Consider the following 55,076-nt stretch of genomic DNA (forward strand, 5'->3'; position numbering starts at 1 on the left):
TGACTTCGAAAGCACCCAGGGGTTTCTTCTGGGTGCTGGCGATGCCAGGATTGGCCATATTCGAGGACAAGGCGCTGATGCTGCTCATGGCGAGGCTCCGGAGGAGATGTCGAGGGAATGCGGATGCGAATGCAGCGCAGGTCCGCCGGGAGGCGGTTGTCACACCCAGGGATGCCTGTGCTGTTGAAGTGAATGCTAGGCAGCCGCGCCGGCCGGGTTTTGGCGAGCAATTCGAGATTCCCCCGCCAATTCGATTGCCGTTCACCGATATTCACGAAGTAAGAATATGACGTGACTGGCCATATAGATTCACGCGAGAGGCATTGAATATTGCCGATTCAGCATTTGGCGGCACATGTCGGCAACAAAGCGGCAGCGAATTCGGGTTTTGCGGGCCAGTTTGTGAGCCCCGGCGCGCAGATGGTGATGCCGCATGCTGTGCTGCAGCATGCGGCGTCATGCGGTGGGGCTTGGGACCTGAAAGCCACGCCGCGGTTCATGCGGCCGGCGTCATGCCGCATTGCGCGGCGTGACCCGAATCAGTAGGTGCGGCCGCCCTTGAACTGCGCGTGGGTGCGGCGCTTCAGGTCGGTGGCCTGGGCCATTGCGGCGAACGAGCCACCGGCGTGGGCGTGGGTGATGGCCAGGCCCAGCGCGTCGGCCGCGTCCTTGCCGGGCAGGCCAGGCAGGCGCAGCAGCCGCATCACCATTTCCTGGATCTGCTCCTTGCGCGCATGGCCGTGTCCGACAACCGACTTCTTCATCTGCAGTGCCGTGTACTCGGCCACCGACAGCCCGGCGGTGACCAGCGCCGTCAGCGCCGCGCCGCGGGCCTGGCCCAGCAGCAGGGTGCTCTGCGGGTTGACGTTGACGAACACGATCTCGCACGAGGCCTGCGTGGGCTGGTAGCGCTCGGCCACCTCGCGCACGCCGTCGAAGATGATCTTCAGCCGGTTCGGCAGGTCACCCAGCGCGACGCCGGAGGTCGTGCGGATCGTGCCGCTGGCCACGTAGTGCAGCGTGCTGCCCTCGATCTCGACCACGCCGAAACCGGTGCACTGAAGACCCGGGTCGATGCCCAGGACGCGGACAGGAACACTCATGGCGTCAGCTTGAAGTACCAGCGCACCGAATGGAAGAACACCGGCGCGCCGAAGGCCAGCGGTGCGATGCGGTCCAGCAGGCCGACCGCGCCGGTGACCGAGGCGCGGTTGCCCCACCAGGCGACGCCTGCGTCCTTCTTCAGCGCCCGCATCACGAACTCGCCGATGTTGCCGGCGGCCGCGGCGATGGTGGCGATCAGGATGGCCTGTGGCAGCTTGAACGGCGTGATCCAGAACAGCAGCCCTCCCGTCAGCCCACCCACCGCGGCGCCCAGCGCCCAGGCCTGCAGCGAGAAGCTGCGGCTGATGGCGCGTGCCACCGGGCGGCGGCGCAAGCGCTGGCTCAGCGTCTCCTGCGCGAAGTAGGCGACGATGGCGACCAGCACGTAGAAGAACAGCAGGAAGGCGCCACGGCCGGCGTGGCCGGGGAAGTCCAGCAGCAGCAGCGCAGGCGCATGCGACAGGCCGAACACGCAGACCATGATGCCCCACTGGATCTTGGCATTGCGCTCCAGGAAGCGGCCGGGGTCGCCGGCCAGCGCGCTGATGACCGGGATCACGAAAAACACGTAGACGGGGATGAAGACCGAGAACAGGTCGAAATGCTGGCCGCCCACCAGGACGTACTGGATGGGCAGCACGATGAAAAACGCGAAGATCAGGCTGCGGTGGTCGCTGCGGCGGGTGTGCATCAGCGTGATGAACTCGCGCAGCGCGAGGAAGGAGAACACGCCGAACAGCAAGGTCGCGCCAATCGGCCCGGACAGCCAGGCCAGCCAGAAGGTGGTCAGGCCGATCCACATCGCGCGCAGCTCGCGCACGAAGCGGTCGTGGCGCAGCTGGATCTCGGGCGGCGCGTCGCCCAGGCTGCGCAGCGTGGCCCAGGTGGTCAGGCCGGCGAGCACGCCGAACACGATCACGAACAGCAGGCCGATCTGCTGCTCGGTGCTGAGTTGAAGCAGGTCCTGCATGGGCTTCAGCCTCCCGCCGGCCGCAGCGCGACGACGGCCGCGCGGGCGCGGTCGAGGAAGGCGCGCTTGTCTTCGCCAGGATTCAGCGCCATCGGCGCGCCGAAGGTCACGGTGCACAGGATGGGCACAGGCACCACTTCGCCCTTGGGCATCACACGCTGCACGTTGGCAATCCAGGCGGGAATGAGCTGCACATTCGGGAACTGCGCGGCCAGGTGATAGAGGCCACTCTTGAAGCTTTGCGGTTCACCCTTGTTGCTGCGCGTGCCTTCGGGAAAGATGACCAGCGAATCGCCGCCCTGCAGCGCCTGCACCAGCGGCTCCAGCGGGTCCTGCGCATCCGGGCCTTCCTTGGCGCGGGTGCGGCTCACGTAGACGGCGTTGAAGACCTCGCGTGTCAACCAGTGCTTGAACGGCGAGGCGGTCCAGTAGTCCTTCGCCGCGATCGGCCGGGTCTGCGCGCGCAACTCACCGGGCAGCGAGGCCCAGATCAGCACCCAGTCCAGGTGGCTCTGGTGGTTGGCAAAGTAGATGCGCTGCAGCGCCTGCGGCGGGCAGCCTTTCCAGTGCCCTTGGGCGCCGGTGATCAATCTGGCGATGAAAGCCAGCAACTGGCCCACGAGGTCGGCTCTGGTCATGGGGCCGCATGTTAGCCGCCGGCCATGCCGCCCACTTCAACCCGGCGCGCGCAAGGCCTGCGCCATCAGCGGCCACAAGGCCTTGTGCGAGCCGCGGAACCAGTCGATGTGACCGATGGCCTTGTAGCCGAGTTCGGCTGGGTGCACGCGGCGCACGCTGTGCGGTGCGGCGGGCAAGGTGCGCAGCAGGTCGGCCACGGTCTTGTCGGTGGCGATGTTGTCGTCGCTGGCGTGCAGCACCGTGATGGGCGTGCGCACCGCGGCGTGGAAGTCGTTGGCCGCGCCTTGTTGCACCGCATTGGTCGCGTAGCCCCCCGCGCTGCACCACTGGCCCCATTGCAGCGCGACCTGGGCCGGCAGGTTCTCGCCCAGTCCCACGGCGCTGCAGGTGCCGTAGCCCTTCAGGCGGATGCCCAGCGGCACCAGGCCGCACAGCACCATGCGCGCGGCAACGCGGAAGGCCGGCCGCATGCCACCGAACCAGCCTGTGGAGGCCGAAATGCCGACCAGCCGGGCCACACGGTGGTGGTTGGGCAGCAGACCCAGCATCTGCGCGCCGGCGCTGTGGCCCAGCATCAGCACCTGCGGCTGGCCGGTGCGCGCCAGCAGCCAGTCCAGCGCCGCCACCTGGTCCTGCTGGCCCCATTCGGCCAGCGTCGCCTGACAGTCCTTCAGCGGGCCATGCAGCGACTGGCCCACGCCGCGGTAGTCGAACACCAGCACGTCGTGGCCCCGCGTTGCCAACCAGGCGGCAAAGCGCAGGTAGAAGTGCTGGCGCACGCCGGTGGCCGGGGCGATCAGCACAGGCAGCCCGCCGCCTTCTCCGGTGTTGCCGCCGCTGCGGGCGAGGAAATGGCCGCGCAGCGTCACGCCGTCAGCGCAGGTGAGGGTGACGGGTTCGGCCAGGTCGGCGGGGGTGTCAGCGCGGCTCATCGGTCTCTCCTGGCACGGTGGGGCCGCCCAGCTGCTGCACATGGCGCAGCCAGCGGGCGACGGTCTGCAGCTCGGCTTCGCTGAAGCCGGCGGTGAGCTGGGTGTTGATGCGGGCGGTGGCCGCGTGCAACGGTGCGAGCTGGCCGCGGCCCGCTGGGCGCAGCCAGACCTGTTGGGTGCGGGCGTCTTCCGGCGACACCCGGCGCTGCACCCAGTCCAGCGCCTCGCTGCGCTGCACCAGGCCCGAGACAGCCGAAGGCGCCAGGTCCAGCGCCTGGGCGACACGGCCCATCGTGGCGCCGTCTTCCTTGGCCAGCACGAACAGCAGCCCGGCCTGCGCCGGCGTGGGCGCGGGCTCGCCGCTGGCAGCGGCTTCGGACTGCAGCACGGCCATCCATTGCTGCAAGCGGCGCTGGGCGCTGTTGAGCAGGAAGATCAATCGAGGCGGGCGGGGTGCGCGGGCAGGCGACATGGCATCATTATTTCGCATGCGAAGTATCTGATGCAAGAAAAACCGGCCGAAGCCGGTTTTGCAGGGCGGCCGCTCAGTGGCGGAAGTGGCGGGTGCCAGTCAGCACCATCGCGATGCCGCGTTCGTCGGCCGCGGCAATGACCTCTTCGTCGCGCATCGAGCCGCCCGGGTGGATCACGCAGGTCGCGCCTGCGTCCACCACCACGTCCAGGCCGTCACGGAACGGGAAAAACGCGTCGCTGGCCACGGCCGTGCCGGCCAGGCTCAGGCCGGCGGCCTGGGCCTTGATGCTGGCGATGCGGGCCGAGTCGAGGCGACTCATCTGGCCGGCGCCAACGCCGAAGGTCATGCCGTCCTTGCAGAAGACGATGGCGTTGCTCTTGACGAAGCGGGCCACGGTCCAGGCAAAGCGCAGGTCTTCCAGCTGCTGTGCGGTGGGCTGCAGTTTGGTGACGACCTTCAGTTCGCCGACGATGTCGAGGTTGTCGGCCGACTGCAGCAGCATGCCGCCACCAACACGCTTGAAATCGAGCGCATTCGACAGCTTGCTCAGCGGCACTTCCAGCAGGCGCACGTTCTGCTTGGCGGCATAGGCCGCGCGGGCGGCCGGCGTGAAGGCCGGCGCCATCGCCACTTCGACGAACTGCTTGTGCGCGTTGATGGCCTCGATCACGTCGGCATCCACCGGGCGGTTGAAGGCCATGATGCCGCCGAAGGCCGAGGTCGGGTCGGTCTTCAGCGCCTTCTCGTAGGCTTCCAGCAGCGTGGCGCCCACGGCCACGCCGCAGGGGTTGGCATGCTTGACGATCACGCAGGCCGGCAGGTCGAAGGCTTTCACGCATTCCCAGGCCGCGTCGGCATCGGCAATGTTGTTGAAGCTCAGCTCCTTGCCCTGGATCTGCGTCCATTGCGACAGCGTGCCTTCCACCGGCTTGGCTTCCTTGTAGAACGCCGCGCTCTGGTGCGGGTTCTCGCCGTAGCGCATGCCCTGCACCTTGCTCAGCTGCAGATTGAAGACGTCCGGGTACTCGGCGCGAACCGGCACTTCGGCGGTCTTCTCCTCGGCGCCGGCTTCCAGCGCGGTGAGGTAGTTGGTGATCATGCCGTCGTAGGCGGCAGTGTGCGCAAACACCTTCTTGGCCAGCTTGAACTTGGTGGCGCGCTGCAGGCCTTGGCCCTTCAGTTCGGCCAGCACCTGCGGGTAGTCGCTCGGGTCGATGACGACCGCGACGTCCTGCCAGTTCTTCGCGGCCGCACGCAGCATCGCCGGGCCGCCGATGTCGATGTTCTCGATCGCGTCGTCCAGCGTGCAGTCGGCCTTGGCGGTGGCCTGTGCAAACGGGTAGAGGTTGATGATCAACAGGTCGATCGTGCCGATGCCGTGTTCCTTCAGCGCGGCCATGTGCTCGGGCACGTCGCGGCGGGCCAGCAGGCCGCCGTGCACGCGCGGGTGCAGCGTCTTCACGCGGCCGTCCAGCATCTCGGGGAAGCCGGTGATCTCCGAGACTTCGGTGACCGGCAGGCCGGCACTGGCCAGCAGCTTGGCGGTACCGCCGGTGGACAGCAGCTTGATGCCCTGCGCGTGCAGTGCTTGAGCGAATTCGACGATGCCGGTCTTGTCGGAGACCGAGAGCAGGGCAGTGAGGGTGGACATGGTGGCGATGGCGGAAGGAAAAATGAATCGGGCCGAGCTCAGGGCTTCAGCAATTTGTGTTCAACGAGCTTGCGGCGCAGCGTGTTGCGGTTGATGCCCAGCCATTCGGCGGCCTTGCTCTGGTTGCCCTCGGCCTGGCGCATCACGACGTCCAGCATCGGCTTCTCGACCGCGCGGATCACCATGTCGTGCAGCGAATGTGGCTCGGCGCCGTGCAGGTCCTGGAAATACTGGTCCAGCGTCTCGCGGACGCACTCCTCGATGTTCTTTTTGCTCATGGCTCTGGCAGCTTGGCCGGCAAACAGCTGCCGGTCCTCAGGGGAAAAGAAAAAGCAGGCCCGCCGGGCATCCCGGCGGGATGTCCGAGGGCCGGGTTCAGGCTTGTTGTTCGATCAGGTCCTGGTTGGCTGCCCAGGCGGGCAGCGAAGGCAGCAGCGGGTGGGTGTCGGCCAGGTCGTCGAAGAAGGTGCGCACGGCGCCCAATTGGGCCTGGCCATCGTCCAGCGTGTTCATCACCGCGCGGAAGGCCTCGCCACCTGGCAATGAACGCACCGCCCAGCCAATGTGCTTGCGCGCACTGCGCACGCCGGCTTCCTCGCCGTAGAGCTGGTAATGGTCTAGCAGGTGCTCGGTCAGCCAGCCTTGCACGTCGCGCGTGGGCGGTGGCGGCAGGTGCTGGCCGGTCGCCAGGAAATGGCTGATCTCGCGGAAGATCCACGGCCGGCCTTGTGCGGCGCGGCCGATCATCAAGGCATCGGCCCCGGTGTGTTTCAGCACTTCGGCGGCTTTTTCGGGCGAGTCGATGTCGCCGTTGGCGACCACCGGGATGCGCAGCGCGGCCTTCACGGCGGCCACGGTGTCATGTTCGGCAAAGCCCTTGTAGCCTTGCTCGCGGGTGCGGCCATGCACGGTCAGCATCGCAATGCCGGCACTTTCGGCGGCGCGGGCCAGCGCCAGCGCATTGCGCTCGGTGTCGCACCATCCGGTGCGCATCTTCAGCGTGACCGGCACGCCGCGCGGCGCGCAGGCGGCAACCACCGCCTCGACGATGGCCAGTGCGCCGAGCTCGTCGCGCATCAGCGCCGAACCAGCCCACTTGTTGCAGACCTTCTTGGCGGGGCAGCCCATGTTGATGTCGATGATCTGCGCGCCGCGGTCGATGTTGTAGGCCGCGGCCTCGGCCATCATCAGCGGCTCGGTGCCGGCAATCTGCACCGCGATCGGCGCGCTTTCGCCTTCATGGTTGGCCCGGCGCGAGGTCTTCAGCGACTGCCACAGGTCCTTGCGCGAGGTCACCATCTCGCTGACCGCATAACCCGCGCCCAACTGCTTGCACAGCTTGCGGAACGGCCGGTCCGTCACCCCGGCCATGGGGGCGACGAACAAGGCGTTCGGGAGCGTGTAGGGGCCGAGCTGCATGGGTTCGGTGCGAAAGCGTGTGGGTGGCGGGTGGGTGGAGCGGCGGAGCGTGGCCGGCAGGCGGCGCGCCGGTTGCTCAAAAAGGAGGCAAGATTATAGAGCGGCCCCGTCCGGTCCGCGGACATCCTGGCGGTGACAATCGACGCATGGAGCTTTGGTTGCAATCCCTGCTCGGCTGGTTGGCGCTGCCGAGCTTCGGCCTGTCCACGCTGTTTGTCGTCGCGTTGATCTCGGCCACGCTGTTGCCGCTCGGCTCGGAGCCGGCGCTGCTGGGACTGCTCTACCTGCAGCCAGACTTGTTCTGGCCAGCGATCGCGGTGGCCACCGCCGGCAACACGCTGGGCGGTGCGATCAGCTGGTGGACTGGTTACGGTGCCGAGAAGGCCTGGGAGCATGTGAAGCATCGCCCGCCGCGCGAGATGCGGCTGCTGGCCTGGCTGCAGCGTTTCGGCCCCAAGGCTTGTCTGCTGAGCTGGCTGCCGCTGGTGGGCGACCCGCTGTGCGCGCTGGCCGGCTGGTCGCGGTTGCCGTTCTGGCCCTGCGTGGGCTACATGCTGATCGGCAAGGCCGCGCGCTACCTGACGATGACCTCGGTGGCGCTTTACTGGTTTCCACACGCGGCGGCTTGAACCAGCCGCCGCCGGCCCTGCCATCCCCCAAGAGGGGGAGAGCCGCCGGGTTATTTCCGCCGGATTGTGACAACGGCCGGGCCCACAATGGCCCGATGTCGATCGCCAATCCGCACTACGAAGCGCTGAAGCGCACCTATGGCCGCCTGCACCGGCTGACTCATCTGGAAAGCATGGCCTCCTGGGACCAGGCCGCCAACATGCCGCCTGGCGGTAACCAGGCGCGGGCCGATGCGCTCACCGAAATGGCAGGATTGCTGCACCGCATGCGCACCGATCCGATGCTGCAGGCCCAGCTGAGCGGCGCCGAAGCCGAGCAACTGGATGAAGCCCAGCGCGCCAACCTGCGCGAGATGTCGCGCGAATGGCGGCGCAGCAATGCGTTGCCCGAAGCGCTGGTCGAACGCCGCTCCCAGGCCACCTCGCGCTGCGAGCACGCCTGGCGCAGTCAACGGCCGGCCAATGACTGGGCCGGCTTCCTGCCCAATCTGCAGGAGGTGCTGGCTGTTGCGCGCGAGGAAGCGCGGCTGCTGGCCGAGCGCAGCGGCCTGGGCCTGTACGACGCGATGATGGACCAGTACGAGCCCGGCATGACCAGCGCCACCGCGGCGCGCGTCTTCGGCGAGCTGCGCACCTGGCTGCCGGGGCTGATCCGTGCGGTGGGCGAACGCCAGGCCCGCGAGACGGTGGTGCCGGCCGTCGGCCCGTTCCCGCTGCCGGCCCAGCGCGCGCTGTGCGAACGCGTGATGAAGCTGCTGGACTTCGATTTTTCGGCGGGCCGGCTGGACGTCAGCACCCACCCATTTTCGGGCGGCGTGCCGGAAGACGTGCGCCTGACCACGCGCTTCTACGAAGACGATTTCCTGCCCAGCCTGATGGGCACGGTGCACGAGACCGGCCACGGCCGCTATGAGCAGAACCTGCCGCGCGACCTGCTGGGCCAGCCAGTGGCGCTGGCGCGTTCGATGGCCATCCACGAGAGCCAGAGCCTGGCTTTCGAGATGCAGCTGGGCAGCCACCCTGGTTTTGCCAGGCTGCTGTCGCCGCTGGTCAGCGAGGCCTTCGGCGCGCAGCCGGCCTTCGAGCCGGCCAACCTGCACAAGCTGCTGACGCGCGTGAAGCCCAGCCTGATCCGCGTCGAAGCCGACGAGGTGACCTACCCGGCCCACGTCATCCTGCGTTTCGAGATCGAGCGTGCGCTGATCGAAGGCGAGGCCGAGGCGGCAGACATCCCGGCGATGTGGGACGAGCGCATGCGCGACCTGCTGGGCCAGGACACGCGCGGCAACTACAAGGATGGCCCGATGCAGGACGTGCACTGGCCGACCGGCGCCTTCGGCTACTTCCCGTGTTATTCGCTGGGCGCGATGTACGCCGCACAGTGGTTCGCCGCAATGCGGCGCGAAATGCCGGCGCTGGATGAGCAGATCGCTGCCGGCAACCTCAGCCCGGTGTTCGACTGGCTCAAGCGCAACATCTGGCAGCAGGCCAGCCGCTGGACCACCGACGAACTCGCGCTGCGCGCCAGCGGAGAGACGCTGAACCCCGCGCATTTCCGCGCCCACCTGACGCAGCGCTACCTCGGCTGAAGCGGTGCCAGGCCCCAACGAAAAAGACGGCCCGCGAGCCGTCTTTTTTCATGGGCGATGGCAGCTCAGTCGGCGCTGCCGCTCGCCGGTTTGCGGGCCGTCTTGCGAACCGGCTTGGCTGCTGCAGCCGCCGCCTTCTTCGCGCGCAAGCCCGAGGCGGCCTTGGCGCTTTGTTGCTTGCTCTTGTGCAACTGGGCGTGGAGCTTGGCGACCTGTGCCGTCAGCGCCTCGACCTGGGCGCTCAGCGAGGCCATGTCCTGCGCTGTCGGCACGCCCATTTTCTTCAGCGCCTGGGCGGTGCGGGCCTCGAACTTGGCTTCGAGCTTTTCCCACGAGGCGCCGGCCTTGTGCATGGCCTCGCCGGCCATCGCGTTCAGCGTCTCGCCGAACTCACCGAACTTGTCTTCGGCTGCGGCTTGCGTGCCCTGGCGCTTGCGCCGCAACTCGGCGCCTTCCTGCACCAGCGTGTCGAAGGCCTTGCTGCCTTCTTCCTGGGCCTTGGCAAACGCGCCCACGCCGGCCAGCCAGATCTGCTGCGCTGAGGCTTTCACCGCGTCGGCCAGCGGGCCGTCGAACAGGCTGGCGGGGTCGAAGTCCTTGCGGTGGTTGGGCATGGGCGAGTCTCTCCAGTCAAAAAAAACAGCGCAGGCGCGCCAGCTTGAGGCCGGTGCGCCTGCAGGTTTCACTTCTTGCGGATGGCGGTCACGGTGTACTGGCCGTCGATCTTGTCAGCCTCGAAGACGACCAGGTCACCTTCGGCCAGGCCGTTCAGCAGCGAGGGCTGGCGGGCCTTGAAGACCATGGTCATCGCGGGCATGTCCAGGTTCTTGATCGCGCCGCTCTTGATCGTGACCTTGGCTTGCGCCGTGTCGATCTTGCGGATTTCGCCATCGGTGGCATGCGCCACCAGGGCCAGGCCGGCCAGGGACAGGCCGGTCAACATGCGGGCCCAACGCGGGGTCCAGGTGTTCATTTCAGATTTCTCCTTGCCTGACTGCAACGCGGTGGAGCCAGCACAGGATGACCTGGGCCGTCACGGCGATGCCCGATGGTAGACCGAGCACCGGGCTCGCGACCGCATGTGAGCAACCGTAACTGTTGCGGAGCTGTTGCAGCGCAGCTGATGCCATGTTTGGCGGCGCCGCAGTGACGAAGCGAAGCCTGATCTCGAAACATCCCGACACGCCGGACACGCCTGGTGTGAAGTTGCGCAGTTCGGCCCTGATGGACGAAATTGGAATCGGTTCCAGAATCCGCCTCCGCGAAGCCGCAGGCAGGCAGTCTGGATGCCATTGCTTCGCTTCGTGGGCGGGTTGAGGGCGTTGCGCCAACAAGCCTGCCCTCCATGCGCCCGCTGTGGCGCAGCTCATGTGAAGAAGGAGACAAGGGCATGCATGCATCCATGGCAAACCTGGGAGGCGGCGCAATGCGGCGCAGCCCGCGAGCGACGCCGACCTGGTCCCTGGCCTGGGTCTGGCTCTCGATCTGCGCGCTGCTGCTGGGCAGTTTTGCGCTGCCAGCCCGTGCGGCGGACTACACCGATGGTGTTGCCGTTTCCGGCAGCACCGCGACGATCTGGTTCAAGTCCAACGTGGCGACGACCTGGGTCGACGCGCACTACAGCGTCAACAGCGGCGGCCAGCTGAACGTGCGCATGACGTATTCGTCGGCCAACGCGCGCTGGGAGCAGCCTGTCACCGGCGTGGCCTCGGGCACCGTGCTGAAGTTCAACTTCACCTACAACAACGGCAACCCGGCCTATGACACGCCGCAGGAAACCTACACGGTCGGTGGTACCACGCCGCCGCCGACCTCGGACACGCCGGACTTCGGTGCCAACGTGTCGATCTTCGACACCGCCACGCCGATCGCCACCATCCAGTCCAAGCTGGACGCGGCCTTCAATGCGCAGCTCAACAGCCCGACTGCACAGTTCGGCGGCCAGCGCCATGCCTTCCTGTTCAAGCCTGGCAGCTACAACGGCGTGTACGCCAACCTGGGCTTCTACACCGCCATCGCCGGCCTGGGCCAGAACCCGGACGACGTGACGCTGAGTGGCACGGTCAACGTGGACAGCGGCTGGAACTACGGCGACCAGGGCAACGCGACGCAGAACTTCTGGCGCTCGGCCGAGAACCTGGCGCTGATCCCCAACGGTGGCACCAACCGCTGGGCCGTCTCGCAGGCTGCGCCGATGCGCCGGCTGCACATCCTCGGCAACCTGGTGCTGGGCCCGTCCAACCAGGGCAACGGCCAGGGCTACGCCAGCGGCGGCTACATCGCCGACACCAAGGTCGACGGCCTGATCGCCTCCGGCTCGCAGCAGCAGTGGTACACGCGGGACAGCAACCTGGGTAACTTCTACGACGGCGTGTGGAACATGGTGTTCTCCGGCGTCGTCGGCGGCCCGGCGACCAGCTTCCCGTCGCCGCCGTATACCGCGCTGGCGACCACGCCAGTGTCGCGTGACAAGCCCTACCTGTACGTGGACAGCGCAGGCAAGTACCGCGTCTTCGTACCCAGCACGCGCACCAATGCTTCCGGCGCCAGCTGGGCGAATGGTGCGAGCGCCGGCACGTCCATCCCGATGAGCCAGTTCTACGTCGCCAAGCCGACCGACAGCACCGCCACGCTGAACGCCGCGCTGGCCCAGGGCCTGAACCTGTTCTTCACGCCCGGCACCTACCACCTGAGCGACACGATCCGCGTGACGCGTGCCGGCACCGTGGTGCTGGGCATCGGCTTCCCCACGCTGGTGCCGGACAACGGCGTGAACGCGATGCTGGTGTCCGACGTGGACGGCGTGTCCATCGCCGGCCTGCTGTTCGATGCGGGCACGGTCAACAGCAACGCGCTGCTGAGCTTCGGTGCCACCACCTCGGCCGTCTCGCATGCCGGCAATCCCAGCTCGGTGCAGGACGTGTACTTCCGCATTGGCGGCGCGGTCGCCGGCAAGGCCACGAACAGCCTGGTGGTGAACAGCAACAACGTCATCATCGACCACATCTGGGCCTGGCGCGCGGACCACGGCAGCCAGCCCACCGGCTGGACCGTCAACACGGCCGACACCGGCGTGCTGGTCAACGGCAACAACGTGCTGGCCACCGGCCTGTTCGTCGAGCATTACCAGAAGTTCAACGTGGTGTGGAATGGCCAGGGTGGCCGGACCATCTTCTTCCAGAACGAGATGCCGTACGACCCGCCCAGCCAGGCCGCCTGGCGCGCGGACGCCACCGGCTACGCGGCCTACAAGGTGGCCGACAACGTGACCACCCACGAAGCCTGGGGCGTGGGCAGCTACTGCTACTTCAACGTCAACCCCAGCATCCACGCCGCGCATGCCTTCGAGGTGCCGGCCGTCGCGGGTGTGAAGTTCCACAGCGCGCTCACGGTTTCGCTGGGCGGCGTAGGCATGATCGACCACGTGATCAACAACACCGGCGGCGCCGCGCAGGGCACGGCCACGGTGCCGGTCAACGTGATCAACTTTCCCTGATCCCTTTCCGCTGATCTGACGGCCGGGCCCGCTGCAGCGATGCGGCGGGCCTTGTTGCTTTCGGCTGGCTTCGGCTGCAATGGGGACGCTGCCGCCAACGCAAATCCCTAGAATGCCGGCCAATCCCCTTTCAGCACTGGCGCCGCCAGCACCACCATGAGCACCCAGCCCGCCGACGACTCCCTGGCCCACATCCAGCCGCGCGACAAGGCCGAGATCCTGGCCCAGGCGCTGCCCTACATCCGCAAGTTCCATGGCAAGACCATCGTCATCAAGTACGGTGGCAACGCCATGACCGACCCGGCCCTGCAGCAGGACTTCGCCGAGGACGTGGTGCTGCTGAAGCTGGTCGGCATGAACCCGGTGGTGGTGCATGGCGGCGGCCCGCAGATCGACGAGGCGCTGGCCAAGATCGGCAAGAAGGGCACCTTCATCCAGGGCATGCGCGTGACCGACGAAGAGACGATGGAGGTCGTCGAGTGGGTGCTGGGCGGCGAGGTACAGCAGGACATCGTCGGCCTGATCAACGCCGCCGGCGGCAAGGCCGTGGGCCTGACCGGGCGCGACGGCGGTTTGATCCGCGCGCGCCAGATGAAGCTGGCCGACAAGGACGACCCGAGCAAGGAGCACGACATCGGCCAGGTCGGCGAGATCACCGCCATCGACCCCGCGGTGGTGAAGGCGCTGCAGGATGACCAGTTCATCCCGGTGATCAGCCCCATTGGCTTCGGCGAGAAGAACGAGAGCTACAACATCAATGCCGATTTGGTGGCGTCCAAGCTGGCCACGGTGCTGAAGGCCGAGAAGCTGATGATGCTGACCAACATCAAGGGCGTGCTGAACAAGGCCGGCGAGCTGCTGACCGAACTGACGGCACGCGACATCGACGACCTGATCGCCGACGGCACCATCAGCGGCGGCATGCTGCCCAAGCTGGCCGGCGCGATCGACGCCGCCAAAAGCGGCGTCAACACCGTGCACGTGGTGGACGGCCGGGTGCCGCATGCGATGCTGCTGGAGATCCTGACCGAGCAGGCCTACGGCACGATGATCCGCTCGCATTGAAAGCCGTGCGCCGCGTGGCGCGCCTGCGCGAGGGCGAGCGCGTCTGGCTGTTCGACCTCGACAACACGCTGCACAACGCCTCTGCCTCGGCCTTTCGCGGCATCAACGAGCGCATGGGCGCCTACATGACGCGCGAGCTCGGGCTGGAGGCCGGCGAGGCGCACCGGCTGCGCCAGCTCTACTGGCAGCGCTACGGCGCCACCTTGCTCGGCCTGGTGCGCCACCACGGCGTGAACGCCAACCATTTCCTGCACGACACGCATGTGCTGCCCGGCCTGGAGCAGCAACTGCAGACGCATGCACACGACGTGGCGGTGCTGCAGCGGCTGCCCGGCCCGCGGCTGATCCTGACCAACGCGCCGCTGGCCTATGCCGAGCGGGTGCTGGGCGCGCTGGGGCTGCGCGGCTTGTTCGATGGCGTGGTCGCGATCGAGCAGATGGCGATGTTCGGCCAGTTGCGGCCGAAACCGGACAGGCGCATGCTGCAGGCCCTGGTGGCGCGGCTGGGCGTGCCGGCGCACCGTTGTGTGCTGGTGGAAGACACGCTGGCGCACCAGAAGGCGGCACATTCCTTGGGCATGCGCACGGTCTGGATGCAGCGCTGGCTGAGGGCTGCGCACACGCTGCCGGGGACCCAAAATTGGCGCCGCCGCCCCCCCTATGTGTATGCCAGAATCCGCTCGCTTCAACAGTTGCGAAGTGTGCTGTGATGTCCGAAATGCCCGAAGCGTCTGAGTTGTCCGTGCCGGGTATGCCCGAGGTGTCTGCTGCTGCGCAAGCGCCATTGGCTGCCGTGGCAGCCGCTGGTGATCCCGCCGTGGCGGTGGCCCGCAAACGGCCCAAGCCGGGCGAGCGCCGGGTGCAGATCCTGCAGACCCTGGCGGCGATGCTGGAGCAGCCCGGCGCCGACCGCGTCACCACCGCTGCGCTGGCCGCGCGTCTGTCGGTCAGCGAGGCTGCGCTGTACCGCCACTTCGCCAGCAAGGCCCAGATGTTCGAGGGCCTGATCGAGTTCATCGAATCCAGCGTCTTCACGCTGATCAACCAGATCGCCGAGCGCGAGATCACCGGCGCCCTGCAGGCCCACCGCATGGTGCAGGTGCTGCTGCAGTTCGGCGAGAAGAACCCCGGCATGACCCGCGTGATGGTGGGTGACGCGCTGGTCTTCGAGAACGAACGCCTGGGCCTGCGCATGGGCCAGTTTTTCGACCGTGTCGAATCCCAGCTGCGGCAAAGCCTGCGGGTGGCGGCCGAGCAGGCCGGCGTGGCCACGCCCACGGTGCAGGCCAACGGCCAGGCCTCGGCGCTGACCTGCCTGGTCATCGGCCGCTTGCAGCGCTACGCGCGCAGCGGCTTCAAGCGCCTGCCGACCGAACAGCTGGACGTGGCCTTGCACCTGCTCGGCTGAATGGCGGCGCCGCTTGCTGCGGCGCTCACGTCTTGTTGCAGTTGGCGAAGCTTGAGGCGCTAGCGGGCCAAGGGCAATCCCTAGTGCCGGCCGTGGGGGCGTCAAGCAGATGTCACGCCGGCGATCTCCAATGAGGGCACCACATGAACCCCAGGGAAATTGCCATGTCCGTTTTCAAGATGAGCCTGCTGGCCGCCAGCATCGCGCTGGCCGCCTGCGCCCAGCCTGGCTTGGCGACCGCCGCCGCGCCTTCGGTCCCGGCCGCCACCGCCAAGGCCAAGCCGACGCTGACGATCAAGATCCTTGCGCTCAACGACCTGCACGGCGCGTTGGAATCGCCCGGCACCTTCACCAATGCCGGTGCCGCTGCGGTGCCTGCTGGTGGCTTGGACTACGTGGCCGGCTACATTGCCGCCGCCCGCGCCGCGAACCCGAACACCGTGGTCGTCTCGGCCGGTGACCTGATCGGCGCCAGCCCGCTGATCTCGGCGCTGTTCCACGATGAGCCGACCATCGAGACCATGAACCGTGCCGGCCTGGACTTCAACGCCGTGGGCAACCACGAGTTCGACGAAGGCAAGGACGAGCTGCTGCGCATGCAGAAGGGTGGCTGCCACCCGACCGACACCGCCAACACCTGCAAGGGCGCCAGCGTCGGCACGCCGGTGCCGTTCGAAGGTGCGAAGTTCAAGTTCCTGGCCGCCAACGTGGTCAAGAAGAAAAACGGCGAAACCCTGTTCCCGCCCTACGGCACGCGCACCTTCGACATCGAAGGCAAGAAGATCAAGGTCGCCTTCATCGGCATGACGCTGAAGGACACGCCGCAGATCGTTTCGCCGTCCGGCATCAAGGACCTGGTGTTCACCGACGAGGCCACTGCGGTGAACAACCTGGTGCCGGTGCTGAAGGCGGCCGGCGTGGAAGCCATCGTCGTGCTGATCCACCAGGGCGGCGCGCAGACGGGCACCACGCCGGTGGACATCAACGCTTGCGTGGGCAACCTGGACGGTTCGCCGATCAAGACCATCGTCAGCCAGTTGGACGATGCGGTGGACCTGGTCATCAGCGGCCACACCCACGCGGCCTACAACTGCCAGCTGCCGCTGGCCTCGGGCCGCAACATCCCGGTCACCAGCGCCAACACGCAAGGCCGGGTGCTGACCGACATCGACCTGACGCTGCAGCGCGGCAACCGCGACGTGGTGGCCGTGACCGCAAAGAACGTGGTGGTCGACCGCAGCAACGTGGCGATCACGCCGGACGCGCAGATCGCCGGCATCGTCGCCGGCTATAAGACGCTGGTGGCGCCAGTCGCCAACCAGGTCATCGGCCGCATTGCCGCCGATGTGCCCAACACCAAGGACGCCGCCTGCAACATGCCCGCCGGTGACCTGATCGCCGACTCGCAGCTGGCCGCCACCGTGCAGGCCGGCGGCGCGCAGCTGGCGCTGATGAACCCGGGCGGCGTGCGCAGCCCGGGCTTCATCTACGCCGGCAGCCCCATCGGCGAAGGCGACGGCAACGTGACCTACAGCGAATCCTTCACTGTGCAGCCCTTCGGCAACAGCCTGGTGACGCTGACGCTGAGCAACCAGCAGCTGCACGACACGCTGGAGCAGCAGTTCCCGAACTGCTTCGGCCAGGTCACCTTCTCCAAGGTGCTGCTGCCGTCCAACGGCGTGCACTACGAGTGGGACAACGCCCAGGCCTGCGGCGCGAAGGTGCGCAACCTGACCATCACCACCAGCGCCGGCAGCGAAACCGTGGTGGACGCCAGCGGCACCGTGCTGAACCCGGGCAAGACCTGGCGTGTCACGGTCAACAACTTCCTGGCCGATGGTGGCGATGGCTTCAGCGTGCTGAAGGGCGGCACCAACCGTGTGGGCGGCGGGCAGGACATCGATGCGCTGACCGCCTACCTGGCCGGTACCCAGGCGCCGAACCCGCCGTACGACCCGGCCGCGGCCAACCTCGGCAAGCCGCGCATCGTGCGCGTGGACGCGGGCACCGTCTGCCCCTGAGCGACCGTGCTGGCGTGACCGTGCTGGAGTGACCGCGGGCGGCAAGGCAGCGCCCGCGGATCGCGAAGGCTGCAGGCCGGGGAGGCCAGGATGGAACGACAGGGCCTCCCCTACACTTGCCGCCCATGACCCTGGACGATCTCGAACCGCTGCTGGCCCGTGCCGAGCGGGTGTTGGCCCGCCTGGAAGCCAACCTGCCGCAGCCACTGCCGGCGCCTGACTGGACCGCTTCGGCCGCCTTCCGTTACCGCAAGCGCCAAGGCCAGGCGCGGCTGGAGCCGGTGCGACTGGTGGCCGGCATCCGGCTGGCGGACCTGCAGGAGATCGACGGCCAGAAGGCGCGGCTGCAGCGCAACACCGCGCAGTTCGTGGCCGGCGCCACCGCCAACAACGTGCTGCTGACCGGCGCGCGCGGCACCGGCAAGAGCTCGCTGATCAAGGCCTGCCTGAACGAATACGCGGCGCAAGGCCTGCGCCTGATCGAGGTCGACAAGGCCGACCTGGTGGACCTGCCTGACCTGGTGGAGCTGGTGTCCGGCCGGCCCGAGCGCTTCATCGTCTTCTGCGACGACCTCAGCTTCGAGGAAGGCGAGCCCGGCTACAAGGCGCTGAAGTCCATCCTCGACGGCTCCGTATCCGCGGCCGGCGACAACCTGCTGATCTACGCGACCAGCAACCGCCGCCACCTGTTGCCCGAGACCATGAAGGACAACCTCAGCTACCGCCACACCGAGGACGGCGAGCTGCACCCCGGCGAGGTGGTCGAAGAGAAGATCTCGCTGTCCGAGCGCTTCGGGCTGTGGATCAGCTTCTATCCGTTCAGCCAGGACGAGTACCTGGCCATCGTGCACCAGTGGCTGTCGCACTTTGCGCTGGACGAGGCGGCGATTGCTGCGGCCCGGCCCCAGGCGCTGCTGTTTGCGCTGGAGCGTGGTTCGCGTTCCGGCCGCGTGGCCTACCAGTTCGCCCGCGACCTGGCCGGCCGGCGCGCAATCGGCGCAGTGGAGGACGCATCGTGAGCGAGGTCACGGAACGCACGCCTGTCGACGTGGCCGTGGGCGTGCTGATCGAGCGGGATGCCGCTGGCTACGAAGGCCGTTTCCTGTTGACCTCGCGGCCCGAAGGCAAGGTCTATGCCGGCTACTGGGAATTCCCGGGTGGCAAGCTGGAAGCCGGCGAAAGCGTGCACCAGGCGCTGGCGCGTGAGCTGCACGAGGAGCTGGGCATCATCATCGGTGAGAGCCATGCCTGGCGCGAGCTGGTGATGGACTATCCGCATGCCCGCGTGCGGCTGCATTTCTGCAAAGTCTTCGACTGGCAGGGCGAGTTCCAGATGCGCGAGCAACAGACCATGGCCTGGGAGCAGCTGCCGGTCCAAAGCCAGCCGGTGCTGCCGGGCACGATTCCGGTCCTCGAGTGGTTTGCCCAAGAGCGACACCATGCCGGGCCCACCCACCATGGTTGAAGCTGCTCTTACACTCGCCGGCATGAGCACAGCATCCTCCGCCTGGCTGGACCGCGTTCGCTGGGACCGCGACGGGCTGGTGCCCGTCATCGCGCAGGAGCAGGGCAGCGGCGACGTGCTGATGTTTGCCTGGATGAACCGCGAGGCGCTGGCCCGCACGGTCGAGCTGGGCCAGGCGGTCTATTTCAGCCGCTCACGGCAGAAGCTGTGGCACAAGGGTGAAGAATCCGGCCACTTCCAGACGGTGCATGAAATCCGGCTGGATTGCGACCAGGATGTCGTGCTGCTGAAGATCACCCAGCACGGCCATGAGCCCGGCATTGCCTGCCACACCGGCCGCCACAGCTGCTTTTATGAGCGGCTGGAAGATGGCGAATGGCGCGCGGTGGAGCCGGTGTTGAAGGATCCTGGCACTATCTACCGCTGAGCTTTCCTTTCCAGACTTTCACCGAGATTCGACGATGACCTCCCAGGACACCTTGATGCGGCTGCATGCCGTGATCGAGACCCGCCGCCAGGGCGACCCGGACAAGAGCTACGTGGCTCGCCTGTTCCACAAGGGCACCGATGCGATCCTGAAGAAGATCGGCGAAGAGGCCACCGAAACCGTGATGGCGGGCAAGGATGGCGACAGGCAGAAGATCGTCTACGAGGTGGCCGATCTCTGGTTTCATTCGATGATTGCGCTGGCACAGTTCGGTCTGTCGCCGGCCGAGGTGCTGGCCGAGCTGGAACGCCGCGAAGGCCTGTCCGGCCTGGAAGAGTTTGCCGCGCGCAAGGCGCAAGTCAGGGAACAACAGGAGGGTTCATGAACGAGGTTTACGACACCACGCCGTCTGCAGAACGGGTGGCCAATCTGAAGCAGCTGACGATGATCGTGTACGTGCTGTATGCCGTTGGCATCTTCACCGGCACGCTGACCAGCATCGTCGCGATCATCATCAACTACGTGAAGCGCGAGGACACGCAGGGCACGATCTACGCCAGCCACTTCACCTGGCAGATCCGTACCTTCTGGTGGAGCCTGCTGTGGTTCATCGTGGGCTGGGCCACGTTCTGGATGCTGGGTCTGGGTTTCCTGGTCTGGGCGGCCGATGGCATCTGGGTCATCTACCGCATCGTCAAGGGCTTCCTGAACTGGAGCGACGGCAAGCCGATGCCGGTGCCGGTCTGACATGAGTGCCGATCCGAACTGCATCTTCTGCAAGATCGTCGCCGGCCAGATCCCGGCGCAGAAGGTTTTCGAAGACGACGAGGTCCTGGTTTTCAAGGACATCCAGCCCTGGGCGCCGGTGCACCTGCTGCTGATCCCGAAACGCCACATCGTCTCCATGGTCGACGTGACGCCGGCCGAGCAGGCCTTGATGGGCAAGCTGATGGTGCTGGCGCCCAAGCTGATGGCCGAGGCGGGTGTCACCAACGGCTTCCGGCAGGTGATCAACACCGGCATTGACGGCGGGCAGGAGGTGTTTCACCTGCACATGCACGCTGTTGGCGGCCCGCGCCCATGGGCCAAAGCTTGAGCTGACAGGACGAGTCCTCTCGGACAAGACCCTCCGGACGTGGCGGACACGGCTTGCGCCGCGCCGTCGCGACCCCATCTTGCTGCAGGGGCGTTTTGCGCCTCCTGCCCGAGGACCGTCACGGACGGCCCCGTAGAATCAACGCATTCGTTTTCTGGAGAATCGTCATGGGATCGTTCAGCATCTGGCATTGGCTGATCGTGTTGGTCGTCGTGGTGCTGATCTTCGGCACCAAGAAGTTGAAGAACGTCGGCTCCGATCTGGGTGGCGCCGTCAAGGGCTTCAAGGACGGCATGCGCGACGGCGGCAGCGATGCGCCGGTGCCGCCGAACCAGCAAGTCACCGGCAGCCCGAAGACCGCGGACGCCGACACGGTGGACGTGGAAGCCCGCCGCAAGTCCTGAGCGGCTGACTTGGCTTGCAACGTCGCTGTCTGCGCCTTTGCGGCGCAGCTGCGTCGCCTCGTGATGTCCGCCCGGGTCTCGCATGATTGATTTTGGTTTTGACAAGATCGCGTTGATCGGGGCTGTGGCCCTGATCGTGATCGGCCCTGAAAAGCTGCCACGCGTGGCCCGCACCGTGGGTCACCTAGTGGGCAAGGCGCAGCGCTACGTGGCCGACGTGAAGGCCGAGGTCAACCGCTCGATCGAACTGGAGGAGCTTCAGAAGATGAAGAGCCAGTTCGAGACCGCGGCGAACGACGTCAGCAACAGCGTGCGCCAGGAAATCCACTCGGCCTCCACCGAACTGGAAAAGACCTGGTCCGAGGCCGCGGATGGCCTGAACAGCACGTCCGGTTCGGCCTCCGCTGTCGACTGGAGCCCGCCGCCGCCCGTCTACCAGCCCCCGCGCAAGCATTGGCGGGTCAAGCGCGGTGCGGTGCCGCGCTGGTACAAGCAACGCAATGGCGTGCGCCAGCATGCCCAATCCGGTGCGGCCCGTGTGGCGCGTTTCCGCCCACCCCACAGCGGATCTTCGTCTTCCACATGAGCAGTCCTGAACCTCAAGACGAACTGGCGGGCACCGAAGCGCCGTTTGTCTCTCATCTGATCGAGCTGCGCGACCGCCTGGTCAAGTCGGTGATCGCCATCGGCATTGCCTTCGGCGCGCTGGCCATCTGGCCAGGTCCTGGCGGCCTGTACGACCTGCTCGCCGCGCCGCTGGTGCACTCGCTGCCGGCGGGCGCGACGATGATCGCGACCAACGTGATCTCGCCGTTCCTGGTGCCGCTGAAGATCACCTTGATGGCCGGCTTCCTGCTGGCGCTGCCGATCGTGCTCTACCAGGTCTGGGCCTTCGTGGCGCCTGGCCTGTACAACCACGAAAAGCGGCTGGTATTGCCGCTGGTGATCTCCAGCACCCTGCTGTTCCTGATAGGCGTGGCCTTTTGCTACTTCTTCGTCTTTGGCCAGGTCTTCAAGTTCATCCAGGGCTTTGCGCCCAAGAGCATCACGGCCGCGCCTGACATCGAGGCCTACCTGGGCTTTGTGATGACGATGTTCATCGCCTTTGGCGCCGCTTTCGAGGTGCCGGTGGTGGTGGTGGTGCTGACGCGCATGGGCGTGGTCAGCGTCGAGAAGCTGCGCGAATTCCGCGGCTACTTCATCGTGCTGGCCTTCATCATCGCGGCCATCCTGACGCCGCCGGACGTGGTCTCGCAGCTCTCGCTGGCGATCCCGATGTGCCTGCTGTTCGAGGTGGGCCTGATCGCCGCCAAGGTGTTCATCAAGCACACCCAGGCGCCGGACGCGGACGCTTCGTCCACCTCGTCCTCCACCTGATGCATTGAGCCGGACGCGGCGCCTTGCCGCCGCGTGACTTGGGCGCTCACTGCGCGTCGTCTTCCTCGTCCATCGGCCCGGGGGCTTGCGGTGCCTGGACCTGTGCCTTGGGTCGCTGCGCCACGTGCACCGTCAGGTCCAGCGCCTGGTTGCCGCGCTGCACGCCGATCACGGTGTCGCTCAGTGGCTTGAGCGCAGCCACGGCGTTCAGCAGCTGCGAGGTGTTGCGGATCGGCTGACCGGCAATGCGCACCACCACGTCGCCCGGCTTCATGCCGGCCTTGCTGGCCGGGCCGTCCTGCAGCACGCCGGTGATCAGCACGCCTTCTTCGACCGGGATCTTGAAGCTCTGCGCGAATTCCGGGTCCAGGTCGCGCGGCTGCACGCCGATCCAGCCGCGGGTCACCTGGCCGTCCCGCACCAGGCCTTCCATCACCTGGCGCGCCAGGTCGATGGGAATGGCAAAGCCTATGCCCAGGCTGCCGCCGCTGCGCGAGTAGATGGCGGTGTTGATGCCGATCAGGTTGCCGTTGACGTCGATCAGTGCGCCACCGGAGTTGCCGGGGTTGATCGCGGCGTCAGTCTGGATGAAGTTCTCGAAGGTCGACAGGCCCAGCCCGCTGCGGCCCAGCGCGCTGATGATGCCGCCGGTCACCGTCTGGCCGACGTTGAAGGGGTTGCCGATGGCCAGCACCGAGTCGCCCACCTGCAGCTGGTCCATCTGGCCCAGGCTCACGACCGGCAGCCGGTCCAGGTCGATCTTCAGCACCGCGACGTCGGTTTCCGGGTCGGTGCCCACCAGTTTGGCCTTGGCCTCGCGGCCATCCGACAGCCGCACGCGGATCTGGTCCGCGCCTTCGACCACGTGGTTGTTGGTGAGCAGGTAGCCTTCGGGCGAGACGATCACCCCTGAACCCAGGCCGACCTGCGGCTCGGCCTCTTCCTGCGGCATCAGTTGCGGCTTGCCACGCTGGCCGAAGAAGCGGAACCACGGGTCCTGCGAGTTCGCTGAAGCGCCAGGCTTGGCGCTGCGGCTGGCGGTCACGCTGACGATGGCGGGCGACGCCTTGCGCGCGGCCGCGCTGAGCGGCTGGATCGGCACGTTGACGTCTGCCACCTGCACCGGCACCGTGCCGCCTTCGGCGCGGGTGTTGCTGGGCCACCAGGCCTGCGGGCGCTGCTGCAGCCAGCCCGGCTTGAAGGTGCTCACCACAAACACCATGGCCACCGCGACGGTGACGGCCTGGGAGAAAATGAGCCAGATTCTGCGCATGACTTGGAAGGATGGAGCCCATGGCCGCGAGAGCCGAGATCGAGAGCCTTCTCAACCAGTGGCTTCAGCCTGAACGTTTCAAGGATTATGGGCCGAACGGTCTGCAGGTGGAGGGCAAGCCGGAGGTGCGCAAGATCGTCTCCGGCGTCACCGCCAGCCTGGCCTTGATCGAGGCAGCCATCGACGCAGGCGCCGATGCGCTGATCGTGCACCACGGCTTGTTCTGGCGCGGCCAGGATGGGCGCTTGACGGGCTGGCTGAAGGCCCGCGTCGAGCGCCTGATGGCCAGCGGCCTGAACCTGTTTGCCTACCACCTGCCGCTGGATGCGCACGCGGAGCTGGGCAACAACGCGCAGCTGGCGCTGCAGCTGGGCTGGACGGTGGACGGCCGCTTTGCCGAGCAGTCACTGGGCTTCCTGGGCACACGTGCCGCCGGCGTGCCGGGCAGCGCCCAGGCGCTGGCCGATGAGGTGGGCGCTGTGCTGCGCCGCCCGCCGGTGCTGCTGCCGGGGGACGGCCGGCCGCTGCACCGGCTGGCCTGGTGCACCGGCGGCGCGCAGGGCTACTTCGAGGCGGCCATTGCCGCCGGCGCGGACCTGTTCCTGACCGGCGAGATCTCCGAGCCGCAGGCCCACGTGTCACGCGAAACCGGCGTGGCCTTCCTGGCCTGCAGCCACCATGCGACGGAGCGCTACGGCGCGCCTGCGCTGGCTGGCGCGGTGGCGAAGCAGCTCGGGCTGGCGCATGAATTCATCGAGATCGAGAACCCCGCATGACGGCCGACACGCTGCTGCTGACCATGGGCGATGCCTGTGGCATCGGGCCGGAGATCATCGCCAAGGCGTTTGGGCGCGGCACGCTGGGCCAGGTGGTGGTGATCGGTGATGTCGCCGTGATGCGGCGGGCGCTGCATGCCGTCGGTCACGCCTGCCCGGTGGCGAAGGTGGACACGCCTGCGGACCTGGCTGCGGTGCCGCTGGGCGCGCTGGCCGTCATCGAGCCTGCAGGCCTGCCCGCCGGCCTGGCCGAGCTGGCCTGGGGTCGGGTGAATGCTGCAGCAGGTGTGGCGGCGGCGCGCTGCATCGAGGCCGCGGTGGCGCTGGTCTTGGCCGGGCAAGGCGCGGCCATCGTCACCGCGCCGGTCCACAAGGAAGCGCTGAGCGCGGCCGGCGTGGCCTACCCGGGCCACACCGAGATGCTGCAGGCCTTGTGCGGCCAGCCGGGCGAACCCTTGCCGCCGGTGCGCATGATGCTGGCCAACGAGCAGTTGAGGGTGGTGCTGGTGACGATTCACGTCGCGCTGCGGCGGGCCGTCGAGTTGCTGGAAACGCCTGGCCTGATCCTGGAGACGCTGCGCATCACGCATGCCGCCGGCCAAGGTTTCGGCATGGCTTCGCCACGCATTGCGGTGGCCGGGCTGAACCCGCATGCGGGCGAGGGCGGGCTGTTCGGCGATGAAGAGATCCGCCTGATCCGCCCGGCGATTGAGGCGGCGCGCGCCCAAGGCCTGAACGTCAGCGGGCCGCATGCGCCGGACACGGTGTTCATGCGCGCGAGGGATGCCGCCGGCCACCCCGGAGAATTCGACTTCGTGGTGGCGATGACGCACGACCACGGCTTGATCCCGGTCAAGTACCTGGGCGTCGAAGAAGGCGTCAATGTGACGCTGGGGTTGCCGCTGGTGCGCACCAGCCCGGATCACGGCACCGCATTTGACCTGGCCGGCACGGGCCGGGCAGATCCGGCGAGCTTCGAGGCGGCGGTGCGCATGGCGCGCCGGCTTGCCAACCCGGCCTGAGGCCGGGGCCGGCGAGCCAAGGCGGCTTCAGCGCTTGAGCGAGTCGCGGATCTCGCGCAGCAGCAGCACGTCTTCCGGCGTGGGGGCCGGTGCCGCAGGCGCGGGTGCGGGGGGGTTGGCAGCCTTCAGCCGATTGATCTGCTTGATCATCAGGAAAATGATGAAGGCCAGGATCATGAAATTCAGCAGCACGGTCAGGAAGTTGCCATAGGCGAACACTGCGCCGGCCTTGCGGGCCTCGGCCAGCGTGGCCGCTGGTGCGCCCGAGAGCTGGATGTAGTAGTTCGAGAAGTCCAAACCGCCAATCGCCAGGCCGACCAGCGGCATGATCAGGTCGGTCACCACCGAATCGACGATCTTGCCAAAAGCGCCGCCAATGATCACGCCGACCGCCAGATCGACGACATTGCCCTTGATGGCAAATTCCTTGAACTCGGTGGCAAATCCCACGGCGCTACTCCTTGTTGGTTCGACTGAATGGCGGGTTCTCCCGCGGCCTGCAGTATCGCGGCTTAGGGTACACCCCTTGGTACACGCTGCAGCAGTATTGCCAGCAGCCATCAGCTGTCAACCTTGAGAACCAAGGGGTGCCCACAAGATTGAGAAATCGCAAATTGAAAGCCGGCGGCGTCCGCTAAAATGCCGGGTTGCCCAGAACCGAATTGCAAGGGCTTGGCAGTCTTTGCAGAGTTCCAACAGAGTCCCAGAGAAGGATCCCCATGAGTGACAACGCGGTGGACCAAGGCAAACGCACATGGCTGATCGCCACGAGTTGTGCGGGTGCGGTCGGTGGTGTGGCAACGGCCGTGCCCTTTGTCAGCAGCTTTGCGCCCTCCGAGCGCGCCAAGGCGGCCGGCGCCCCGGTGGAAGTGGACATCAGCGCGCTGAAGGCCGGCGAGAAGATGACGGTCGAGTGGCGCGGCAAGCCGGTCTGGGTGGTGCGCCGCACGCCTGAGCAACTGGCCTCGCTGAAGTCGCTCGATGGCCAGTTGGCCGATCCGCAGTCCGAGCGCACCGCCTACCCGATTCCCGAGTACGCGAAGAACGAGTACCGCTCGATCAAGCCGGAAGTGCTGGTGGTGGTCGGCGTCTGCACCCACCTTGGCTGCTCGCCTTCCGACAAGTTCGCCGCCGGCCCGCAGCCTTCGCTGCCCGACGACTGGAAGGGCGGTTTCCTCTGCCCCTGCCACGGCTCGACCTTCGACATGTCGGCCCGTGTCTTCAAGAACAAGCCAGCGCCCGACAACTTGGAAGTGCCGCCGCACATGTACCTCTCCGACGCGAAGCTGCTGATCGGCGAAGACAAGAAGGCCTGAACGGGCACCCGAGACTAGAGGACGAAAGGCAATCATGGCTGAATTCAAAGTCGCGCCGGCAGACGCGTCGACCGGTGAGAAGCTGCTGACCTGGGTGGACAACCGCTTCCCCGCGTCCAAGCTCTACAAGGAGCACCTGTCGGAGTACTACGCGCCGAAGAACTTCAACTTCTGGTATTTCTTCGGCTCGCTGGCCATGCTGGTGCTGGTGATCCAGATCGTCACCGGCATCTTCCTGGTGATGCACTACAAGCCCGATTCGGCCCAGGCCTTCGCCTCGGTCGAATACATCATGCGGGACGTGCCCTGGGGCTGGCTGATCCGCTACATGCACTCGACCGGCGCGTCGTCGTTCTTCGTCGTCGTCTACCTGCACATGTTCCGCGGCCTGCTGTACGGCTCGTACCGCAAGCCGCGTGAGCTGGTCTGGATCTTCGGCTGCGCGATCTTCCTGTGCCTGATGGCCGAGGCCTTCATGGGCTACCTGCTGCCCTGGGGCCAGATGTCGTTCTGGGGTGCGCAGGTCATCGTCAACCTGTTTGCTGCCGTGCCCTTCGTCGGCAACGACCTGGCGCTGCTGATCCGCGGCGACTATGTGGTGGGCGACGCGACACTGAACCGCTTCTTCAGCTTCCACGTGATCGCCGTGCCGCTGGTGCTGCTGGGCCTGGTGGTGGCGCACATCATTGCGCTGCATGAAGTGGGCTCGAACAATCCCGACGGTGTCGAGATCAAGGCCAAGAAGGATGCGCTGGGCCGGCCGCTGGATGGCATCCCGTTCCACCCGTACTACACGGTGCACGACATGCTGGGTGTCGGCGTCTTCCTGATGGTCTTCAGCGCCATCATCTTCTTCTCGCCGGAGCTGGGTGGCTACTTCCTCGAGTACAACAACTTCATCCCGGCCGATCCGCTGAAGACGCCGCTGCACATCGCGCCGGTCTGGTACTTCACGCCGTTCTACTCGATGCTGCGAGCGACCACCGACGACATGCTGCTGGCCTTCGACGCCGTGGTCGTGCTGGCGGCCCTGGCGGCCATTGTGCGTGGCCGCTTCTCGTCGGCCGTGAAGTTGGGCATCGCGGCTTTGGCGTTCGCTGCCTTGGCCTGCTTTGGTGCCTTCAAGTTCACTGGCCTGGCGGTGTTCGCCGGCTTCGACGCCAAGTTCTGGGGCGTGGTCGTGATGGGTGGCGCGGTGATCATCCTGTTCTTCCTGCCCTGGCTGGACCACAGCCCGGTCAAATCCATCCGCTACCGGCCCGATTGGCACAAGTACCTGTACGCGGTGTTCGTGGTGTTCTTTTTCGTGCTGGGGTACCTGGGCATCCAGCCGCCGTCCGCGATCGGCACCCTGGTCGCGCAGGTCGGCACGCTGTACTACTTCGGCTTCTTCCTGCTGATGCCGTGGTGGAGCCGGTTGGGCACCTTCAAGACCGTGCCCGACCGCGTGACCTTCCACCCGCACTGAGCCCGAGCAGGAGCCATACAAACATGATCAAGCTCAAGCAAATCATTGGCGGCGCCGTCGCGGCGCTGTGCATGGTCGGCGCCCTGGTGGGGGCCGCGCAGGCCAACGAAGGCGGCGCCCCCTGGGACAAGTTCCCGACCGAGCGCGTCACCGATGTCTCGGCGCTGCAGAACGGCGCCAAGCTGTTCGTCAACTACTGCCTGAACTGCCACAGCGCGGCCTACATGCGCTACAACCGCCTGCGCGACATCGGTCTGTCCGAGGCGCAGATCAAGGCCAACCTGTTGTTCGCCACCGAGAAGGTGGGCGACACGATGAAGGTCGCGCTGGACGCGAAGTCGGCCAAGGAATGGTTTGGTGCAGCGCCCCCTGACCTGAGCGTGATCGCCCGCTCGCGGGCGGGCGCCCAGGGCAGTGGCGCCGACTACCTTTACACTTACCTCCGCAGTTACTACCGCGACGAGAGCAAAGCCACCGGCTGGAACAACACCGCGTTCCCCAGTGTGGCAATGCCTCACGTGCTCTGGGAACTGCAAGGTCCGCAGAAGGCGGTTTACGAGGAAGTGCCTGACCCGCACGAGCACGGCAAGACCGAGCAACATTTCAAGGGTTTCGAGCCTCTGGCACCGGGCAAGCTCAGCACCGCCGAATACAACAGCGCAGTGGCCGATCTGGTCGCTTACCTGCAGTGGATGGGCGAGCCGGCCCAGAACCAGCGGGTGCGTTTGGGGGTGTGGGTGTTGATCTTCCTGGCGGTGCTGACGACCCTGACCTGGCGCCTGAATGCGGCGTACTGGAAAGACGTGAAATAAAATAGCCGAAAATACGCGGCTTGGCCGTTCGCGGCCAGACACCATGCGCAGTGGGTTCAATCCAGGCCCACTGCGTTTTCTTCTTTCGGCGCCTGCCGTCGACACAGCTATTTGAAGGAGCCCACCTCCATGATGGTGCTTTATTCCGGAACCACTTGCCCCTACTCGCACCGCTGCCGCTTTGTGCTGTTCGAGAAGGGCATGGACTTCGAGATCCGTGACGTCGACCTGTTCGCGAAGCCGGAAGACATTGCGTTGATGAACCCGTACAACGAGGTGCCCATCCTCGTCGAGCGCGACCTGATCCTGTACGAGTCGCACATCATCAACGAGTACATCGACGAGCGCTTCCCGCATCCGCAGCTGATGCCTGGCGACCCGGTTGCCCGTGCCCGCGTGCGCCTGTTCCTGTTCAATTTCGAGAAGGAGCTGTTCGCCAACGTGAACATCCTCGAAAGCCGCGGGATCAAGGGCACCGACAAGCAACTGGAAAAAGCCCGCTCGCAGATTCGCGACCGCCTGACCCAGCTCGCGCCGATCTTCCTGAAGAACAAGTACATGCTGGGCGACGATTTCTCGATGCTCGACGTGGCCATTGCGCCGCTGCTGTGGCGCCTGGACTACTACGGCATCGACCTGTCGAAGAATGCTGCACCGCTGCTGAAGTACGCCGAACGCATCTTCTCGCGCCCGGCCTACATCGAGGCACTGACGCCTTCGGAAAAGGTCATGCGCAAGTGATCGTGCGCCGGTAAGCAGAGAAGTCTCATGAGTCCCGTCACCCCTTCGGATGCCCAAGGCAGTTCGACCCGGCCCTACCTGATCCGCGCCCTGCACGACTGGTGCACCGACAACGGCTTCACGCCGTACCTGGCGGTGTATGTCGACCGCGGCGTGCAGGTGCCGATGGAGTACGTCAAGAACAACGAGATCGTGCTCAATGTCGGCTTCGAGGCCACCAGTGGCCTGAAGCTCGGCAACGATTACATCGAGTTCAAGGCGCGCTTCGGCGGCGTGGCACGCGAGATCGTCGTGCCGGTGGACCACGTGGTGGCCATTTATGCCCGTGAAAACGGGCAGGGCATGGCCTTCCCGATGCCGGTCAGCGCGCCGGCCGCGGACGAAGGCGGCGACGCACAGGCGGGTGACGACCCGGCTGAGCGCGCGCCGCGCGGTCTGCGCCTGGCGGGCACCGAGGCGAGCGGCAGCACACCGACCCGGCCGGCGCCGCTGGCGTCCGTTCCGGTTCCGGAGTCTGAACCCGCGGCGCCAGGTGCTGCCACGGCACCCGACGCAAGCGACGACACGCCGCCACCCGCCGCACCAGGCGGTGGCCGGCCGGCGCTCAAGCGCATCAAGTAGGCGGCAGCGGCGGCGCGACCGCCGCTCGCCCAGCCTCTACACCCTGTTGCACGGGGCCATTCAAATCGGCTTTGGGGCTGGCTTGCCAGCGCCAAAAGCACGCCTAGAATCGCGGCTCCCGAAGTGTTTGAATGCCGGCTTAGCTCAGTTGGTAGAGCAACCGCCTTGTAAGCGGTAGGTCATCCGTTCGATTCGGATAGCCGGCACCACGTCACCCCGGCGCGCCCGTCGTTCAGGCCCGTTCGGATTGAACCTTGACCCGGATCTCGCGGCGGGGCCAGCCTTGATCGGCCAGCACCTGCGCCAGCAGCGGCACGCATTGCCGCAGCTTGGCGGCCACCGCGCTGTTGGGTACCAGCAGGTTCCATCCCTCGTCGTCCAGCACACCGGGCCGCACATGGGCCGCCAGCGCGGCCGGCAGCACCAGGCGCACGGTCGCCATGCGGGCTTCCGATTCGCGCAGGCGTTCCAGCAGCCGGCCCAGCGTGGCATTGGCGCCCAGTGCTTCGGCAATGGGGCGAGTGAAGGGCTGGTGCATGGGCAACGGCATGGCAGGAGTGTAGCGATGCAGATCATGATCACCCACGGCGGACTGGCGCGCACCCGCGTCGTCAGCTTCAGCCGCATGCAGCTGAGCCTGGCCATTGCGGCGCTGGTGCTGGTGCTGCTGCTGGCTTCCGGCGCGGTCTACCACTTCATCTTCCTGAAGGCCGCGCGCGAGGGCTGGCCCATCGTCAGCCAGCTGGTCAAGCTGGTGGTGCACGACGAAATCGCCCAGCGCGACCGCTTCATGCGCGAGAACCTGGACGCCATGGCCGTCAAGGTCGGCGAGATGCAGGCCCGCATGGTCAAGCTCGAAGCGATGGGCGACCGCGTCACCGGGCTGGCCGGCGTGAAGCCCGATGACCTCAAGGTGATGACGGCGCCGGCGCCTGGGCCGGCTGCCAGTGGCACGTTCCGCGCCGCGCCCGGCGTTGGTGGCCCTTATGTGCCGCTGGACCACCCGACGCTGGACCAGCTCAACCTCGCGCTGCAGGGCCTGGAAAGCCAGGCCGAGCAGCGCACCGACCTGCTGACCTTCGCCGAGTCGCGGTTGTTCGAGACCCGGCTGCGTGCGCTGATGGTGCCCAACAGCCGGCCGATCGCCAGCGACGTGATCGGCTCAGGCTTCGGTTTTCGCACCGACCCGTTCACCAACCGCCCGGCACTGCACACCGGGCTGGACTTCGCCGCCGACGTTGGCACCACCATCCTGGCCGCGGCCGGCGGCGTTGTGTTGTCCACCGACTGGCATCCGCAGTACGGCCATCTGCTGGAGATCGACCACGGCAACGGCCTGGTGACCCGCTACGCCCACACCTCCGCCATCCTGGTCAAGGCCGGTGACCTGGTCAAGCGCGGCCAGCCGGTGGCGCGGGTTGGCACCACCGGCCGCTCCACCGGGCCGCACCTGCATTTCGAGGTCGTGGTCGACGGCGTGCCGCAGGACCCGGCCAAGTTCCTCGCCGCCGGACCGGCACCTGCACTGCCGGCACTGGCGCAGCGGACCCTGGTGCCGACGCCGTCGGGCCCGCTCGGCACCCACTGATCGCCCGTCTCCATGCCTCGCGAGGGTGCTGCCGGCACCCCTGGGACCGAGCTGAGACCTGCCACACCCCGGTGCTAAACTCGCTCGCTTTTGCGAAGCGCATCGCGCTTGCAAGATCGCGCGCCGCCCCCATCTGCTTCCGCTGGAACATGGCCTGTGCGCATCTGTGCAGGCCGTGGCTCGCGTGGCCGGCATCTCGGCCACCGCGGGCGCTGTCGCCACCCGAATCACCAGGCCCTGACGCTGCATGTTGCCCAAGCTTCTCACCCAGATTTTCGGCAGTCGCAATGACCGCCTGCTCAAGCAATACCGCCGCGTCGTCGAGCAGATCAACGCGCTGGAGCCGCAGTTCCAGGCCCTGGACGACGCCGCGTTGCAGGGCAAGACGGCCGAGTTCCGCGCCCGCCTCGAAAAGGGCGAGACGCTGGACGACCTGCTGCCCGAGGCCTTCGCCACCGTGCGCGAAGCCGGCAAGCGGGTGCTGAAGATGCGCCACTTCGACGTGCAGATGCTGGGCGGCATGACGCTGCACAACGGCAAGATCGCCGAAATGCGCACCGGCGAAGGCAAGACGCTGATGGGCACGTTGCCGGTCTACCTGAATGCGCTGCCGGCCAAGGGCGTGCACGTGGTCACGGTCAACGATTACCTGGCCCGGCGCGACGCCGAGTGGATGGGCCGGCTGTACAGCTGGCTGGGCCTCAGCGTGGGCGTGAACGTGCCCGGCATGGACAAGCCGGAAAAGCAGGCCGCCTACGCTGCCGACATCACCTACGGCACCAACAACGAATACGGCTTCGACTACCTGCGCGACAACATGGTCTACGAGCCTAGCGAGCGCGTGCAGCGCGGCCTGGCCTACGCCATCGTCGACGAGGTGGACTCCATCCTGATCGACGAGGCCCGCACGCCGCTGATCATCTCCGGCCAGGCCGAGGACCACACCGAGCTCTACGTGCGCATCAACGCCGTGGCGCCCAAGCTGAAGAAACAGATTGGCGAAGCCGATCCGCGCACTGGCGAAGGTGTGATCGAGCCGGGCGACTTCACGGTCGACGAGAAGAGCCACCAGGTCTTCCTGACCGAGGACGGCCACGAGAACGCCGAGCGCATCCTGGCCGAGGCAGGCCTGCTGGTCGAAGGCGCCAGCCTGTACGACCCGGCCAACATCACGCTGATGCACCACGTGTACGCAGCGCTGCGCGCCACCCACCTGTACCACCGCGACCAGCACTACGTGGTGCAGAACGGCGAAGTCGTCATCGTCGACGAATTCACCGGCCGCCTGATGACAGGCCGCCGCTGGTCCGACGGCCTGCACCAGGCCGTCGAAGCCAAGGAAGGCGTGCAGATCCAGAGCGAGAACCAGACCCTCGCCTCGATCACCTTCCAGAACTACTTCCGCATGTACGGCAAGCTGGGCGGCATGACCGGCACGGCCGACACCGAAGCCTACGAATTCCAGGAAATTTACGGCCTGGAAACGGTGGTCATCCCGCCGAACCGGCCGACCATCCGCAAGGACGAACTGGACCTGGTCTACAAGACCGCGCGCGAGAAGTACAACGCCGTCACCGAAGACATCCGCGACTGCCACACGCGTGGCCAGCCGGTGCTGGTCGGCACGACCTCGATCGAGAACTCCGAGCTGGTTTCGGAACTGCTGACCAAGGCGAAGCTGCCGCACCAGGTGCTGAACGCCAAGCAGCACGCTCGCGAAGCGGAAATCGTGGCCCAGGCCGGCCGGCCCGGCGTGATCACCATCGCGACCAACATGGCGGGCCGCGGCACCGACATCGTGCTGGGTGGCAACGTCGAGAAGCAGATCCAGTTCATCGAGGCTGACGACGCCATTGCCGAGGCCGACAAGGTCACGCGCATCCAGCTGCTGAAGGACGAGTGGGCGGGGCTGAATGCCGCGGTCAAGGAAGCCGGCGGCCTGCGCATCATCGCCACCGAGCGCCACGAGTCGCGCCGCATCGACAACCAGCTGCGTGGCCGCTCCGGCCGCCAGGGCGACCCGGGTGCATCGCGCTTCTACCTGTCGCTGGAAGACCCGCTGATGCGCATCTTCGCCGGCGACCGCGTGCGCGCGATCATGGACAGGCTGAAGATGCCCGAAGGCGAGGCCATCGAGGCCGGCATCGTCTCGCGCTCCATCGAGTCCGCGCAGCGCAAGGTCGAGGCGCGCAACTTCGACGTGCGCAAGCAGCTGCTCGAATACGACGACGTGTCGAACGACCAGCGCAAGGTCATCTACCAGCAGCGCAACGAGATCCTCGAAGCGAGCGAGCTGACCGAGCAGATCACCAACCTGCGCGCTGCGACGATGGAGGACGTGACACGCGACTTCGTGCCGGCCGACAGCGTCGAGGAACAGTGGAACCTGGCGGGCCTGGAGAAGGTGCTGAAGGAAGAGTGGCAGCTGGACCTGTCGCTGCAGGCGCTGGTCGCCGGCGCCAGCAGCATCACCGACGAAGAAGTGCTGGAGAAGGTCCAGGCCGCCGCAAACACCGCGTTCCAGGCCAAGCTGGACCTGGTGGGTGCGACTCAGTTCACGCCCTTCATGCGCATGGTGCTGCTGCAGGCCATCGACTCGCACTGGCGCGAGCACCTGGCCGCACTCGACTACCTGCGCCAGGGCATTCACCTGCGCGGCTATGCGCAGAAGAACCCCAAGCAGGAATACAAGCGCGAGGCTTTCGAGCTGTTCGCCCAGCTGCTGAACGTCGTGAAGATGGAAGTCACCCGCGTGCTGATGACCGTGCGCGTGCAGACGCAGGAGCAGGTCAGCCAGGCGGCCGAGGCCATCGAGGAACAGGCCGAGCAACTGCGCAACATCACCTACACCCATCCGAACGAAGATGGCAGCGTCAGCGCCGAGACCGATCCGGCCACCGTGGCCGCCGACCTGCCCCGTGTCGGCCGCAACGACCCTTGCCCCTGCGGCAGCGGTCTGAAGTTCAAGGCCTGCCACGGCAAGCTCGCCTGAGCCCTTGCCGGCAGCGGCCTTGAAGCTCGCTGACCTGGCGGCCGCGCCCGACCAGCGGCGCAGCGCGCGGCTGCTGCTGCGCGTGCCGGGCCCGGCAGACGGCGCGCTGCTGATGGACAGCTTCAACGCCTCGCTGCCGGCCTACCGCTTCATCCACTGGGCACAGCGCCGCAGCGGTCCGTTCACGCTGCAGGAGGCCGCCGACCTGGGCGGCCGGCTGCTGGGCTACCACCGCAGCGGCAGCTCGCTGCACTACCTGGTGTTGCGGACGGCCGAGGCTGGCGCCGAAGCGGGTGCCGTCGTCGGCCTGATCGACCTGCACAGCTTTGACTTCGAAGCGCCGCGAGTCGAGCTGGGTTATGTGGGCGACGTGCGCCAGGCCGGCCGCGGCCTGATGCGCGAAGCGGTGATGGCGGCGACCGAGATCGCCTTTGAACTCGGCTTCATCCGCGTGCAGGCCTTGAGCGATGCACGCAACACCCGCGCCCTGCACTTCGCCGAATCGTTGCCGGGCTTCCGGCGCGAAGGCGAGTTGCGGGGCTACGAACCCGATCCCTGGGGCGCGCCCACGACCCAGGTCATGTTTGCCGCGCTGCGGCCGGGCCTGGTGCTTGCCACCAAGCCGCCGCCAGCGCCCTGATCCACACGAGGACCTTTCCCTTGTTCAAGAACCTGATCGTCTACCGCATCGGCCCGGACTGGGTGCCGGACCTCGGCGCCGCGCTGGAAGCCTTCGAGCACGAACCCTTCGTGCCCTGTGGCGCCACCCAGCCCACGTCTTCTGGCTGGACGCCGCCGCGCGGTGTGGTGCATGCGCCGCTGGTCGAGAGCATTGGCGGCCAATGGCTGACGAAGCTGATGGTCGAGCAGAAGGTGCTGCCGTCGTCGGTCGTCAAGCGCCGCACCGACGAGATCGCCCACCACATCGAGCTGCAGACCGGCCGCAAGCCCGGCAAGAAGCAGCAGAAGGAACTCAAGGAACAGGCCACGCTGGAACTGCTGCCGATGGCCTTCACCAAGCAGTCCGCGGCGCAGGCTTGGATCGACCCCGAACGCCGCCTGCTGATCCTCGACGCCGGCAGCGCCAGCCGGGCCGACACGGTGGTCACCCACCTGGTCAAGGCCTTGCCGGGTTTTGCGGTGCAGCTGCTGCAGACCCGCTGCTCGCCGGCCGTGGCCATGGCCAACTGGCTGTCCAGCGGCGAGCCGCCGGCCGGCTTCAGCGTGGACCGCGAATGCGAGCTGAAGTCCACCGACGAGATGAAATCCGTCGTGCGCTATGCCCGCCACCCGCTGGACACCGACGAAGTGCGCCAGCACATCGAGCTGGGCAAGCAGCCCACGCGGCTGGCGATGACCTGGGCCGAGCGCATCTCGTTTGTGCTGACGGACCAACTGCAGGTCAAGAAGCTGAAGTTCGAGGACGTGGTCTTCGAAGGCAAGCAAGGTTCGGCTGACCGACCCGAGGACGCCTTCGACACCGACGTGGCCATCACCACCGGCGAGCTGGTGCAGCTGATCCCGGACCTGATCGAGGCACTGGATGGCGAGCTGCAGCCGGGTGAGCTGCCCTCCGAGCTGACCGGTGCGGCACCCGCGGCCAAGCCCGCTGCGGCCGCATCGCCGGCCGCGCCAGAGGCTTCGCCTGCCTTGGCGACCGACACCGCGCCCTGGGACTGAAACCCGGCCCTGGTGCATGGTGCCCCGCGGCGGTGCGGGGGCGCCAGGGTTGCGATGCCAGCCGTGACATCCGACCGCCGGCCTGACCCATCGCTGGGCGACAGGCCGCGACACGGCATGGTGCGGATCTTGATCGATACCTGCATCCCGATCAGCGCCCCATGAACGCCGCCTTGCCCACCGCCGCCCTGGATCCACCCCCGCCTGATGCGCAGCCCGCTGTGCACCAGCAGGTCGTGAAGATCCGGCGCGACTACAACCTGTGGGTCGCCAGCGAGACCATGGAGGACTACGCGCTGCGCTTCACGCCGCGTGCCTTCCGCAAGTGGTCCGAGTGGCGGGTGGCCAACACCGCCTTCGGCGCCGCGTCCTTCCTGGTGCTGGAAGCCGTGGGCGCCACGCTGCTGGTGCGTTACGGCTTTGCCAATGCCTTCTGGGCCATCCTGGCCACGGGGCTGGTGATCTTCCTGGCGGGGCTGCCGATCAGTGTCTATGCGGCCCGGCATGGCGTGGACATGGACTTGCTGACGCGCGGCGCCGGCTTCGGCTACCTCGGCTCCACGCTGACCTCGCTGATCTACGCCAGCTTCACCTTCATCTTCTTCGCGCTCGAAGCCGCGGTGATGGCCTATGCGCTGGAACTGGCCTTCGACATTCCGCCGGTCTGGGGCTACCTGCTGTGTGCGCTGGCGGTCATTCCACTGGTGACCCATGGGGTGACCATCATCAGCCGGCTGCAAGTCTGGACCCAGCCGCTGTGGCTGCTGATGCTGGTCGCGCCCTATTTCTACGTCTTCCGCGAGAACCCGGGCCTGCTGAAAGGGCTGGTTGCCTACGCTGGCGAGAGCGGCCGCTTCCCCGGCTTTTCGCTGCAGGCCTTTGGTGCGGCCATGACGGTGGGCGTGGCGCTGATCACGCAGATGGGCGAGCAGGTCGACTACCTTCGCTTCATGCCCGAGCTCACGCCGGCCAACCGCAAGCGCTGGTGGTTTGGCGTTTTGGTCGGCGGCCCGGGCTGGGTGCTGCCAGGCGTGCTGAAGATGCTGGGCGGCGCGCTGCTGGCCTGGCTGGCGATCGAACATTCGGTGCCAGTGGACCGAGCGGTCGACCCGAACCAGATGTACCTGGCGGCCTACGAATACGTGTTCCCGCACTACGGCCTGGCGGTCGCGGCCACGGCCTGTTTTGTCATCGTCTCGCAGCTGAAGATCAACGTCACCAACGCCTACGCCGGCTCGCTGGCCTGGTCCAACTTCTTCTCGCGGCTGACCCACAGCCACCCGGGCCGCGTGGTGTGGATGGTGTTCAACATCGGCATCGCGCTGATGCTGATGGAACTGGACGTGTTCCAGGCGCTGGGTGGCGTGCTGGGCCTGTTTTCCAACATCGCCATCGCCTGGATCATGGCGGTCGTCGCCGACCTGGTGATCAACAAGCCGCTGGGCCTGAGCCCGCCCGGCATCGAGTTCCGCCGCGCCTACCTGCATGACGTGAACCCGGTCGGCGTGGGCGCGATGGGCCTGGCCTCGCTGCTGTCGGTGGCGGCGCACCTGGGCGCGTTTGGCGCGATGGCCCAGGCCTTCTCGGCGCTGATCGCGCTGGTCACTGCGCTGGTCGCCTCGCCGCTGATCGCCTGGTACACCGGTGGCCGCTACTACCTGGCGCGCGAGCCCGAAGCGCCCGAGAGCCACACCGAGCGCGGTGACGGCCGCGGCGGCTACGCCCGGCTGCGCGCCCACACCTGCGTGGTCTGCGCCCGCAGCTACGAAGGCGAGGACATGGCGCGCTGCCCCGCGTATGGCGGCTTCATCTGCTCGCTTTGCTGCACGCTGGACGCCCGCTGCGGCGACCAGTGCAAGCCGCAACAACGCGCGGTGGACCGCTTCTGGCAGGCCTGGCGCCAGTTGCTGCTGCGCGTGCTGCCGCAGCGCCTGGCGCCGCAGGTCGACACCGGCCTGGGCCAATACCTGCTGCTGATGGGCCTGATCGTGCCGGCGCTGGGCGCGCTGTTCGGCCTGCTGTACCACCAGGAGCTGAAGGTGCTGGTGGAGCGCGGCGGCGAGGTGGCCGCGCAGCTGGCGCCGTCGCTGCAAGGCAGCTTTGTCAAGGCCTATGCGGCGCTGCTGCTGGTCTCGGCCGTGGTCGCCTGGTGGCTGGTGCTGGCGCACAAGAGCCGGCAGGTGGCGCAGGAAGAGACGCTGCGCCAGACCGAGGCGCTGATGCGCGAGATCGCCTCACACCAGCAGACCGACCTGGCGCTGCAGCAGGCCAAGCGCGTGGCCGACGCAGCGAACCAGGCCAAGACCCGCTACATCACCGCCATCAGCCACGAGCTGCGCACGCCGCTGAACAGCATCCTCGGCTATGCCCAGCTGCTGGAAGATGACGACAGCATGCCGGCCCACCGGCGCCAGGCCGTCAGCGTGATCCGCCGCGGCGGGGACCATCTGCTGAGCCTGATCGAAGGCACGCTGGACGTGGCCCGCATCGAAGGCGGCAAGCTGACGCTGGACTTGAAGCCCATGCGCTTTGCCGACTGCCTGCACGAGCTGGCGCGCATGTTCGAGCTGCAGGCGCAAGGCAAGGGCATCCGCTTTGTCTTCGAGGGCGGCGACACGCTGCCCGAATGGGTGCGCGCAGACGAACGCCGGCTGCGCCAGATCCTGATCAACCTGCTGGGCAATGCCGTCAAGTTCACGACCTTTGGCCATGTCACGCTGCGCGTGGCCTACGCACGTGAGATGGCCCGCGTCGAGATCATCGACTCCGGCCCCGGGATGAGCGAGGCCGAGTTGGCGCGGGTGTTCGAGCCCTTTGTGCGCGGCTCGGCCGCCGGCAGCGCCAGCGTAGGCGGCACCGGCCTGGGCCTGACCATCAGCAAGATGCTCACCGACCTGATGGGTGGCGAGATGACGGTGCACAGCATGCCCGGCCACGGCAGCACCTTCCGGCTGCGCCTGTTCCTGCCCGAAGTCAGGGGCGGGCAGGGCGGCCAGGTCAGCGCACCGCGCGCCGCGCACATCGGCTACGAAGGCCCGCGCCGCTGCATCCTGGTGGTCGACAACGAAGAGGCCGACCGGCAACTGCTGGCCGACCTGCTGCAACCGCTGGGCTTCGTGATCGAGCAGGCGGCGTCTGGCGAAGAAGGCCTGGCGCGCTTGGCCACGCTGCAACCCGACGCGATCTTCATGGACCTGGCAATGCCCGGCATCGACGGCTGGGAGACCATCCGCCGGCTGCGTGCGCAGGCGCTGTCCACCGCGCCGGTGGCGGTCATTTCGGCCAATGCCTTCGACCAGGGCCTGGACAACATCGTCGGCCTGCCGGCGTCGGACTTCCTGGTCAAGCCGGTGCGCCTGGCCGACCTACTGGACTGGCTGGGCAGCCGGCTGCAACTGCGCTGGATCGACGCCGCGCCGCGCCGGGCCGAGCCTGTGGCCGAGCCCGTTGCCGAGGTGCTGCCGCCGGTCGAAGCACTGGAAGCGCTGCAGGAACTGGTCGGCCTGGGCTATGTGCGCGGCGTGACCCGCAAGCTCGACCAGATCGAGGCCGAGCATCCTGCCGCAGCGGCATTCGTGGCCAGGCTGCGCGCCATGGCTCGCGGCTTCCAGCTCGATGCCATCCAACACACCTTGACGAAAGCACTCGATGAACGCCGCCGTGCTCGATGAAGGCCCGGGAGGCCCTGGCAACGGGCTGGACGCCGGCACTGCCGAGCGGGTGCTGATCGTCGACGATGTGCCGGACAACCTCGCGGTGCTGCACGACGCGCTGGACGAATCCGGCTACACCGTGCTGGTCGCCACGCATGGCGAGGCCGCGCTGCAAAGCGCCCGCCAGGCCAGACCGGACATCGTGCTGCTGGACGCGGTGATGCCCGGCATGGATGGCTTCGAGGTGGCCCGCCGGCTCAAGGCCGACCCGGCCACCGCCGCCATCCCCATCATCTTCATGACCGGCCTGACCGACACCGAACACGTGGTCGCCGCCTTCGCTGCCGGCGGCGTGGACTACGTGACCAAGCCCATCCGCACCCGCGAAGTGCTGGCCCGCCTGGCCACGCATTTGCAAAGCGCTCGCAGCCAGCGCCAGGCCCGCAACGCGCTGGACGCCTTCGGCCACGCCACGCTGGTGGCCCGCGAGCGCGACGGCAAGCGCGTCTGGCAGACCGGGCTGGCGCGCGAGCTGATGGCGCGTTATTTCCCTGAGGTGCCTGAATCGGCGATGCCGGCCGAAGTGCAGGCCTGGCTGGCCCGCGAGGCGCTGCGCCGCCGCGCCGGTGCCGAGGCCCAGGCGCTGACGGTGGCCCGTGCAGCGCAGCGAATCTCCTTTGCGCTGCACCCGATGAACGGCGAGCAGTTCAGCGAAGGCGAGTGGCTGCTGGTGCTGCGCGAAGAGTCCGAGACGGCGCTGCTGCAAGCCCTGTCCCAGGCCTTGCCGCTCACCGCGCGCGAGGCCGAGGTGCTGTACTGGGTGATCCAGGGCAAGACCAACCGCGACATCGGCGACATCCTCGGCACCAGCCCGCGCACCGTGCACAAGCACCTGGAGCATGTGTTCGAGAAACTGGGCGTGGAGACGCGCACCGCGGCTGCGGCGCTGGCGCTGGGCAAGGTGCGGCGGCAGGGTGGCGATTGAGCCCGCCTCAGCGAGTCAGTTCCCGCAGCCTTGCCAGATCTTCCCGCCGGTAGGTCGCGTCCAGCTGAGGGTCGTTGCCACCCTGGTCCACATTGCTGCGCGCCAAGCCCTGTGCCCGAGAGCCCGGCATTTCGTAGAAGTTCACTGGCACCGGCTCGATCTGCCTCACCGGAAAGCCTTCCCACAGCGCTACCGCATTGAGCCAGATGTCATCCGCCCGTGGGCAGCAGCTCAGGAAGCCCAGCCCGCGGGCGCGCAAGGCGAGTTGCATCGCAGGCGGGTAGATGATGCCTGACACGCCGGTGGCAAAGTGCAGCAGGCTGGGCTCTGTCGAATGGCATTTGGGCCAGCGCTTGTAGGGCTGGAGATGTCCGTCTGTCGTGAGCGCGATCACATAAGCGCGAAAGCAGTGCAGGGCGGTGTCGTCGGCCAGGTACGCTTGCTGCAATGTCTGCAGCCATTGACGCGGATACAACTGATCGTCGTCTGCGGTGACCAGCGGCAGGCTTGGTGCAGGCTCCGACATCACTTGCGGGAAAAACTTCGTGTGAGGGCCAACATCCCGGCAGCCGCGAATTTCGAGCCCACGCGACTGCTGGCGCACCAGGGAGGCTGGCAAGCCCTTGTCGATGAGGCTTTGGTCCAGCCACAACACCAATCTGCTCGGTTTCAATGAACCATCGGCGATGGTCTCCAGCGTGTAGAAGACCGTAGGCAGCCTGACCGCCGTCGTCGTGATCGAGAGTACCGGGCCGCCTGGCGAGGTCATTGGTGATTGGCTGTGCGCGTTCTGACGGCGCAGTCGGGCCAACCAGACGGGCCGAACGCAGCGCTTCACGGCCCGCCGAAGTTTCGCCGAGAGCCGGTATCGGACCTGCGTCAGCGCCGAGGCCTGGATAACCTGAACCATGTCACCTCCGCAAGGTATGGCCACATCAGCGGACCGGAGTGTAGGCAACGCCAGTTCAACAGGCGATGGGCACCTGCCCTGAAGGTCGGGCTTTGGACTGGCTTGCCCGGATTTGCTAGGCGGGCTCCGGCCTGGATCTGGCAGTCGCAGGCTGGGTTTGTGCGTGCAGCCATGCCCAGTCTTCGCTGCGAAATGTCGCGGCGAGTTGCACATCATTGCCGCCGCTGTCCACGTTGCTGCGGGCCAGGCCTTGCTGGCGCGAGCCGGGCAGTTCCGGGAAGTCGCGCGGAAGCGGCACGACCTGCCGGGTGGGAATGCCTTCCCAGGTGGCCACCGCGTTCAGCCATACGTCGTCTGCGCGGGGGCAGCAGTCTGCGAAACCCTCGCCGCGCCGGTGCAGGGCTTGCTGCATGGCCGGGGGGTACAGCACGCCGGAGCAGCCAGTGAAGAAGTTCAAGGGGCTTGGCTGCATGGATTCGCAGCGGTCCCACTGCTTGTAAGGTGCAATGCTGCCATTGGCCTGGAAGCGCAAGCGATAGGCCCGGAAACAGTGGATGACGGTGGGCAGTGCGCGATGCGCCTGGTGGAGCCGGGCCAGCCAGTCGCGTGGATACAGATGATCGTCGTCGGCCGTCACCAGTGCCACATCCAGAGGCGTGTCGGACATCACGTAGGGGAAGTACTTTTTGTGCGGACCCCAGTCCTTGCAGTACCGGATCTCCAGACCGCGCCTGGCCAGACGCTGAAGCGTGTCTGGCAGCGGTTGGGCGTGCAGCGCATCTTCAAGCCAGAGAATCAACCGGCTGGGACGCAGACTGCCTTGGGCAATCGTCTCCAGCGTGTAGAAGACGCTGTCCACCCGGGGGCCAAAGCTGGTCAGCGAGACCACCGGGCCGTCATGGCCCGTGACCGGTGTTCTGCTCAGCGCGTTGGCCCGGCGCAGTTCCCGCAGCTTGAGTTTGCGCCAGGGACGTTTGATGCTGCGGCGGAAACGGGCGACCAATCGGTCTGCTGCGCGGGCAAGGGCAGAGGTGTCGGCGAATGTCATGCAAAGCGCTCAGGTGGCGGTCCATGTGGGTCGGCTCGCTGACAGACGCCTACGGGACCGGGGCGCCGCAGTTTACCGGCGCAGGCAGGTCCAGGCCCTTCGGCCACAATGCAGCAGATGCATGTCCCTGTCGCCGAGTCAGCCCCGATCGACGCCGTCATCACCTGGGTCGACGGCAGCGATCCGCGGCACAGGGCGAAGCTCAATGCGTACTTGAGCGAGATCGGCCGGCAGCCGGCGGCAGCCGCTGCCACGCGCTTTCAGTCGGTCGGCGAGATCGACTACTGCGTGGTCTCGCTGTTGCGCTTCGCGCCATTTCTGCGGCGCATCCATGTGGTGACCGACGAGCAGGTGCCGGCGCTGTTCGAGCGTGCGCAGCACTGGCCGGCCGAGTGGCGAGACAAGCTGGTGCGGGTCGACCACCAGCAGATCTTCGCCGGGCATGACGATGTCACGCCGAGCTTCAACAGCCGCTCCATCGAAACCGTGCTGTACCGCATTCCCGGTCTGGCCGAGCAGTTCGTCTACCTGAACGACGACTTCATGCTGGTCAAGCCGGTGCAGCCCGAACACTGGTTTCGCGATGGCAAGCCGGTGCTGCATGGGCGGTGGCGTTCGGCGCCTGAGCTGCGCTGGTCGCGCCGCCTGCGGAAATACTGGGCCACCCTCACCGGCCAGCCGGCCCAGGACAAGCGGCCCAGCCACCAGGATGCGCAGGCGCTGGCCGCCCGTCTGGCCGGTTACGAGCATCGCTTCCTGGAGCACGACCATCATCCGCATCCCTTGCGGCGCAGCACGCTGGCGCGCTATTTCGACGACCACCCGGAAGTCCTGCGCCGCAACATCTCGCCGCGCTTGCGCGACGCGTCCCAGTTCCTGGCGCAGATGCTGGCCGGCCACCTCGAAGTGCGCGCTGGCACCGCATGGCTGGAGCCGTCCTCCCAGACGGCCAACATCAAGCCGGATTCGCTGTCGCCGGCACAGCTGGTGCGGCGTTTGCGCGCGGTGGCGCAAACGCCCGATCTGCTGTTCGTCTGCATCCAGAGCCTGGACCAGGCCTCGCCGGCAGCGCAGGCGACGGTGCTGGCCTGGCTGGATGCGACGATTGGTCGGGACCCGGTGTGAGCCGCTGGCCGCCCCGGCCAAATCCACATGCTTTTGACGGGGAAATGACACCATTGTGAAGATGTGTAAGCGCTTGGCGAAAATGCGCCAATGCTTGTCACTGTCCCCCTTGCCAGGCGATCCGCGCTGGCACCAGCAAACGCATTCACCACCACCCCTGCCAGTGTGCAGCCCACTGCCGCGCTGCACACTGCCGAGCCGATAGACGCCGTCATCGCCTGGGTCGATGGCCAGGACCCACGCCACCGCGCCAAGCTGGAGGCCTACCTGGCCCAGTTGGGCTGCAGGCCTGCGGCGGCTGCCCCCACACGGCTCAACTCCGTGGGCGAGATCGACTACTGCGTGGCGTCGCTGCTGCGCTTCGCACCATTCCTCAGGCGCATCCACATCGTGGCCGATGAGCAGGCGCCGGCCTTTTTCGAGCGGGTGCAGGAGTGGCCTGCCCAGGCCGGGGAGAAGCTGCGCCTGGTGGACCACAAGGCCTTGTTTGCCGGCCATGAAGACTGCCTGCCGACCTTCAACTGCCGCTCGATCGAAACCCTGCTTCATCGCATTCCGGGCCTGGCCGAGCAATTCGTCTACCTGAATGACGACTTCATGCTGATCAAGCCGGTGCAGCCGGAAGACTGGTTCCGCGACGGCCAGCCGGTGCTGCGCGGCCACTGGCGCGTGGCGCCCGAGCAGCGCTGGCACCGCCGGCTGCGCGACTGGTGGCAGGCGAGGCGGGGCTCGCCCGTGCCGGATCGCCGACCGGGCCACCAGGAGGGACAGGCGCTGTCAGCCCGGTTGGCGGGCTACGACGGCCGCTACCTGGAGCACGACCATCACCCGCATCCCTTGCGCCGCTCGACGCTGGAAGCCTATTTCGCGGCGCATCCGCAGGCCCTGCGGCAGAACATCGTGCACCGCTTGCGCGACGCCCGGCAATTCCTGCCGCCGATGCTGGCCGGGCACCTGGAGATCCGGGCCGGTAGCGCTGCGCTGCAGCCCGATCCACAGACCGTCAACCTGAAACCGGCCCGTACCGCACCCGGCCGGCTGGCACGCAAGCTGCGCGGCGCCGCGAGCGATCCCGCTGTGCTGTTCGCCTGCATCCAGAGCCTGGACGAGGCACCGTCCGATGTTCAAGGCATGGTGGTGCAGTGGCTCGACCAGGTGGTGGGACCGCTGGACCAGGTGCTGCGCCAGTTCTGCTGAACGGCGCAGCCTGCACTGCCGCATTTCAGCCGTAGCGCTGGGCCTGCGCCATCTGCGGCTGCGGCGTCTGCAGGCGGCGCTGGCGGGCTTCCAGCAGGCGCTGCACCAGCTTGCAGATCTGCCTGGCCTCGTGCTCGTCGATGTCCTGGCCCTCGATCACCGAGCGCTTGAACTGGATGCCGCTGACCACGCCGCTGTGCTCGATGAAGCCCAGCGTCAGCGTGCGGTTCAGCAGGTAGTAGGCCGCGGCGAACAGCAGGCCGAAGCCGATGACCACCGCGCCGATCGTGCCGCTGCTGGGCTCTCGCATCAGCGAGCCTGCCACCAGGCCAAACAGCAGCACGATGGAAAGCGCCGTCTTCCACGGCTTGTGATAGCCGTAATAGGTCGACGAGATGCTTTCCAGCGGGATCAGGCGCGCTTGCACGCCCGACAGCGACGAGCGTGTGAACTCCAGCCGCTCGATGCCGACTGCGATGCGGGTGGTCGGATCCACGCGCAGCCGGGCGAGCAACCAGGCAATCAGGCCGCCGTTGCGGCCCACGATGTGCACATAGTTGCCCTGTTCATCGACAGGCTTGTTACCGCTCTTCCATGACTTGATGACGAACGCCCCCACGACGGTCCTTTCATGCTTTTATGTACGGCTGTGCAGATTGTGGCAGAGCGCCTTGGTGCTGCGTGTCGCCAGCGTGTGAAGTGGTCCCTGTTCCGGGAGCCTCGCTTGCCTGCTGTGGCTGAGCCGACACGAGCTGTCGGCACGCTGTCCATGCCTTTGGCACTGTCATCGCCGCGTCGTGCGACCCGTTGAAGCTGGCATGCATCTGCCACTGGCAACCCGCCGACCATGAGAATCCTGCACATCGTCCTGTCCCGCGGTTTCGCCGGTTCCGAGCGCTCCTCGGCCGAGTCCTGCAATGCGCAGTGCGAGCGGCACGACGTGGCCCTGGTGCTGCGCAGGGATCACCGCAGGAACGGCGCCAGCATCCGTGACCACCTTGACCCGCGGGTCCAGTGCTTCGAGCTGCCACGCTTCTGGTTCACTCGCTGGCACCTGGGCCGGGTGCTGCGCCACTGGCGGCCCGAGCTGGTGCACGGCCACCTGCGCCGGGCCACCCGCCTGATCGCCCAGCTGAAGCCGCCTTGCGCGTCCGTCTCCACGCTGCACATCGGCGTCAACGGTCCGCATTTCCTGCAGATGGACGGCCTGGTCTGCAATGCGCGCTGGCAGGTGTGGCAATTGCCGAAAAGCTATACCGGCCAGGCGCTGAAGGCCCACAACTCGCTGACTCCGCACCGCCGTCTGTCAGCGGAAGAAATTGCCGCGCTGCGCGCCAGCTGGGGCGTGCAGCCCGGCGAGCTGCTGGTGGGCGGCGTGGGCCGGCTGACCGACGTCAAGGGCTGGGACACCTTGATCGCCGCGGTGCGCAGCCGCCCGGAGCTGAGGCAGTTGAAGCTGGTGCTGTTCGGCCTCGGCGCTGCTGAAGCTCGGCTGCAGGCCCAGGCCGCGGGCGATGCGCGCATCCAGTTGCTGGGCTTCCGGGCCGACGTGAAGGACTGCTACCAGGCCTTCGACGTGTTCGTCTGCCCCTCGCGTTTCGAGCCGCTGCCGCGCGTGGTGCTCGAAGCCATGGACGCCGGCACGCCGGTCATCACGTCGACGGCCGACGGCTGCCGCGAGCTGGTCGAGGACCACGGCGGCGAACTGTTTGCTATCGGCGACGTGCCGGCCCTTGCCACCCTGCTGGCCGACCATGTGGCGCGCCCCCGTGCTCGCCACCGGCCCGACCTGTCGGCGCATGACATCGCGGTCAGCAGCCAGGTCATGCTGGGCTTCTACCGCGAGCTGCTGGCCCGCCGCGACCGCCAGCTGCTGACTGAAGCCGACGCCGAACTCGCGCTCTGAGGCGTCACTGCGTGGGCCCTGCACGCGTCACCTATACGCCAACCTGCGTATAGGTGCGAACCCGGGCGGCTCCTAAGCTTGTGTCAGCCGTGAGACACGGCACACCGCCTCGCCTCAGAGGCTTGGCTGACACATACCCCACAGGTTTCGGAGCACCCACCCCATGAAAATGTCCCGCCGTTCGATCACCGCGCTGGCTGCCGCTGCCTGCGCGCTCGGTTTCACCTCGCTGGCCCAGGCCGCCGACACCATCAAGGTCGGCATCCTGCACTCGCTGTCCGGCACCATGGCCATCTCCGAGACGGTGCTGAAGGACGTCGCGCTGATGACCATCGACGAGATCAATGCCAAGGGCGGCGTGCTGGGCAAGAAGCTGGAACCGGTCGTTGTCGATCCGGCTTCCAACTGGCCGCTGTTCGCCGAGAAGGCCAAGCAGCTGATCGACCAGGACAAGGTGGCCGTCGTCTTCGGCTGCTGGACCTCGGTCTCGCGCAAGTCGGTGCTGCCGGTCTTCGAAGAGAAGAACTCGCTGCTGTTCTACCCGGTGCAATACGAAGGCGAAGAGCTCAGCAAGAACGTGTTCTACACCGGCGCAGCGCCGAACCAGCAGGCCATTCCCGCAGTGGAATACCTGATGAGCAAGGACGGCGGCGGCGCCAAGCGCTTCGTGCTGCTGGGCACGGACTATGTGTACCCGCGCACCACCAACAAGATCCTGCGCGCCTTCCTGCGCAGCAAGGGCGTGGCCGACACCGACATCATGGAGGAGTACACGCCCTTCGGTCACTCCGACTATCAAGGCATCATCGCCAAGATCAAGAAGTTTGCCGGCGAAGGCAAGAAGACCGCCGTGATCTCGACCATCAACGGCGACTCCAACGTGCCCTTCTACAAGGAACTGGGCAACCAGGGCCTGAAGGCGACCGACGTGCCGGTGGTGGCCTTCTCGGTCGGTGAAGAAGAGCTGCGCGGCGTGGACACCAAGCCGCTGGTCGGCCACCTGGCCGCGTGGAACTACTTCATGTCCATCAAGAACCCGACCAACACGGCGTTCATCAAGGAATGGAGCGACTACGCCAAGGCCAAGGGCATCCCGGGCCACAAGGACAAGCCGCTGACCAATGACCCGATGGAAGCCACCTACATCGGCATCCACATGTGGGCCCAGGCGGTTGCCAAGGCCAAGTCCACCGACACCGACAAGGTCATCGCCGCAATGGCCGGCCAGACCTTCAAGGCGCCGGGCGGCTTCACCTCGACGATGGACAAGGAAAACCATCACCTGCACAAGCCGGTCTTCATCGGCGAAGTGAAGGCCGACGGCCAGTTCAACGTGGTGTGGAAGACCCCGGGCCCGGTCGTGGCCGATCCGTGGAGCGACTACATCCCCGAGAACAAGGGCAAGAAGAACGTGCCCGAGAAGAAGTAACCCCCTACCGCAGCAAAGCTGCGGCCCCAGCAGTTGTTGACTGGGGCGCCACCAGTGGACCGGCAAAGCCGGATCCACGGCGGCTGCTTGAAGGCGCGGGCGGCGTTGGCGGCCCGCGTTTCTTCTCAATCGAGGGTTCTCGAGATGATTCGATTTCTTGCGGGACTCGGGCTGGTGTTGTTTGCGGCGCTGCCTGCACACGCCCTCACGACTGAGCAGGCCAAGGCGATTTCGGCGGGGGACACGGACGCCCGCGTTGCCGCGCTGAACGACGCCGTCGCGCGTGCCGACACGGGGCTGCCCAAGCTGGTTGCGGCGCTGCTGGACGATGCCGTCAAGCTCACGCCGGCCCAGGTGCTGATCGTCGATGGCGAGAAGGTGACGGACGCCGCCACTGGCGCCGCAGCCACGCTGCCGGAAGACGCCGAAGACGTGGTCAACAACAACCGCATGCGCGGCGCCCTGCAGGCGGCGCAGGCGGGTCTCAAATTGCTGTCACCCGACATCGCGCTGCGCCGCGAAGCGGTGACCGAACTTGCCAAGGACACGCTGGACCCGTCCCAGCTGCCGCTGATCGACAAGGCGCTGGCCGCTGAAACCGACGCTTCACTGAAAGACCGCCTGGGCCTGATGCGCGCCGCGCTGCAGATCGCCTCGCCTGACAAGGCCCAGCGCCTGGCCGCCGCCCAATCATTGGGCGAGAGCGGCATGTCGCAGGTCAAGAGCCTGTTGCAGGCGCGCCTGGCCGATGGCGGCGAGACCGACGCCGAAGTGCGCGGCGTTTTGCTCAGTTCGGTCGACAAGGTCTCGGCCCGTCTTGCCTGGGGCGAGCGTCTGGGCGTGGTCTTCACCGGCATCAGCCTGGGCAGCATCCTGCTGCTGGTGGCCCTGGGCCTGGCCATCACCTACGGGCTGATGGGCGTGATCAACATGGCCCACGGCGAGCTGATGATGATCGGCGCCTATGCCACCTACCTGGTGCAGAACCTGTTCAAGGCCTATCTGCCGGGCCTGTTCGACTGGTACATCCTGCTCGCGGTGCCGGCTTCGTTCCTGGCCGCCGCGCTGGTCGGCGCAGTGCTCGAGCGGCTGGTCATCCGCTGGCTTTATGGCCGGCCACTCGAAACGCTGCTGGCGACCTGGGGCATCAGCCTGGTGCTGATGCAGGGCGTGCGCGGCCTGTTCGGCGCGCAGAACGTGCCGGTCGAGAACCCTTCGTGGATGTCCGGTGGCGTGGCCGCGATGAGCAACCTCACGCTGCCCTACAACCGCCTGGCCATCATCGTGTTTGCCTTTGCGGTGCTGGGCGGCGTGGCGCTGCTGATCGCCAAGACACGGCTGGGCCTGTTCGTGCGCGGCGTCACGCAGAACCGCCGCATGGCCGCCTGCATGGGCGTCAACACCGCCCGCATCGACACCTATGCCTTTTCGCTGGGCGCGGGCATCGCGGGCCTCGCCGGCTGCGCCTTGAGCCAGGTCGGCAACGTCGGCCCGGACCTGGGCCAGAGCTACATCGTCGACTCCTTCATGGTCGTCGTGCTCGGCGGTGTGGGCCAACTGGCCGGCACTGTCTACGCGGCGCTGGGCCTGGGTGTGTTGAACAAGCTGCTTGAAGGCTGGGCTGGCGCGGTGCTGGCCAAGATCATGGTGCTGGTGTTCATCGTGGTCTTCATCCAGAAGCGCCCCCAGGGGATCTTCGCCATGAAGGGCAGAAGTGCGGAAGCCTGATTGCCTGATGCCTGACGAATCAATGGAATGAGTGAGATGACCACCTTGAAGCTTCCTCCTCCCAAGCGCGGGCTGCTGCTCGGCAAGGTCGGCTGGACCGGGCTGCTGGCGGCGCTCATCGCCGTCACGGTGCTGGCCCCGCTGCTGAACCTGGTGGTGCCCGAGGGCAGCGTGTTCCACCTCAGCGACTACGCGGTGGCGCTGATTGGCAAGATCATGTGCTACGCCATCTGCGCGCTGGCGATGGACCTGATCTGGGGCTACACCGGCATCCTGTCGCTGGGCCACGGGCTGTTCTTCGCACTCGGCGGCTACGCGATGGGCATGTACCTGATGCGCCAGATCGGCCATGACGGCAACTACAAGAGCGACCTGCCGGACTTCATGGTCTTCCTCGACTGGAAGGCGCTGCCCTGGGCCTGGAGCTGGAGCGACTCGTTCATCTTCCAGATGATCTGCGTGGTCGCAGTGCCTGGCGTGCTGGCGCTGATCTTCGGCTTCTTCGCCTTCCGCTCGCGCATCAAGGGCGTGTACTTCTCCATCATCACGCAGGCCATGACCTTCGCGGCCATGCTGCTGTTCTTCCGCAACGAGACCGGCTTCGGCGGCAACAACGGCTTCACCGACTTCAAGCGCATCCTCGGCATTCCCATCGCCCAGCCGTCCACCCGCATGGTGCTGTTCGTGCTGACTGGCCTCGTGCTGATCGGCTTCTGGGTCATGGCGCGCTACCTGGTCAACAGCAAGTTCGGCCGCGTGCTGCAGGCCATCCGAGACGCCGAGACCCGCGTCATGTTCACCGGCTACGACCCGCTGGCCTACAAGCTCGCGATCTGGACCCTGTCGGCCATGATGTGCGGCGTGGCCGGTGCGCTGTACGTGCCGCAGGTCGGCATCATCAACCCCGGCGAGATGAGCGCGGCTTCGTCGATCGAGATCGCGGTCTGGGCCGCAGTCGGCGGCCGGGCCACCTTGATCGGCCCCATCGTCGGCGCGTTTTTCGTCAACGGCGCGAAGAGCGCCTTCACGCAGATCTTCCCCGAGTTCTGGCTGTACTTCCTCGGCGCGCTGTTCATCGCTGTCACGCTGTTCCTGCCGAATGGTCTGGTCGGTCTGGTGGCTCAGCTGCGGGAACGCGCCAGCACGTCGGCCAAGCTCAAGCAGTCAAGGGCTGCCGAACAAGGTGCGGACCCAGCCACCGAGATTGCACAGGAGGCCCGCGCATGACCCCCGAACTGCAGGAAGCCGGCGCCGCCCAGCTGGCCGCCGCGCAAGCCAGGTTGCAGGAGGCTTCTTCCGGCGGCCGTGACGCGGCCTTCGGCCGCGTGCTGCACGGGGCCCAGCCGGACTTTGCCCACGGCGTGGCGCTCTACCTGGACGAGATCACCGTCAGCTTCGACGGATTCAAGGCCCTCAATGCACTGAGCCTGGCGATCAACGTTGGCGAACTGCGCTGCATCATCGGCCCCAACGGGGCCGGCAAGACGACGATGATGGACGTCATCACCGGCAAGACCCGGCCGGACCACGGCACGGCCTCCTTCGGCTCCAACATCGACCTGCTGCGCCTGCGCGAGAACGACATCGCGCAGATCGGCATCGGCCGCAAGTTCCAGAAGCCCACCGTCTACGAGCAGCTCAGCGTGTTCGAGAACCTGGAGCTGGCGCTGAAGGCGGACCGTCGCGTGCGCGCCAGCATCTTCTCGCGCCTTACCGGCACCCAGCTGGACCGCATCGCCGAGATCCTGCAACTCATCCACCTGCTGCCCGAGGCGCAGCGCACCGCAGGCCTGCTCAGCCATGGCCAGAAGCAGTGGCTGGAGATCGGCATGCTCTTGATGCAGGACCCCAAGCTGCTGCTGCTCGACGAGCCGGTGGCCGGCATGACGGACGAGGAGACAGAACGCACCGCCGAACTCTTCCTGTCGCTCGAAGGCCAGCACTCGCTGGTCGTCGTCGAACACGACATGAAGTTTGTCGGCGAGCTCACGCAAGGCTGGAAGAAGGTCACGGTGCTGCACGAAGGCAGCGTGCTCGCCGAGGGCACGCTGGCCGATGTGCAGTCGAACGAGAAGGTCGTGGAGGTCTATCTTGGTCGCTGAGCGCCAACGAAGCAGCGGGCCGAGCGCCGGGCCGCTCCCTAGCCGGCCCGTATCCCCCCGGGGGATCGGCCGACGTACTCGTCGGACGAGGGGCTGACATCATCATGTTGAAAGTAGACGGACTCAATCAGTACTACGGCGGCTCGCACATCCTGCGCGGTCTCGGCTTCCAGGCCAAGCTCGGCGAGGTCACGGTCGTGCTGGGCCGCAATGGCGTGGGCAAGACCACGCTGCTGAAAAGCCTGATGGGCGTGGTGCCCATCAAGACCGGCGGCATCCAGCTCGACAGCCAGGACATCACCAAGGACACGCCTTACGAGCGCGTGCGCAAGGGCGTGGGCTACGTGCCGCAGGGCCGCGAAATCTTCGGCCGGCTCACGGTGGAGGAGAACCTGCGCATGGGCCTGGCCTACAAGAAAGCCGGCACCGCCATTCCGCCCGAACTCTTCGAGCTGTTCCCGGTCTTGAAGCAGATGATCAACCGCCGCGGCGGCGACCTCTCCGGCGGCCAGCAGCAGCAGCTCGCGATCGCCCGCGCGCTCGCCGCCGGCCCCAAGCTGCTGATCCTCGATGAGCCCACCGAAGGCATCCAGCCCAGCATCATCAAGGACATCGGCCGCGTCATCCGCATGCTGGCCGACCGCAAGACCATGGCCATCGTGCTGGTCGAACAGTTCTACGACTTCGCCGCCGAACTCGCCGACCAGTACCTCGTGATGGAACGCGGCGAAATCATCGCCCGCGGGCGGGGCGAGGACATGGAAGCCAACGGGGTGCGGGACCTGATGTCGATCTGAACGCGTCGAGGATCGGCCGCTCAGCCGTGGTTTGGCGGCCCCGGTCGCACCACCAGTTCCTGGTAGCCGGTTTCGGCATCGTGCGCTCGCGTCAATTGCCAGCCCGGCAGCAGCGCCAGCAAGACTTCGGCGGTGGTTCGGATGGCACAGCCGTGCCCCACATGGCCGCCCAGCACGCTGCCGTCAGCGCGCGAAACGGCCATGTGCAGGTGCGCGCCGTTCTCTGCCAGGCTGCCGCTCAGGCTGAGGATTTCCAGCGGGCCCTCGATGACGGTCTCCACATCCGCCTGGGCGAAGCGCAGCCTGGCCTGCGTGAGGCTGCCGATGCCGGAGACGACGAAAGCCGAGCCTGCGTCCGGTTGTCGGGCAGCCTCTTCCAGGGCCTGCCGCAAGTCCGCACCGGGCGGCAGGCGCAAGGGCAGCAGTGGCATCGTCATGCCGCCTTGGGCGCTGCGCCTGCCGCGTCGGCCATCTGCCTGGCCAACTGGCCCACGCGCTGCAGCGCCTGCTGCTCGGCCGTGCCCCAGGCGCGGCCCAGGCCCAGGCGGATGCAGTGCTTGTAGCGGCCGGTGCTGCTGAACATCGGGCCAGGGGCGAGGCAGATCTGTTCGGACAAAGCGGCGTGGAACAGGGCCATCGCGTCGACGGCGCGGGGCAGTTCCAGCCACAGCGTGAAGCCGCCTTCGGGGGCGGTGATGCGGGTGCCGGCGGGGAAGCTCGCGGCAATCAGCCGGCGGGCCTGGTCCAGGCGGCTGGCGAGCAGCGCGCGCAGCTGGCGCAGCGCGGGTTCGTGGCCGGGCTGGTTCAGCAGGTCGGTCATGGCGATCTCGACCAGTTCGGTGTGGCCGCCGCTGAGGGTGGACTTGAGGCGCTGCACTTGCGCTGACCAGCGGCCGGCCTCGACCCAGCCCAGCCGCAGCCCCGGCGCCAGCGTCTTCGAGAACGAGCTGCAGATCATCACCTGGCCGCGCGTGTCGAAGGACTTCACGGCGCGGCGGCCCTCGGCGCGGCCGGCCAGGTCGTTGATCAGCGCGTCTTCGATCAGCGGCACGTCGCGCGCTTCCAGCAGTTGCAGCAGCTGGCGCCGGGCGGCCAGCGGCATGGTCGCGCCCAGCGGGTTGGACAGCGTGGGCACCACCAGCACGGCCTTCACCGGTTGCGTGTCCAGCGCCAGTTCCAGGGCCGGCAGCGAGATGCCGGTGCGCGGGTCGGTGGGGATCTCCAGCGCGCGCAGGTGCAGGCTTTGCAGGATCTGCAGAAAGCCCCAGTAGGTGGGCGACTCCAGCGCCACCGTGTCGCCCGGCTGGGTGACCGCGCGCAGGCACAGGCTGATGGATTCGACGCAGCCGTTGGTGACCAGGATGCGGGCCGGGTCCAGCTGGCAGCCGATGGCCAGTGCACGACGGGCAATGGCCTCGCGCAGCGCAGGCGTGCCGGGCGCAAACGGGTAGCGGCTCAGCGCATGGTGGTGGCGCTGCGCGGCGCGGGTGATGGCGCGGCGTGCGCGGTCGGTCGGAAACATGTCGCCGCCGGGGCAGGCGGCCCCGAAGGAGACCATGGCCGGGTCGCTGGCGGCGGCCATCACCCGGTCCACGATGTCCGGCAGCTCCACCGGCTGGGACTGGTTGGGCGGCTGGGTCATCTCGGTCAGCGCCTGCGGGGCGGGCGGGCTGCCGCGGCCAGCGGTGGCGGTGGGCGTGCGGCGCAGCGTGACGAAATAACCCGAGCGCGGCCTGGCCT

At 67.0% G+C, this 55,076-nt stretch carries 57 protein-coding genes and 1 tRNA gene (2 of these 58 cut by a window edge); 38 read left to right on the forward strand and 20 right to left on the reverse strand.

Going from position 1 to position 55,076, the window contains the following annotated elements; translation table 11 throughout:
- The 9 genes from AC3WR5_RS27455 to dusB all read right to left on the reverse strand — a co-directional run.
- Positions 1–88: the 5' end (the start) of a hypothetical protein gene (locus tag AC3WR5_RS27455; protein WP_492488647.1), read on the reverse strand. 446 nt of this gene lie to the left of the window's left edge; only the first 88 of its 534 coding nucleotides appear in the window; it begins with the start codon at positions 86–88; the stop codon falls past the left edge of the window.
- Between the two features lie 451 nt (positions 89–539).
- A complete protein-coding gene (ruvC, locus tag AC3WR5_RS27460; protein WP_492488649.1) occupies positions 540–1,103 on the reverse strand; it encodes a crossover junction endodeoxyribonuclease RuvC in 564 nt (187 codons plus the stop codon).
- Entirely contained in the window at positions 1,100–2,074 is a 975-nt protein-coding gene (locus tag AC3WR5_RS27465) for a phosphatidate cytidylyltransferase (RefSeq protein WP_492488651.1), read from the reverse strand. Before AC3WR5_RS27465 ends, ruvC begins: the two co-directional genes overlap by 4 nt.
- A gap of 5 nt (positions 2,075–2,079) precedes the next feature.
- Positions 2,080–2,712: a lysophospholipid acyltransferase family protein gene (locus AC3WR5_RS27470; RefSeq protein WP_141289674.1), complete on the reverse strand. Its 633-nt coding sequence runs from the start codon at positions 2,710–2,712 to the stop codon at positions 2,080–2,082.
- 36 nt (positions 2,713–2,748) lie between these two features.
- Complete coding sequence (locus AC3WR5_RS27475; RefSeq protein WP_492488653.1) at positions 2,749–3,645, reverse strand: alpha/beta hydrolase family protein; 897 nt, start codon at positions 3,643–3,645, stop codon at positions 2,749–2,751.
- Complete coding sequence (locus tag AC3WR5_RS27480; RefSeq protein ID WP_492488655.1) at positions 3,632–4,117, reverse strand: MarR family winged helix-turn-helix transcriptional regulator; 486 nt, start codon at positions 4,115–4,117, stop codon at positions 3,632–3,634. The genes AC3WR5_RS27475 and AC3WR5_RS27480 overlap by 14 nt, the downstream gene beginning before the upstream one ends.
- A gap of 73 nt (positions 4,118–4,190) precedes the next feature.
- Positions 4,191–5,771 carry a bifunctional phosphoribosylaminoimidazolecarboxamide formyltransferase/IMP cyclohydrolase gene (gene purH, locus AC3WR5_RS27485; RefSeq protein ID WP_492488657.1) on the reverse strand — a complete coding sequence of 527 codons (1,581 nt, stop codon included), beginning with the start codon at positions 5,769–5,771 and terminating at the stop codon, positions 4,191–4,193.
- A 38-nt stretch (positions 5,772–5,809) separates the two neighbouring features.
- Positions 5,810–6,049 (reverse strand): Fis family transcriptional regulator, encoded by a 240-nt coding sequence (locus AC3WR5_RS27490; protein ID WP_141285468.1) that lies wholly within the window; start codon positions 6,047–6,049, stop codon positions 5,810–5,812.
- 97 nt (positions 6,050–6,146) lie between these two features.
- Positions 6,147–7,190 carry a tRNA dihydrouridine synthase DusB gene (gene dusB, locus AC3WR5_RS27495; protein ID WP_492488659.1) on the reverse strand — a complete coding sequence of 348 codons (1,044 nt, stop codon included), beginning with the start codon at positions 7,188–7,190 and terminating at the stop codon, positions 6,147–6,149.
- Positions 7,191–7,336: 146 nt separating this feature from the next.
- Between dusB and AC3WR5_RS27500 the strand changes: the two genes are divergently transcribed.
- Together AC3WR5_RS27500 and AC3WR5_RS27505 are read left to right on the forward strand one after the other, a co-directional pair.
- A complete protein-coding gene (locus tag AC3WR5_RS27500; protein ID WP_141285464.1) occupies positions 7,337–7,819 on the forward strand; it encodes a YqaA family protein in 483 nt (160 codons plus the stop codon).
- A gap of 95 nt (positions 7,820–7,914) precedes the next feature.
- Positions 7,915–9,408, forward strand: coding sequence for a carboxypeptidase M32 (locus tag AC3WR5_RS27505; RefSeq protein ID WP_492488661.1), 1,494 nt, complete (start codon positions 7,915–7,917; stop codon positions 9,406–9,408).
- Positions 9,409–9,473: 65 nt separating this feature from the next.
- Here the strand turns inward: AC3WR5_RS27505 and AC3WR5_RS27510 are convergent, their stop codons facing one another.
- The 3 genes from AC3WR5_RS27510 to AC3WR5_RS27520 form a co-directional block, all read right to left on the reverse strand.
- A complete protein-coding gene (locus tag AC3WR5_RS27510) occupies positions 9,474–10,022 on the reverse strand; it encodes a phasin family protein (RefSeq protein WP_492488663.1) in 549 nt (182 codons plus the stop codon).
- Positions 10,023–10,090: 68 nt separating this feature from the next.
- Positions 10,091–10,381, reverse strand: a complete 291-nt coding sequence (locus AC3WR5_RS27515) for a copper-binding protein (RefSeq protein WP_141285458.1) — start codon at positions 10,379–10,381, stop codon at positions 10,091–10,093.
- Between the two features lies 1 nt (position 10,382).
- A complete protein-coding gene (locus AC3WR5_RS27520) occupies positions 10,383–10,742 on the reverse strand; it encodes a hypothetical protein (protein ID WP_492488665.1) in 360 nt (119 codons plus the stop codon).
- Between the two features lie 68 nt (positions 10,743–10,810).
- On the opposite strand from AC3WR5_RS27520, the gene AC3WR5_RS27525 reads away from it, so the two are divergent.
- The 14 genes from AC3WR5_RS27525 to tatC all read left to right on the forward strand — a co-directional run bounded on the left by AC3WR5_RS27525 (position 10,811) and on the right by tatC (position 22,167).
- Positions 10,811–12,904, forward strand: a complete 2,094-nt coding sequence (locus tag AC3WR5_RS27525; protein WP_492488667.1) for a pectate lyase-like domain-containing protein — start codon at positions 10,811–10,813, stop codon at positions 12,902–12,904.
- A 156-nt stretch (positions 12,905–13,060) separates the two neighbouring features.
- Positions 13,061–13,969 (forward strand): acetylglutamate kinase, encoded by a 909-nt coding sequence (gene argB, locus AC3WR5_RS27530; protein ID WP_141285456.1) that lies wholly within the window; start codon positions 13,061–13,063, stop codon positions 13,967–13,969.
- A gap of 5 nt (positions 13,970–13,974) precedes the next feature.
- Positions 13,975–14,679 (forward strand): pyrimidine 5'-nucleotidase, encoded by a 705-nt coding sequence (locus AC3WR5_RS27535; protein ID WP_492488741.1) that lies wholly within the window; start codon positions 13,975–13,977, stop codon positions 14,677–14,679.
- Between the two features lie 41 nt (positions 14,680–14,720).
- On the forward strand, positions 14,721–15,377 hold the full coding sequence (gene slmA / locus AC3WR5_RS27540) for a nucleoid occlusion factor SlmA (RefSeq protein WP_141285476.1): 657 nt from the start codon (positions 14,721–14,723) through the stop codon (positions 15,375–15,377).
- Positions 15,378–15,541: 164 nt separating this feature from the next.
- Positions 15,542–17,398: a bifunctional metallophosphatase/5'-nucleotidase gene (locus AC3WR5_RS27545; RefSeq protein ID WP_492488669.1), complete on the forward strand. Its 1,857-nt coding sequence runs from the start codon at positions 15,542–15,544 to the stop codon at positions 17,396–17,398.
- Positions 17,399–17,523: 125 nt separating this feature from the next.
- On the forward strand, positions 17,524–18,417 hold the full coding sequence (locus AC3WR5_RS27550) for an ATP-binding protein (RefSeq protein WP_492488671.1): 894 nt from the start codon (positions 17,524–17,526) through the stop codon (positions 18,415–18,417).
- Complete coding sequence (locus tag AC3WR5_RS27555; RefSeq protein WP_492488672.1) at positions 18,414–18,863, forward strand: NUDIX domain-containing protein; 450 nt, start codon at positions 18,414–18,416, stop codon at positions 18,861–18,863. Before AC3WR5_RS27550 ends, AC3WR5_RS27555 begins: the two co-directional genes overlap by 4 nt.
- Before the next feature lie 22 nt (positions 18,864–18,885).
- Complete coding sequence (hisI, locus tag AC3WR5_RS27560; RefSeq protein WP_141285450.1) at positions 18,886–19,290, forward strand: phosphoribosyl-AMP cyclohydrolase; 405 nt, start codon at positions 18,886–18,888, stop codon at positions 19,288–19,290.
- Between the two features lie 34 nt (positions 19,291–19,324).
- Complete coding sequence (locus AC3WR5_RS27565; RefSeq protein ID WP_141285448.1) at positions 19,325–19,675, forward strand: phosphoribosyl-ATP diphosphatase; 351 nt, start codon at positions 19,325–19,327, stop codon at positions 19,673–19,675.
- A complete protein-coding gene (locus AC3WR5_RS27570; RefSeq protein WP_141285446.1) occupies positions 19,672–20,037 on the forward strand; it encodes a DUF4870 family protein in 366 nt (121 codons plus the stop codon). The genes AC3WR5_RS27565 and AC3WR5_RS27570 overlap by 4 nt, the downstream gene beginning before the upstream one ends.
- Position 20,038: 1 nt before the next feature.
- The gene (locus AC3WR5_RS27575) at positions 20,039–20,386 is read left to right on the forward strand and encodes a histidine triad nucleotide-binding protein (protein WP_141285444.1); all 348 of its coding nucleotides are present in this window, start codon (positions 20,039–20,041) and stop codon (positions 20,384–20,386) included.
- 167 nt (positions 20,387–20,553) lie between these two features.
- Complete coding sequence (gene tatA, locus AC3WR5_RS27580) at positions 20,554–20,790, forward strand: Sec-independent protein translocase subunit TatA (protein WP_141285442.1); 237 nt, start codon at positions 20,554–20,556, stop codon at positions 20,788–20,790.
- Between the two features lie 82 nt (positions 20,791–20,872).
- Positions 20,873–21,376 carry a Sec-independent protein translocase protein TatB gene (gene tatB / locus AC3WR5_RS27585; protein WP_141285440.1) on the forward strand — a complete coding sequence of 168 codons (504 nt, stop codon included), beginning with the start codon at positions 20,873–20,875 and terminating at the stop codon, positions 21,374–21,376.
- Positions 21,373–22,167 (forward strand): twin-arginine translocase subunit TatC, encoded by a 795-nt coding sequence (tatC, locus tag AC3WR5_RS27590; protein ID WP_492488676.1) that lies wholly within the window; start codon positions 21,373–21,375, stop codon positions 22,165–22,167. Before tatB ends, tatC begins: the two co-directional genes overlap by 4 nt.
- Before the next feature lie 46 nt (positions 22,168–22,213).
- Here the strand turns inward: tatC and AC3WR5_RS27595 are convergent, their stop codons facing one another.
- A complete protein-coding gene (locus tag AC3WR5_RS27595; RefSeq protein ID WP_492488678.1) occupies positions 22,214–23,440 on the reverse strand; it encodes a Do family serine endopeptidase in 1,227 nt (408 codons plus the stop codon).
- Positions 23,441–23,460: 20 nt separating this feature from the next.
- Here AC3WR5_RS27595 and AC3WR5_RS27600 point away from each other — a divergent pair, with 20 nt between their 5' ends.
- Positions 23,461–24,216, forward strand: a complete 756-nt coding sequence (locus tag AC3WR5_RS27600; RefSeq protein ID WP_492488680.1) for a Nif3-like dinuclear metal center hexameric protein — start codon at positions 23,461–23,463, stop codon at positions 24,214–24,216.
- Complete coding sequence (pdxA, locus tag AC3WR5_RS27605; RefSeq protein ID WP_492488682.1) at positions 24,213–25,238, forward strand: 4-hydroxythreonine-4-phosphate dehydrogenase PdxA; 1,026 nt, start codon at positions 24,213–24,215, stop codon at positions 25,236–25,238. Before AC3WR5_RS27600 ends, pdxA begins: the two co-directional genes overlap by 4 nt.
- 27 nt (positions 25,239–25,265) lie before the next feature.
- Here pdxA and mscL read toward each other — a convergent pair whose 3' ends face one another.
- The gene (gene mscL, locus AC3WR5_RS27610; RefSeq protein ID WP_231012651.1) at positions 25,266–25,688 is read right to left on the reverse strand and encodes a large conductance mechanosensitive channel protein MscL; all 423 of its coding nucleotides are present in this window, start codon (positions 25,686–25,688) and stop codon (positions 25,266–25,268) included.
- A gap of 269 nt (positions 25,689–25,957) precedes the next feature.
- On the opposite strand from mscL, the gene petA reads away from it, so the two are divergent.
- From petA to AC3WR5_RS27640, 6 genes are all read left to right on the forward strand, one after another.
- Positions 25,958–26,554, forward strand: a complete 597-nt coding sequence (petA, locus tag AC3WR5_RS27615) for a ubiquinol-cytochrome c reductase iron-sulfur subunit (protein WP_141289723.1) — start codon at positions 25,958–25,960, stop codon at positions 26,552–26,554.
- A gap of 34 nt (positions 26,555–26,588) precedes the next feature.
- The gene (locus AC3WR5_RS27620; protein WP_141289724.1) at positions 26,589–28,022 is read left to right on the forward strand and encodes a cytochrome b; all 1,434 of its coding nucleotides are present in this window, start codon (positions 26,589–26,591) and stop codon (positions 28,020–28,022) included.
- A 23-nt stretch (positions 28,023–28,045) separates the two neighbouring features.
- Positions 28,046–28,834: a cytochrome c1 gene (locus AC3WR5_RS27625; protein ID WP_141289725.1), complete on the forward strand. Its 789-nt coding sequence runs from the start codon at positions 28,046–28,048 to the stop codon at positions 28,832–28,834.
- Positions 28,835–28,963: 129 nt separating this feature from the next.
- A complete protein-coding gene (locus AC3WR5_RS27630; RefSeq protein WP_141289726.1) occupies positions 28,964–29,575 on the forward strand; it encodes a glutathione S-transferase N-terminal domain-containing protein in 612 nt (203 codons plus the stop codon).
- Positions 29,576–29,602: 27 nt separating this feature from the next.
- Positions 29,603–30,196 carry a ClpXP protease specificity-enhancing factor gene (locus AC3WR5_RS27635; RefSeq protein ID WP_492488686.1) on the forward strand — a complete coding sequence of 198 codons (594 nt, stop codon included), beginning with the start codon at positions 29,603–29,605 and terminating at the stop codon, positions 30,194–30,196.
- 133 nt (positions 30,197–30,329) lie between these two features.
- A tRNA-Thr gene (locus AC3WR5_RS27640) sits at positions 30,330–30,405 on the forward strand.
- A gap of 23 nt (positions 30,406–30,428) precedes the next feature.
- Here AC3WR5_RS27640 and AC3WR5_RS27645 read toward each other — a convergent pair.
- Entirely contained in the window at positions 30,429–30,746 is a 318-nt protein-coding gene (locus AC3WR5_RS27645; protein ID WP_231012654.1) for a hypothetical protein, read from the reverse strand.
- A 15-nt stretch (positions 30,747–30,761) separates the two neighbouring features.
- Here AC3WR5_RS27645 and AC3WR5_RS27650 point away from each other — a divergent pair, with 15 nt between their 5' ends.
- The 6 genes from AC3WR5_RS27650 (at position 30,762) to AC3WR5_RS27675 (ending at position 41,094) form a co-directional block, all read left to right on the forward strand.
- Entirely contained in the window at positions 30,762–31,784 is a 1,023-nt protein-coding gene (locus tag AC3WR5_RS27650) for a M23 family metallopeptidase (RefSeq protein ID WP_492488688.1), read from the forward strand.
- A 247-nt stretch (positions 31,785–32,031) separates the two neighbouring features.
- Positions 32,032–34,776 carry a preprotein translocase subunit SecA gene (gene secA / locus AC3WR5_RS27655; protein WP_492488690.1) on the forward strand — a complete coding sequence of 915 codons (2,745 nt, stop codon included), beginning with the start codon at positions 32,032–32,034 and terminating at the stop codon, positions 34,774–34,776.
- A 19-nt stretch (positions 34,777–34,795) separates the two neighbouring features.
- Positions 34,796–35,416, forward strand: coding sequence for a GNAT family N-acetyltransferase (locus AC3WR5_RS27660; protein ID WP_492488692.1), 621 nt, complete (start codon positions 34,796–34,798; stop codon positions 35,414–35,416).
- Positions 35,417–35,436: 20 nt separating this feature from the next.
- The gene (locus tag AC3WR5_RS27665) at positions 35,437–36,456 is read left to right on the forward strand and encodes a recombination-associated protein RdgC (protein ID WP_492488694.1); all 1,020 of its coding nucleotides are present in this window, start codon (positions 35,437–35,439) and stop codon (positions 36,454–36,456) included.
- A gap of 161 nt (positions 36,457–36,617) precedes the next feature.
- A complete protein-coding gene (locus tag AC3WR5_RS27670) occupies positions 36,618–40,127 on the forward strand; it encodes a hybrid sensor histidine kinase/response regulator (RefSeq protein WP_492488695.1) in 3,510 nt (1,169 codons plus the stop codon).
- Complete coding sequence (locus AC3WR5_RS27675) at positions 40,105–41,094, forward strand: response regulator (RefSeq protein ID WP_492488697.1); 990 nt, start codon at positions 40,105–40,107, stop codon at positions 41,092–41,094. The genes AC3WR5_RS27670 and AC3WR5_RS27675 overlap by 23 nt, the downstream gene beginning before the upstream one ends.
- Positions 41,095–41,101: 7 nt before the next feature.
- Here AC3WR5_RS27675 and AC3WR5_RS27680 read toward each other — a convergent pair whose 3' ends face one another.
- A complete protein-coding gene (locus AC3WR5_RS27680) occupies positions 41,102–42,004 on the reverse strand; it encodes a hypothetical protein (protein WP_492488698.1) in 903 nt (300 codons plus the stop codon).
- A 115-nt stretch (positions 42,005–42,119) separates the two neighbouring features.
- A complete protein-coding gene (locus tag AC3WR5_RS27685; RefSeq protein ID WP_492488700.1) occupies positions 42,120–43,052 on the reverse strand; it encodes a hypothetical protein in 933 nt (310 codons plus the stop codon).
- A 117-nt stretch (positions 43,053–43,169) separates the two neighbouring features.
- Here AC3WR5_RS27685 and AC3WR5_RS27690 point away from each other — a divergent pair, with 117 nt between their 5' ends.
- Positions 43,170–44,177, forward strand: a complete 1,008-nt coding sequence (locus AC3WR5_RS27690) for a Stealth CR1 domain-containing protein (protein ID WP_492488701.1) — start codon at positions 43,170–43,172, stop codon at positions 44,175–44,177.
- Positions 44,178–44,342: 165 nt separating this feature from the next.
- Complete coding sequence (locus AC3WR5_RS27695; RefSeq protein WP_492488702.1) at positions 44,343–45,374, forward strand: Stealth CR1 domain-containing protein; 1,032 nt, start codon at positions 44,343–44,345, stop codon at positions 45,372–45,374.
- 25 nt (positions 45,375–45,399) lie between these two features.
- On the opposite strand, the gene AC3WR5_RS27700 is transcribed toward AC3WR5_RS27695, so the two are convergent.
- Positions 45,400–45,993, reverse strand: coding sequence for a hypothetical protein (locus AC3WR5_RS27700; RefSeq protein ID WP_141286684.1), 594 nt, complete (start codon positions 45,991–45,993; stop codon positions 45,400–45,402).
- Positions 45,994–46,221: 228 nt separating this feature from the next.
- Here AC3WR5_RS27700 and AC3WR5_RS27705 point away from each other — a divergent pair, with 228 nt between their 5' ends.
- From AC3WR5_RS27705 to urtE, 6 genes are all read left to right on the forward strand, one after another.
- Positions 46,222–47,280 carry a glycosyltransferase gene (locus tag AC3WR5_RS27705; protein ID WP_492488705.1) on the forward strand — a complete coding sequence of 353 codons (1,059 nt, stop codon included), beginning with the start codon at positions 46,222–46,224 and terminating at the stop codon, positions 47,278–47,280.
- A 169-nt stretch (positions 47,281–47,449) separates the two neighbouring features.
- Positions 47,450–48,709, forward strand: coding sequence for an urea ABC transporter substrate-binding protein (urtA, locus tag AC3WR5_RS27710; protein ID WP_492488743.1), 1,260 nt, complete (start codon positions 47,450–47,452; stop codon positions 48,707–48,709).
- Positions 48,710–48,853: 144 nt separating this feature from the next.
- Positions 48,854–50,437, forward strand: coding sequence for an urea ABC transporter permease subunit UrtB (gene urtB / locus AC3WR5_RS27715; protein ID WP_492488706.1), 1,584 nt, complete (start codon positions 48,854–48,856; stop codon positions 50,435–50,437).
- 36 nt (positions 50,438–50,473) lie between these two features.
- A complete protein-coding gene (gene urtC / locus AC3WR5_RS27720; RefSeq protein ID WP_492488707.1) occupies positions 50,474–51,664 on the forward strand; it encodes an urea ABC transporter permease subunit UrtC in 1,191 nt (396 codons plus the stop codon).
- Positions 51,661–52,539, forward strand: coding sequence for an urea ABC transporter ATP-binding protein UrtD (gene urtD / locus AC3WR5_RS27725; protein WP_141286675.1), 879 nt, complete (start codon positions 51,661–51,663; stop codon positions 52,537–52,539). Before urtC ends, urtD begins: the two co-directional genes overlap by 4 nt.
- Positions 52,540–52,643: 104 nt before the next feature.
- Positions 52,644–53,336 carry an urea ABC transporter ATP-binding subunit UrtE gene (gene urtE, locus AC3WR5_RS27730; protein WP_141286673.1) on the forward strand — a complete coding sequence of 231 codons (693 nt, stop codon included), beginning with the start codon at positions 52,644–52,646 and terminating at the stop codon, positions 53,334–53,336.
- Positions 53,337–53,356: 20 nt separating this feature from the next.
- Here urtE and AC3WR5_RS27735 read toward each other — a convergent pair whose 3' ends face one another.
- Together AC3WR5_RS27735 and AC3WR5_RS27740 are read right to left on the reverse strand one after the other, a co-directional pair.
- The gene (locus AC3WR5_RS27735; RefSeq protein ID WP_492488744.1) at positions 53,357–53,767 is read right to left on the reverse strand and encodes a PPC domain-containing DNA-binding protein; all 411 of its coding nucleotides are present in this window, start codon (positions 53,765–53,767) and stop codon (positions 53,357–53,359) included.
- A gap of 2 nt (positions 53,768–53,769) precedes the next feature.
- On the reverse strand, positions 53,770–55,076 hold the 3' portion of the coding sequence (locus AC3WR5_RS27740; protein WP_492488709.1) for an aminotransferase-like domain-containing protein. It continues 202 nt past the right edge of the window; 1,307 of the gene's 1,509 nt are visible here — the last part of the coding sequence; its start codon lies off the right edge, out of view; the stop codon is at positions 53,770–53,772.

Source organism: Ideonella sp. FW305-24, from assembly GCF_058788035.1.

Excerpts from the sequence above, each read along its gene's own strand:
- ruvC (WP_492488649.1), bottom strand. The coding sequence starts at position 1,103 with ATGAGTGTTCCTGTCCGCGTCCTGGGCATCGACCCGGGTCTTCAGTGC.
- AC3WR5_RS27465 (WP_492488651.1), bottom strand. The coding sequence starts at position 2,074 with ATGCAGGACCTGCTTCAACTCAGCACCGAGCAGCAGATCGGCCTGCTG.
- AC3WR5_RS27470 (WP_141289674.1), bottom strand. The coding sequence starts at position 2,712 with ATGACCAGAGCCGACCTCGTGGGCCAGTTGCTGGCTTTCATCGCCAGA.
- AC3WR5_RS27475 (WP_492488653.1), bottom strand. The coding sequence starts at position 3,645 with ATGAGCCGCGCTGACACCCCCGCCGACCTGGCCGAACCCGTCACCCTC.
- AC3WR5_RS27480 (WP_492488655.1), bottom strand. The coding sequence starts at position 4,117 with ATGTCGCCTGCCCGCGCACCCCGCCCGCCTCGATTGATCTTCCTGCTC.
- purH (WP_492488657.1), bottom strand. The coding sequence starts at position 5,771 with ATGTCCACCCTCACTGCCCTGCTCTCGGTCTCCGACAAGACCGGCATC.
- AC3WR5_RS27490 (WP_141285468.1), bottom strand. The coding sequence starts at position 6,049 with ATGAGCAAAAAGAACATCGAGGAGTGCGTCCGCGAGACGCTGGACCAG.
- dusB (WP_492488659.1), bottom strand. The coding sequence starts at position 7,190 with ATGCAGCTCGGCCCCTACACGCTCCCGAACGCCTTGTTCGTCGCCCCC.
- AC3WR5_RS27500 (WP_141285464.1), top strand. The coding sequence starts at position 7,337 with ATGGAGCTTTGGTTGCAATCCCTGCTCGGCTGGTTGGCGCTGCCGAGC.
- AC3WR5_RS27505 (WP_492488661.1), top strand. The coding sequence starts at position 7,915 with ATGTCGATCGCCAATCCGCACTACGAAGCGCTGAAGCGCACCTATGGC.
- AC3WR5_RS27510 (WP_492488663.1), bottom strand. The coding sequence starts at position 10,022 with ATGCCCAACCACCGCAAGGACTTCGACCCCGCCAGCCTGTTCGACGGC.
- AC3WR5_RS27515 (WP_141285458.1), bottom strand. The coding sequence starts at position 10,381 with ATGAACACCTGGACCCCGCGTTGGGCCCGCATGTTGACCGGCCTGTCC.
- AC3WR5_RS27525 (WP_492488667.1), top strand. The coding sequence starts at position 10,811 with ATGGCAAACCTGGGAGGCGGCGCAATGCGGCGCAGCCCGCGAGCGACG.
- argB (WP_141285456.1), top strand. The coding sequence starts at position 13,061 with ATGAGCACCCAGCCCGCCGACGACTCCCTGGCCCACATCCAGCCGCGC.
- slmA (WP_141285476.1), top strand. The coding sequence starts at position 14,721 with ATGCCCGAGGTGTCTGCTGCTGCGCAAGCGCCATTGGCTGCCGTGGCA.
- AC3WR5_RS27545 (WP_492488669.1), top strand. The coding sequence starts at position 15,542 with ATGTCCGTTTTCAAGATGAGCCTGCTGGCCGCCAGCATCGCGCTGGCC.
- AC3WR5_RS27550 (WP_492488671.1), top strand. The coding sequence starts at position 17,524 with ATGACCCTGGACGATCTCGAACCGCTGCTGGCCCGTGCCGAGCGGGTG.
- hisI (WP_141285450.1), top strand. The coding sequence starts at position 18,886 with ATGAGCACAGCATCCTCCGCCTGGCTGGACCGCGTTCGCTGGGACCGC.
- AC3WR5_RS27565 (WP_141285448.1), top strand. The coding sequence starts at position 19,325 with ATGACCTCCCAGGACACCTTGATGCGGCTGCATGCCGTGATCGAGACC.
- AC3WR5_RS27570 (WP_141285446.1), top strand. The coding sequence starts at position 19,672 with ATGAACGAGGTTTACGACACCACGCCGTCTGCAGAACGGGTGGCCAAT.
- AC3WR5_RS27575 (WP_141285444.1), top strand. The coding sequence starts at position 20,039 with ATGAGTGCCGATCCGAACTGCATCTTCTGCAAGATCGTCGCCGGCCAG.
- tatA (WP_141285442.1), top strand. The coding sequence starts at position 20,554 with ATGGGATCGTTCAGCATCTGGCATTGGCTGATCGTGTTGGTCGTCGTG.
- tatB (WP_141285440.1), top strand. The coding sequence starts at position 20,873 with ATGATTGATTTTGGTTTTGACAAGATCGCGTTGATCGGGGCTGTGGCC.
- tatC (WP_492488676.1), top strand. The coding sequence starts at position 21,373 with ATGAGCAGTCCTGAACCTCAAGACGAACTGGCGGGCACCGAAGCGCCG.
- AC3WR5_RS27595 (WP_492488678.1), bottom strand. The coding sequence starts at position 23,440 with ATGCGCAGAATCTGGCTCATTTTCTCCCAGGCCGTCACCGTCGCGGTG.
- AC3WR5_RS27600 (WP_492488680.1), top strand. The coding sequence starts at position 23,461 with ATGGCCGCGAGAGCCGAGATCGAGAGCCTTCTCAACCAGTGGCTTCAG.
- pdxA (WP_492488682.1), top strand. The coding sequence starts at position 24,213 with ATGACGGCCGACACGCTGCTGCTGACCATGGGCGATGCCTGTGGCATC.
- petA (WP_141289723.1), top strand. The coding sequence starts at position 25,958 with ATGAGTGACAACGCGGTGGACCAAGGCAAACGCACATGGCTGATCGCC.
- AC3WR5_RS27620 (WP_141289724.1), top strand. The coding sequence starts at position 26,589 with ATGGCTGAATTCAAAGTCGCGCCGGCAGACGCGTCGACCGGTGAGAAG.
- AC3WR5_RS27625 (WP_141289725.1), top strand. The coding sequence starts at position 28,046 with ATGATCAAGCTCAAGCAAATCATTGGCGGCGCCGTCGCGGCGCTGTGC.
- AC3WR5_RS27630 (WP_141289726.1), top strand. The coding sequence starts at position 28,964 with ATGATGGTGCTTTATTCCGGAACCACTTGCCCCTACTCGCACCGCTGC.
- AC3WR5_RS27635 (WP_492488686.1), top strand. The coding sequence starts at position 29,603 with ATGAGTCCCGTCACCCCTTCGGATGCCCAAGGCAGTTCGACCCGGCCC.
- AC3WR5_RS27645 (WP_231012654.1), bottom strand. The coding sequence starts at position 30,746 with ATGCCGTTGCCCATGCACCAGCCCTTCACTCGCCCCATTGCCGAAGCA.
- AC3WR5_RS27650 (WP_492488688.1), top strand. The coding sequence starts at position 30,762 with ATGCAGATCATGATCACCCACGGCGGACTGGCGCGCACCCGCGTCGTC.
- secA (WP_492488690.1), top strand. The coding sequence starts at position 32,032 with ATGTTGCCCAAGCTTCTCACCCAGATTTTCGGCAGTCGCAATGACCGC.
- AC3WR5_RS27670 (WP_492488695.1), top strand. The coding sequence starts at position 36,618 with ATGAACGCCGCCTTGCCCACCGCCGCCCTGGATCCACCCCCGCCTGAT.
- AC3WR5_RS27675 (WP_492488697.1), top strand. The coding sequence starts at position 40,105 with ATGAACGCCGCCGTGCTCGATGAAGGCCCGGGAGGCCCTGGCAACGGG.
- AC3WR5_RS27680 (WP_492488698.1), bottom strand. The coding sequence starts at position 42,004 with ATGGTTCAGGTTATCCAGGCCTCGGCGCTGACGCAGGTCCGATACCGG.
- AC3WR5_RS27685 (WP_492488700.1), bottom strand. The coding sequence starts at position 43,052 with ATGACATTCGCCGACACCTCTGCCCTTGCCCGCGCAGCAGACCGATTG.
- AC3WR5_RS27690 (WP_492488701.1), top strand. The coding sequence starts at position 43,170 with ATGCATGTCCCTGTCGCCGAGTCAGCCCCGATCGACGCCGTCATCACC.
- AC3WR5_RS27705 (WP_492488705.1), top strand. The coding sequence starts at position 46,222 with ATGAGAATCCTGCACATCGTCCTGTCCCGCGGTTTCGCCGGTTCCGAG.
- urtA (WP_492488743.1), top strand. The coding sequence starts at position 47,450 with ATGTCCCGCCGTTCGATCACCGCGCTGGCTGCCGCTGCCTGCGCGCTC.
- urtB (WP_492488706.1), top strand. The coding sequence starts at position 48,854 with ATGATTCGATTTCTTGCGGGACTCGGGCTGGTGTTGTTTGCGGCGCTG.
- urtC (WP_492488707.1), top strand. The coding sequence starts at position 50,474 with ATGACCACCTTGAAGCTTCCTCCTCCCAAGCGCGGGCTGCTGCTCGGC.
- urtD (WP_141286675.1), top strand. The coding sequence starts at position 51,661 with ATGACCCCCGAACTGCAGGAAGCCGGCGCCGCCCAGCTGGCCGCCGCG.
- urtE (WP_141286673.1), top strand. The coding sequence starts at position 52,644 with ATGTTGAAAGTAGACGGACTCAATCAGTACTACGGCGGCTCGCACATC.
- AC3WR5_RS27735 (WP_492488744.1), bottom strand. The coding sequence starts at position 53,767 with ATGCCACTGCTGCCCTTGCGCCTGCCGCCCGGTGCGGACTTGCGGCAG.